This is a genomic window from Streptomyces specialis, from assembly GCF_001493375.1.
In the GTDB taxonomy this organism is placed as follows: domain Bacteria; phylum Actinomycetota; class Actinomycetes; order Streptomycetales; family Streptomycetaceae; genus Streptomyces; species Streptomyces specialis.
This window is the reverse complement of the sequence record NZ_LN929896.1, coordinates 882544-936072: the sequence shown is the minus strand read 5'-3', so window position 1 is coordinate 936072 and position 53529 is coordinate 882544. Positions and strand designations below refer to the sequence as shown.

Annotated in this window: 60 protein-coding genes, 2 tRNA genes and 3 pseudogenes (2 of these 65 cut by a window edge); 42 read left to right on the top strand and 23 right to left on the bottom strand. The window is 73.0% G+C overall.

Annotated features, from left to right (window positions below):
* Positions 1–1055, bottom strand: the 5' portion of a protein-coding gene (hppD, locus tag BN2279_RS22435; RefSeq protein WP_059012423.1) for a 4-hydroxyphenylpyruvate dioxygenase. Its footprint begins 67 nt before the window's first position; only the first 1055 of its 1122 coding nucleotides appear in the window; it begins with the start codon at positions 1053–1055; the stop codon falls past the left edge of the window.
* Positions 1056–1174: 119 nt separating this feature from the next.
* On the opposite strand from hppD, the gene BN2279_RS22430 reads away from it, so the two are divergent.
* A complete protein-coding gene (locus BN2279_RS22430) occupies positions 1175–1660 on the top strand; it encodes an Lrp/AsnC family transcriptional regulator (protein WP_059012419.1) in 486 nt (161 codons plus the stop codon).
* On the opposite strand, the gene BN2279_RS22425 is transcribed toward BN2279_RS22430, so the two are convergent.
* Positions 1640–2083, bottom strand: a complete 444-nt coding sequence (locus BN2279_RS22425) for an SsgA family sporulation/cell division regulator (protein ID WP_059012416.1) — start codon at positions 2081–2083, stop codon at positions 1640–1642. The two genes, BN2279_RS22430 and BN2279_RS22425, sit on opposite strands and share 21 nt — an antisense overlap.
* A gap of 238 nt (positions 2084–2321) precedes the next feature.
* On the opposite strand from BN2279_RS22425, the gene BN2279_RS28085 reads away from it, so the two are divergent.
* A complete protein-coding gene (locus BN2279_RS28085; protein WP_079032389.1) occupies positions 2322–3908 on the top strand; it encodes an RDD family protein in 1587 nt (528 codons plus the stop codon).
* 76 nt (positions 3909–3984) lie between these two features.
* Positions 3985–4569, top strand: coding sequence for an RDD family protein (locus BN2279_RS22420; protein ID WP_104531084.1), 585 nt, complete (start codon positions 3985–3987; stop codon positions 4567–4569).
* 38 nt (positions 4570–4607) lie between these two features.
* Here the strand turns inward: BN2279_RS22420 and BN2279_RS22415 are convergent, their stop codons facing one another.
* On the bottom strand, positions 4608–4847 hold the full coding sequence (locus BN2279_RS22415; RefSeq protein WP_059012414.1) for a hypothetical protein: 240 nt from the start codon (positions 4845–4847) through the stop codon (positions 4608–4610).
* Positions 4848–5106: 259 nt separating this feature from the next.
* On the opposite strand from BN2279_RS22415, the gene BN2279_RS22410 reads away from it, so the two are divergent.
* On the top strand, positions 5107–7470 hold the full coding sequence (locus tag BN2279_RS22410) for an immune inhibitor A domain-containing protein (RefSeq protein ID WP_234348041.1): 2364 nt from the start codon (positions 5107–5109) through the stop codon (positions 7468–7470).
* A 202-nt stretch (positions 7471–7672) separates the two neighbouring features.
* The gene (locus BN2279_RS22405) at positions 7673–8005 is read left to right on the top strand and encodes a hypothetical protein (protein WP_059012410.1); all 333 of its coding nucleotides are present in this window, start codon (positions 7673–7675) and stop codon (positions 8003–8005) included.
* A gap of 15 nt (positions 8006–8020) precedes the next feature.
* Here the strand turns inward: BN2279_RS22405 and BN2279_RS22400 are convergent, their stop codons facing one another.
* Together BN2279_RS22400 and BN2279_RS22395 are read right to left on the bottom strand one after the other, a co-directional pair.
* On the bottom strand, positions 8021–8614 hold the full coding sequence (locus BN2279_RS22400) for an isochorismatase family protein (RefSeq protein WP_059012408.1): 594 nt from the start codon (positions 8612–8614) through the stop codon (positions 8021–8023).
* Between the two features lie 66 nt (positions 8615–8680).
* The gene (locus tag BN2279_RS22395; protein WP_059012689.1) at positions 8681–10048 is read right to left on the bottom strand and encodes a nicotinate phosphoribosyltransferase; all 1368 of its coding nucleotides are present in this window, start codon (positions 10046–10048) and stop codon (positions 8681–8683) included.
* Positions 10049–10177: 129 nt separating this feature from the next.
* On the opposite strand from BN2279_RS22395, the gene clpS reads away from it, so the two are divergent.
* The 11 genes from clpS (at position 10178) to rdgB (ending at position 17113) form a co-directional block, all read left to right on the top strand.
* Positions 10178–10465 carry an ATP-dependent Clp protease adapter ClpS gene (gene clpS, locus BN2279_RS22390; RefSeq protein WP_059012406.1) on the top strand — a complete coding sequence of 96 codons (288 nt, stop codon included), beginning with the start codon at positions 10178–10180 and terminating at the stop codon, positions 10463–10465.
* Positions 10465–11127, top strand: coding sequence for a DUF2017 domain-containing protein (locus tag BN2279_RS22385; protein ID WP_059012404.1), 663 nt, complete (start codon positions 10465–10467; stop codon positions 11125–11127). The genes clpS and BN2279_RS22385 overlap by 1 nt, the downstream gene beginning before the upstream one ends.
* Positions 11128–11190: 63 nt before the next feature.
* On the top strand, positions 11191–11607 hold the full coding sequence (locus BN2279_RS22380) for a M67 family metallopeptidase (RefSeq protein WP_059012400.1): 417 nt from the start codon (positions 11191–11193) through the stop codon (positions 11605–11607).
* Positions 11608–11672: 65 nt separating this feature from the next.
* Positions 11673–11783 carry a putative leader peptide gene (locus tag BN2279_RS31250; RefSeq protein WP_324612859.1) on the top strand — a complete coding sequence of 37 codons (111 nt, stop codon included), beginning with the start codon at positions 11673–11675 and terminating at the stop codon, positions 11781–11783.
* Positions 11784–11833: 50 nt separating this feature from the next.
* Positions 11834–12115 (top strand): ubiquitin-like small modifier protein 1, encoded by a 282-nt coding sequence (locus BN2279_RS22375; RefSeq protein WP_059012397.1) that lies wholly within the window; start codon positions 11834–11836, stop codon positions 12113–12115.
* Positions 12115–13065 (top strand): PLP-dependent cysteine synthase family protein, encoded by a 951-nt coding sequence (locus BN2279_RS22370; RefSeq protein ID WP_059012394.1) that lies wholly within the window; start codon positions 12115–12117, stop codon positions 13063–13065. The genes BN2279_RS22375 and BN2279_RS22370 overlap by 1 nt, the downstream gene beginning before the upstream one ends.
* Positions 13066–13133: 68 nt before the next feature.
* Positions 13134–14324 carry a rod shape-determining protein RodA gene (gene rodA / locus BN2279_RS22365; protein WP_059012687.1) on the top strand — a complete coding sequence of 397 codons (1191 nt, stop codon included), beginning with the start codon at positions 13134–13136 and terminating at the stop codon, positions 14322–14324.
* 137 nt (positions 14325–14461) lie between these two features.
* Positions 14462–15217, top strand: coding sequence for an MBL fold metallo-hydrolase (locus BN2279_RS22360; RefSeq protein ID WP_059012390.1), 756 nt, complete (start codon positions 14462–14464; stop codon positions 15215–15217).
* Positions 15218–15278: 61 nt separating this feature from the next.
* Positions 15279–16007, top strand: coding sequence for a ribonuclease PH (rph, locus tag BN2279_RS22355; protein ID WP_059012386.1), 729 nt, complete (start codon positions 15279–15281; stop codon positions 16005–16007).
* A 58-nt stretch (positions 16008–16065) separates the two neighbouring features.
* Entirely contained in the window at positions 16066–16437 is a 372-nt protein-coding gene (locus BN2279_RS22350) for a hypothetical protein (RefSeq protein WP_159037313.1), read from the top strand.
* A 46-nt stretch (positions 16438–16483) separates the two neighbouring features.
* On the top strand, positions 16484–17113 hold the full coding sequence (gene rdgB / locus BN2279_RS22345) for an RdgB/HAM1 family non-canonical purine NTP pyrophosphatase (RefSeq protein ID WP_059012377.1): 630 nt from the start codon (positions 16484–16486) through the stop codon (positions 17111–17113).
* Here rdgB and BN2279_RS22340 read toward each other — a convergent pair.
* The 4 genes from BN2279_RS22340 to bcp all read right to left on the bottom strand — a co-directional run bounded on the left by BN2279_RS22340 (position 17091) and on the right by bcp (position 19792).
* The gene (locus BN2279_RS22340) at positions 17091–17765 is read right to left on the bottom strand and encodes a class F sortase (RefSeq protein WP_059012373.1); all 675 of its coding nucleotides are present in this window, start codon (positions 17763–17765) and stop codon (positions 17091–17093) included. The two genes, rdgB and BN2279_RS22340, sit on opposite strands and share 23 nt — an antisense overlap.
* Positions 17765–18400: a hypothetical protein gene (locus BN2279_RS22335; protein ID WP_059012370.1), complete on the bottom strand. Its 636-nt coding sequence runs from the start codon at positions 18398–18400 to the stop codon at positions 17765–17767. The genes BN2279_RS22340 and BN2279_RS22335 overlap by 1 nt, the downstream gene beginning before the upstream one ends.
* Before the next feature lie 104 nt (positions 18401–18504).
* The gene (locus BN2279_RS22330; RefSeq protein WP_059012685.1) at positions 18505–19284 is read right to left on the bottom strand and encodes an HAD-IIA family hydrolase; all 780 of its coding nucleotides are present in this window, start codon (positions 19282–19284) and stop codon (positions 18505–18507) included.
* A 40-nt stretch (positions 19285–19324) separates the two neighbouring features.
* Positions 19325–19792: a thioredoxin-dependent thiol peroxidase gene (bcp, locus tag BN2279_RS22325; RefSeq protein ID WP_059012366.1), complete on the bottom strand. Its 468-nt coding sequence runs from the start codon at positions 19790–19792 to the stop codon at positions 19325–19327.
* 143 nt (positions 19793–19935) lie between these two features.
* On the opposite strand from bcp, the gene BN2279_RS22320 reads away from it, so the two are divergent.
* The gene (locus BN2279_RS22320) at positions 19936–20265 is read left to right on the top strand and encodes a DUF3618 domain-containing protein (protein WP_234348040.1); all 330 of its coding nucleotides are present in this window, start codon (positions 19936–19938) and stop codon (positions 20263–20265) included.
* A gap of 72 nt (positions 20266–20337) precedes the next feature.
* Complete coding sequence (locus tag BN2279_RS22315) at positions 20338–20640, top strand: GroES family chaperonin (RefSeq protein ID WP_059012683.1); 303 nt, start codon at positions 20338–20340, stop codon at positions 20638–20640.
* A gap of 25 nt (positions 20641–20665) precedes the next feature.
* Here BN2279_RS22315 and BN2279_RS22310 read toward each other — a convergent pair whose 3' ends face one another.
* Positions 20666–23062: a transglycosylase domain-containing protein gene (locus BN2279_RS22310; RefSeq protein WP_059012359.1), complete on the bottom strand. Its 2397-nt coding sequence runs from the start codon at positions 23060–23062 to the stop codon at positions 20666–20668.
* A gap of 159 nt (positions 23063–23221) precedes the next feature.
* Entirely contained in the window at positions 23222–24556 is a 1335-nt protein-coding gene (locus BN2279_RS22305) for an SGNH/GDSL hydrolase family protein (RefSeq protein WP_059012681.1), read from the bottom strand.
* On the opposite strand from BN2279_RS22305, the gene BN2279_RS22300 reads away from it, so the two are divergent.
* From BN2279_RS22300 to BN2279_RS22280, 5 genes are all read left to right on the top strand, one after another.
* The gene (locus BN2279_RS22300; RefSeq protein WP_234348039.1) at positions 24442–25923 is read left to right on the top strand and encodes a DUF445 domain-containing protein; all 1482 of its coding nucleotides are present in this window, start codon (positions 24442–24444) and stop codon (positions 25921–25923) included. The two genes, BN2279_RS22305 and BN2279_RS22300, sit on opposite strands and share 115 nt — an antisense overlap.
* Before the next feature lie 38 nt (positions 25924–25961).
* A tRNA-Leu gene (locus BN2279_RS22295) sits at positions 25962–26049 on the top strand.
* 91 nt (positions 26050–26140) lie between these two features.
* Positions 26141–26569, top strand: a complete 429-nt coding sequence (locus BN2279_RS22290; RefSeq protein WP_059012352.1) for an OsmC family protein — start codon at positions 26141–26143, stop codon at positions 26567–26569.
* 73 nt (positions 26570–26642) lie between these two features.
* The gene (locus tag BN2279_RS22285) at positions 26643–27209 is read left to right on the top strand and encodes a L,D-transpeptidase (protein ID WP_059012347.1); all 567 of its coding nucleotides are present in this window, start codon (positions 26643–26645) and stop codon (positions 27207–27209) included.
* 162 nt (positions 27210–27371) lie between these two features.
* On the top strand, positions 27372–28289 hold the full coding sequence (locus BN2279_RS22280) for a phosphotransferase enzyme family protein (RefSeq protein WP_059012343.1): 918 nt from the start codon (positions 27372–27374) through the stop codon (positions 28287–28289).
* 6 nt (positions 28290–28295) lie between these two features.
* On the opposite strand, the gene BN2279_RS22275 is transcribed toward BN2279_RS22280, so the two are convergent.
* Complete coding sequence (locus BN2279_RS22275) at positions 28296–29663, bottom strand: NsdA family TPR-like regulatory protein (protein WP_059012340.1); 1368 nt, start codon at positions 29661–29663, stop codon at positions 28296–28298.
* A 216-nt stretch (positions 29664–29879) separates the two neighbouring features.
* Between BN2279_RS22275 and BN2279_RS22270 the strand changes: the two genes are divergently transcribed.
* Positions 29880–30422, top strand: coding sequence for an ATP-binding protein (locus BN2279_RS22270; RefSeq protein ID WP_059012335.1), 543 nt, complete (start codon positions 29880–29882; stop codon positions 30420–30422).
* 395 nt (positions 30423–30817) lie between these two features.
* A complete protein-coding gene (locus tag BN2279_RS22265; protein WP_059012332.1) occupies positions 30818–31126 on the top strand; it encodes an antibiotic biosynthesis monooxygenase family protein in 309 nt (102 codons plus the stop codon).
* Between the two features lies 1 nt (position 31127).
* Here BN2279_RS22265 and BN2279_RS22260 read toward each other — a convergent pair whose 3' ends face one another.
* The gene (locus BN2279_RS22260) at positions 31128–31886 is read right to left on the bottom strand and encodes an IclR family transcriptional regulator (protein ID WP_059012328.1); all 759 of its coding nucleotides are present in this window, start codon (positions 31884–31886) and stop codon (positions 31128–31130) included.
* Positions 31887–32120: 234 nt separating this feature from the next.
* Between BN2279_RS22260 and BN2279_RS22255 the strand changes: the two are divergent.
* Positions 32121–32891, top strand: a pseudogene (locus BN2279_RS22255) (maleate cis-trans isomerase family protein); the annotation flags it as partial.
* A 33-nt stretch (positions 32892–32924) separates the two neighbouring features.
* On the opposite strand, the gene BN2279_RS22250 reads toward BN2279_RS22255, so the two are convergent.
* Entirely contained in the window at positions 32925–33335 is a 411-nt protein-coding gene (locus BN2279_RS22250; protein WP_059012319.1) for a hypothetical protein, read from the bottom strand.
* A gap of 65 nt (positions 33336–33400) precedes the next feature.
* Entirely contained in the window at positions 33401–35155 is a 1755-nt protein-coding gene (locus BN2279_RS22245) for a putative bifunctional diguanylate cyclase/phosphodiesterase (protein WP_267887140.1), read from the bottom strand.
* A gap of 330 nt (positions 35156–35485) precedes the next feature.
* Between BN2279_RS22245 and BN2279_RS22240 the strand changes: the two genes are divergently transcribed.
* The 4 genes from BN2279_RS22240 to BN2279_RS22225 all read left to right on the top strand — a co-directional run bounded on the left by BN2279_RS22240 (position 35486) and on the right by BN2279_RS22225 (position 38266).
* A complete protein-coding gene (locus BN2279_RS22240; RefSeq protein WP_059012317.1) occupies positions 35486–36700 on the top strand; it encodes a M6 family metalloprotease domain-containing protein in 1215 nt (404 codons plus the stop codon).
* A gap of 34 nt (positions 36701–36734) precedes the next feature.
* A complete protein-coding gene (locus BN2279_RS22235) occupies positions 36735–37196 on the top strand; it encodes a MarR family winged helix-turn-helix transcriptional regulator (RefSeq protein ID WP_059012312.1) in 462 nt (153 codons plus the stop codon).
* A 61-nt stretch (positions 37197–37257) separates the two neighbouring features.
* The gene (locus BN2279_RS22230) at positions 37258–37800 is read left to right on the top strand and encodes a DinB family protein (RefSeq protein ID WP_059012305.1); all 543 of its coding nucleotides are present in this window, start codon (positions 37258–37260) and stop codon (positions 37798–37800) included.
* 82 nt (positions 37801–37882) lie between these two features.
* The gene (locus BN2279_RS22225; RefSeq protein WP_159037312.1) at positions 37883–38266 is read left to right on the top strand and encodes a hypothetical protein; all 384 of its coding nucleotides are present in this window, start codon (positions 37883–37885) and stop codon (positions 38264–38266) included.
* On the opposite strand, the gene BN2279_RS22220 is transcribed toward BN2279_RS22225, so the two are convergent.
* From BN2279_RS22220 to BN2279_RS22205, 4 genes are all read right to left on the bottom strand, one after another.
* Complete coding sequence (locus BN2279_RS22220; RefSeq protein ID WP_059012297.1) at positions 38263–38805, bottom strand: GNAT family N-acetyltransferase; 543 nt, start codon at positions 38803–38805, stop codon at positions 38263–38265. The genes BN2279_RS22225 and BN2279_RS22220 overlap by 4 nt on opposite strands.
* Before the next feature lie 104 nt (positions 38806–38909).
* Positions 38910–38983 (bottom strand) — tRNA-Lys (locus BN2279_RS22215).
* 72 nt (positions 38984–39055) lie between these two features.
* Positions 39056–39400: a hypothetical protein gene (locus tag BN2279_RS22210; RefSeq protein ID WP_059012291.1), complete on the bottom strand. Its 345-nt coding sequence runs from the start codon at positions 39398–39400 to the stop codon at positions 39056–39058.
* A gap of 7 nt (positions 39401–39407) precedes the next feature.
* Entirely contained in the window at positions 39408–40298 is an 891-nt protein-coding gene (locus tag BN2279_RS22205) for a phosphatase PAP2 family protein (RefSeq protein WP_079032385.1), read from the bottom strand.
* Between the two features lie 180 nt (positions 40299–40478).
* Between BN2279_RS22205 and BN2279_RS22200 the strand changes: the two genes are divergently transcribed.
* Entirely contained in the window at positions 40479–41087 is a 609-nt protein-coding gene (locus BN2279_RS22200) for a histidine phosphatase family protein (protein WP_059012289.1), read from the top strand.
* An 18-nt stretch (positions 41088–41105) separates the two neighbouring features.
* On the opposite strand, the gene BN2279_RS22195 is transcribed toward BN2279_RS22200, so the two are convergent.
* Positions 41106–42152, bottom strand: coding sequence for an NsdA family TPR-like regulatory protein (locus BN2279_RS22195; protein WP_159037311.1), 1047 nt, complete (start codon positions 42150–42152; stop codon positions 41106–41108).
* A gap of 190 nt (positions 42153–42342) precedes the next feature.
* Between BN2279_RS22195 and BN2279_RS22190 the strand changes: the two genes are divergently transcribed.
* Positions 42343–43188: a spermidine synthase gene (locus BN2279_RS22190; protein WP_234348056.1), complete on the top strand. Its 846-nt coding sequence runs from the start codon at positions 42343–42345 to the stop codon at positions 43186–43188.
* 37 nt (positions 43189–43225) lie between these two features.
* Here BN2279_RS22190 and BN2279_RS22185 read toward each other — a convergent pair whose 3' ends face one another.
* On the bottom strand, positions 43226–43951 hold the full coding sequence (locus BN2279_RS22185; RefSeq protein ID WP_059012285.1) for a GntR family transcriptional regulator: 726 nt from the start codon (positions 43949–43951) through the stop codon (positions 43226–43228).
* A 316-nt stretch (positions 43952–44267) separates the two neighbouring features.
* Here BN2279_RS22185 and BN2279_RS22180 point away from each other — a divergent pair, with 316 nt between their 5' ends.
* The gene (locus BN2279_RS22180) at positions 44268–45101 is read left to right on the top strand and encodes a WD40 repeat domain-containing protein (RefSeq protein WP_059012284.1); all 834 of its coding nucleotides are present in this window, start codon (positions 44268–44270) and stop codon (positions 45099–45101) included.
* Between the two features lie 64 nt (positions 45102–45165).
* On the opposite strand, the pseudogene BN2279_RS30795 reads toward BN2279_RS22180, so the two are convergent.
* Positions 45166–45402, bottom strand: a pseudogene (locus tag BN2279_RS30795) (hypothetical protein); the annotation flags it as partial.
* Positions 45403–45574: 172 nt separating this feature from the next.
* Here BN2279_RS30795 and BN2279_RS22175 point away from each other — a divergent pair.
* From BN2279_RS22175 to BN2279_RS22170, 3 genes are all read left to right on the top strand, one after another.
* Positions 45575–45946 carry a hypothetical protein gene (locus BN2279_RS22175; protein WP_059012281.1) on the top strand — a complete coding sequence of 124 codons (372 nt, stop codon included), beginning with the start codon at positions 45575–45577 and terminating at the stop codon, positions 45944–45946.
* 212 nt (positions 45947–46158) lie between these two features.
* A complete protein-coding gene (locus BN2279_RS29580) occupies positions 46159–46302 on the top strand; it encodes a hypothetical protein (RefSeq protein ID WP_159037310.1) in 144 nt (47 codons plus the stop codon).
* A 19-nt stretch (positions 46303–46321) separates the two neighbouring features.
* Positions 46322–48184, top strand: coding sequence for a WD40 repeat domain-containing protein (locus tag BN2279_RS22170; RefSeq protein WP_059012279.1), 1863 nt, complete (start codon positions 46322–46324; stop codon positions 48182–48184).
* A gap of 29 nt (positions 48185–48213) precedes the next feature.
* On the opposite strand, the gene BN2279_RS22165 is transcribed toward BN2279_RS22170, so the two are convergent.
* On the bottom strand, positions 48214–49167 hold the full coding sequence (locus BN2279_RS22165) for an SCO2400 family protein (protein ID WP_059012277.1): 954 nt from the start codon (positions 49165–49167) through the stop codon (positions 48214–48216).
* 169 nt (positions 49168–49336) lie between these two features.
* On the opposite strand from BN2279_RS22165, the gene BN2279_RS22160 reads away from it, so the two are divergent.
* The 6 genes and pseudogenes from BN2279_RS22160 to BN2279_RS22135 all read left to right on the top strand — a co-directional run.
* Positions 49337–50164, top strand: a complete 828-nt coding sequence (locus BN2279_RS22160; RefSeq protein ID WP_059012275.1) for an SOS response-associated peptidase — start codon at positions 49337–49339, stop codon at positions 50162–50164.
* 281 nt (positions 50165–50445) lie between these two features.
* Positions 50446–51075: a sigma-70 family RNA polymerase sigma factor gene (locus tag BN2279_RS22155; RefSeq protein ID WP_059012674.1), complete on the top strand. Its 630-nt coding sequence runs from the start codon at positions 50446–50448 to the stop codon at positions 51073–51075.
* Positions 51072–51332: pseudogene (gene rsrA, locus BN2279_RS22150) on the top strand (mycothiol system anti-sigma-R factor); the annotation flags it as partial. The gene BN2279_RS22155 and the pseudogene rsrA, both read left to right, overlap by 4 nt.
* A 350-nt stretch (positions 51333–51682) precedes the next feature.
* The gene (locus tag BN2279_RS22145; protein ID WP_059012272.1) at positions 51683–52681 is read left to right on the top strand and encodes a tetratricopeptide repeat protein; all 999 of its coding nucleotides are present in this window, start codon (positions 51683–51685) and stop codon (positions 52679–52681) included.
* Positions 52682–52762: 81 nt separating this feature from the next.
* Positions 52763–53392 carry a peptide deformylase gene (gene def, locus BN2279_RS22140; RefSeq protein WP_059012270.1) on the top strand — a complete coding sequence of 210 codons (630 nt, stop codon included), beginning with the start codon at positions 52763–52765 and terminating at the stop codon, positions 53390–53392.
* Positions 53393–53519: 127 nt separating this feature from the next.
* Positions 53520–53529, top strand: the beginning of a protein-coding gene (locus tag BN2279_RS22135) for a D-Ala-D-Ala carboxypeptidase family metallohydrolase (RefSeq protein WP_079032383.1). It continues 725 nt past the right edge of the window; only the first 10 of its 735 coding nucleotides appear in the window; it begins with the start codon at positions 53520–53522; its stop codon lies beyond the right edge, outside the window.

Here is a 53529-nt window from a genome sequence, read left to right as displayed (position 1 = left end):
CCGAAGCCCAGCGAGCCGTGCCGTTCGATCAGCTCGAAGAACACCGTCGGCCGGTCCTGCACCGGTTTGGTGAAGATCTGCAACAGGTAGCCGTCCTCGTCGCGGTCGGCCAGGATGCTCAACTCGCGCAGCGTGCCGAGCGGTACCCGCGTCGCGCCGACCCACTCGCCGAGGGTGTCGTAGTACGAGCCGGGTACGTCCAGGAACTCCACGCCGGACTCCCGCATGGACCGCACGGCGTGGACGATGTCGTCGGTCTCCAGCGCGATGTGCTGCACGCCGGGTCCACCGTAGAACTCCAGGTACTCGTCGATCTGCGACTTCTTCCTGCCCGGAGCCGGCTCGTTGATGGGGAACTTGACCTTGCGGGTGCCGTCCGCCACCACCTTCGACATCAGCGCCGAGTACTCGGTGGCGATGTCGTCGCCGACGAACTCCTTCATGTTGGTGAAGCCCATGACGCGGCGGTAGAACTCCACCCACTCGTCCATACGCCCGAGTTCGACGTTGCCCACGCAGTGGTCGACCGCCTGGAACGTCCGGTGCGCGGGTGCCGGGGCGAGCGGGTCGGCGGCGACGAAGCCCGGCAGGTAGGGCCCCTTGTAGTCGCCGCGCTCGACCAGGGTGTGGCGGGTCTCGCCGTAGGTCGCGATGGCGGCGAGCACCACCGTGCCGTTGTCGTCGGTGAGTTCGCGCGGCGCCGACACGGGCCGGGCGCCGTGTCCGACGGCGTGCGCGAACGCGGCGCGGGCGTCCGGCACTTCGATCGCCAGGTCCACCACGCCATCGCCGTGCGCGGCGACATGACGGGCCAGCGCGTGGCCCTCGGGGGTGACGGGCCGGATGACGGAGGTGACGGCGAACCGCGCGCTCCCCGACTCCAGCACGTAGGTGGCGGTCTCACGGTGGCCGTTCTCCGGCCCTCGGTAGGCGACGAGGGTCATCCCGAACGCCGTGGAGTAGTAGTGGGCGGCCTGCCGGGCGTTGCCGACGGCGAAGACGACCGCGTCCATCCCGTGTACGGGGAACGGGTCGGCCGGTGTGGAGTCAGTCATGTCCGCAGCGTGCGCCCACTCCGCATCCTGTGCAATAGTTCGCTCATTCGCTGTACAGGATGTCCGGTGAGACGCGCGTAGCGTTCCCCGGTGTGTACAGGTTGTGCAGGGAGGCCGGGATGACCATCGACGAACTCGACGCGCGCCTGATCGAGCTGTTCGCGCGCGAGCCGCGCATCGGCGTGCTGGAGGCGTCGCGGCGGCTCGGTGTGGCGCGCGGGACCGCGCAGGCGCGGCTGGAGAAGCTGCGCTCCGGCGGGGTGATCCGCGGCTTCGGCCCGGACGTGGACCCGGCGGCGATCGGCTTCCCGGTGAGCGCGTTCGCCACGCTGGAGATCAAGCAGGGCCAGGGCGAGGAGGTGCGCCGCCACCTCGGCGCCGTCCCCGAGGTCCTGGAGCTGCACACCATCACCGGGCAGGGCGACATGCTCTGCCGCCTGGTCGCCCGTTCGAACGAGGACCTTCAGCGCGTCATCGACAAGGTGGTGGGCTTCGAGGGCATCGTGCGGTCCTCGACGGCGATCGTCATGGAGAACCCGGTGCCCCTGCGCGTTCTCCCGCTGGTGCGGCACGCGGCGCGGATCTCAGCCGGCGGCGTCGCCTGAGCCCTCGGCGGGCGAGGCCGTCAGCAGCTCCCGCAACTCCCCGTCCACATCGATCCGCTCGGTCTCGGTGCCCGGCGGCACCAGCCGCATGGTGTGTTCCAGCCAGGCCGACAGCGCGGCGGCCGGGGCGCGCAGCAGCGCGTCGCCGTCGGGCGAACGCAGCGACAGCCAGACGACGTTGCGGCCGTCCCAGCGGGCGGGCCACAGCAGGACGTCGCCCTGGCCCGAGGGGCGGAAGACGCCCTCGACCAGCAGATCGCGGGCGAAGGTCCAGTGCACGGGGGCGTCCGAGCCGAGGTGGAAGGTGACGTGCACCGCGAAGGGGTCGTCGGAGCGGTAGCGCAGCAGGGCGGGAACAGGGACGCTGTGCCCGGGGGAGAGCACCAGGTGGAGATCGAGTTCCCGCTCGATGATGGTGTGCATGCGTGGCCTCTTCTTTTCTCCTGCGGGGAGGGACGGGAAGAGAGAGGCGCCGGACGGCCGGTCATTACGCGACTTCCCCACTTCTCTTCCGGTCCGGGGGGCGTCCGGGCGCGGGGAGTCGGCCCGAGCGCTAAGGTCCCTCTCGGCAGACGACGGGGGCATGGGGTGCCGTCCGGCGACTACCATGCATAACCCGGAGATTGACCAGCACTGCACGGACGAGGAGATTCGGACCCCCATGAGCTCCCCCACCGCAGGCTCCCCGCCCACAGGTAGCGCAGGCGGCGGCCCGGGGCCCAACTGGTATCCGGACCCGTCCATCCCCGGCTACATCCGGTACTGGAACGGCAGCGCCTGGGTGCCCGGCAGCAGCCGGCCCGAGCCGAAGGAGGGCGAACCGGTGCCCACGCCGCCCTCCGGCGCGGCGGCTCCGCAGGCGGCGCCCGCCCCGGCGGTCCCCGCCGCCCGGGAGGAGACGCAGCCCTTCTTCTTCGACGAGGACCCGCCCGCCGCCGCCGAGCCCGCCCCGAGCAGCGGCGACGCGCTGCCCGAGCTGCGCAGGCGCGGCGACGTGGCGCCCGTCGCCCGGCAGGAGCCGGGCGGCGCCTGGCGGGCCGACGCCGGCCGGCAGTCCGGGTTCGGCGCGGACCAGCGCGTCACCTGGGGCTCCGACGAGGACGTCAGCACGTCGCCGGTCGCGGCGGCGGGCCGGGTCGATCCGCGCGGCCAGTTCCGCCGCACGCCGGTCGAGGGCTCGCAGCCGCCGAGGCGCACGCCGGAGTCCGGCCCGCCGGAGCCGGTCGCCGGGGAGGACACCGCGGCCCTCCGGCTGCCCCCCGGCGGGTCGTGGGAGCGGCAGGTGCGGGAGCTGGCGGAGCAGCCGCCGTCCGGCCCCGCGCAGCAGCCCGTTCCGCCTCGGCAGAGCAGCCCGCCGCAGGGCGTGCCCGTTCCGCCGGCCCCCCCGGCGCCCTCCGCCGTCCCACCGCGGGCACAGGCCCAGCCGGCCGTTCCCCAGCCGCCCGTGATCCCGCAGCCCGTTCCCCAGCAGTCGGTGCCCCAGCAGTCGGTGCCCCAGCAGTCCGTGCCTCCGCAGGCGGCGCCTCCGCAGCCGGTCCAGCAGCAGGCCGTTCCGCCGCAGGCCGTCCCGCCGCAGGCCCAGCCGCCGCAGTCCGCGCCCGGGTACGGGTATCCGCAGCCGCAGAGCGGTCCCGCCCCCGGTGGGTACGGGTATCCGCAGGCGCAGGCGCCGCAGCCCTCGCAGTCGCCGTTCCTCCAGTCGCACCAGGGCGCTCCGCTCACCATGATCGGCGCCTTCACCGATCCGGGACAGGCGTACCCGGCGGGGCTGTGGCGACGGCTGATGGCCCGCGTCGTCGACTCGCTGCTGCCGGTCGCCGCCGCCGTCGCGGTGGCGCTGCCGCTGGTCGGGAAGGCGCGCGACCACATCGACGCGCAGATCGAGGCGGCCGAGCGGGCCGGTGTCACCGAGCGGGTCTGGCTCGTCGACGGCACCACGGGCGGCTATCTCGCCCTGGTCATCGGGGTGTTCCTCGGCGTGACGCTGCTGCTGGAGGCGCTGCCGACCGCGTTCTGGGGCCGCACCCCGGGCAAGGCGCTGTTCAAGCTGCGCGTCCTGGACGTGGAGCGCCAGGACAAGCCCACGTTCGGCGCCGCGCTGCTGCGCTGGCTGGTGTACCACCTGCTGTCGCTGTTCGTCGTCGGCCTCGTCAGCCTGCTGTGGGGCGTGCGCGACCGGCCCTGGCGGCAGGCGTGGCACGACAAGGCGACCCACACCTTCGTGGCCGGTACCAAGCGCCCCGACTGACCCACCCGGCCGCCTGAGTGCCCCGGCCGCCCCCGCCGGGATGCGGAGCGGGCCGATCCGGGGTGGACTTGCGTGCATGAGCACCGAGCAGCCGCGACCCGGACCCGGCGGTGAGCCGGAACGCGACCCCGCCGACCCGTACGGGGCGAGTCCGTACGGAACGCATCCGTACGGGGCCAATCCGTACGGCGGCGCTGGCGGCGCCGTCGATCCGCTGGCGGGCATGCCGCCGCTGGCCTCGCTCGGCCGTCGCCTGCTGGCCCGGATCATCGACGCGCTTCTCGTCGGCATCCCCGTGACGCTGCTGCTCTGGCCGACCATGGGCGACTACGAGTTCGACAACGGCGGCGGGAACTCGTACCTCCAGCAGACGATCGTGCTGCTGGTCTACTTCGTCTACGAGGGCGTGATGCTCAGCGCCCGGGGCCAGACCGTCGGCAAGATACTCATGCGCGTGCGGGTGGCGATGCTGGCGGACGGCGCGGTGCCCCACGGCGCGCCCGGCTGGACCCGGGCCGGGGTCTACTCGCTGCCGCAGCTCGTGCCCTGCTTCGGTTTCCTCTTCTGGCTGGTCAACGCCCTGTTCTGCACCTGGGACCGGCCCTACCGGCAGTGCCTGCACGACAAGGCGGCGAAGACCGTGGTGGTCACCGTCCCCTGACCCCGCGCGTCCCGGAAGGTTCCCGGTCGTGCGGTCCGTCAGACCCGGACGCCGGGCCGTCCGGGGGCGTCGGCCGGGGTCTGGCGCGCCGGAGCGGCGGCGGGGCGCGGTCCGGCCCCGGGCACCACGGCGGCCAGGACGCCGAGCGGCAGCGCGCCGACCGCGATCAGCGCGACGGCGGCTCCCGACGCCCCCGGGGCGAGCAGCAGCGCGACGAACGTGAGAAGGATGACCATGGCCGCGCCGCGGACGATCCGCGCGGGAGTCAGGTGCCGCATGTCGTGTCCGTTCCTGCCGGGGGATGCCGTTCTCGCGAGGTGCTGTCCACGGGCTTCGATGCCCAGGCGTGAACTCCGGTAAGCGTGACCTCGATCGCCCGGCGGGGCACGGGGGGCGCACGGAGTCATCTCCCCGACCGCCGGCGTGGAAACCGTAGTTGGCGCCCGATGGTGAATCAAGGTCTGTTTTTTTCCGCCGCACTCATGTCAAATGCGTCCCGTCACATCACTGCGTGCGCAGGGGAGGACCGGAGAACACGTGATTACGGGAAAGCGATCCAAGAGATCCACAACTGCCGCTGTCGCGGCGGCCATCGCCGCCGTCGGCGCGGCGGTGCTCGTCCCGGCCGGCACGGCTTCCGCCCGGACGCCCGACGACGCGGGTCAGCAACCCCTGTCCCAGGAGACGTTCGCGGCCGAGCCGGAACTGGAGAATCCCCTCGCGGAAAAGCGCGAGGTCCAGCGGCAGGAGGCCCAGCAGCAGCTCATCACCGGTGAGGCGACCGCCAGTTCACGCGGCGGTTCCGAGGTGGTCGAGCTGAGCGACGGCGAGTTCGTGGAGGTGGCCACCACCGGCACCGACAAAATCTTCACGATCCTGGTGGAGTTCGGTGATCAGATCCACCCGGACTTCGGCGGCGACCCCGGCCCGCGGGTCAACGAGATTCCCGAGCCGGACCGTTCGGTGGACAATTCCACCATCTGGCAGGAGGACTTCGACCGGCAGTATTACGAAGATCTCTACTACGCGGAGGACCCGGCGACTCCGTCGATGCGGCAGTACTTCGAGCGGCAGTCCTCGGGCCGTTACACCGTGGACGGCGAGGTCAGCGACTGGGTCACGGTCGACTACAACGAGGCCAGGTACGGCAACAACGACTGCGGCTCGAACGTCTGCGACTCGGTGTGGTACGTGATCAGCGACGGCGTCAACGCCTGGTACGAGGACCAGCTCGCGGCCGGCGCCACCCCGGAGGAACTGGCGGCCCGGCTCGCCGAGTACGACCTCCAGGACCGTTACGACTACGACGGCGACGGCGACTTCGACGAACCGGACGGCTACCTCGACCACTTCCAGATCGTGCACGCCGGTGAGGACGAGTCGGCTGGCGGCGGCGCGGAGGGCGAGGACGCCATCTGGGCCCACCGCTGGTACGCGTTCGCGGACCAGATCGGCGCCACCGGCCCCGGGTACAACCCGGTGGGCGGCACCGAGATCGCGGACACCGGGATCTGGGTGGGCGACTACACGATCCAGCCGGAGAACGGCGGACTCGGCGTCTTCGCCCACGAGTTCACGCACGACCTGGGGCTGCCCGACCTGTACGACACCCAGGGCGGCGAGAACGGCACGGGCTTCTGGACGCTGATGTCGTCCGGCTCCTGGCTCGGCGAGGGCGACGGCACCATCGGCGCCCTGCCCAACGACATGGGCCCGTGGGAGAAGCTGCAACTGGGCTGGCTGGACTACGAGGTGGCGCGGGCCGGGAAGAACTCGACCCACCGGCTCGGCGCGTCCTCCCTCGCCTACCCCGAGGGCAACCGCGACCCGGCGACCCAGGCCCTGATCGTGCGCCTGCCGAAGAAGACCGTCACCACGCGGATACACGAACCGGCCCAGGGCGCCGCGCAGTGGTGGAGCGGCTCGGGCGACGACCTGAGCAACACCCTGACCCGCGAGGTGGATCTGACCTCCGCGTCCGACGCCTCCCTGGACCTGACCGGCTGGTGGAGCATCGAGGAGGGCTACGACTACCTGTACGTCGAGGCGTCCGCCGACGGCGGCGCGACCTGGACGCCGCTGGAAGGCACGGCGGACGGTGAGCCGTTGCCGCGGGACAGCGCCGAACGGTCCGTGGTGACCGGCGAGTCGGGCGGCGACCGGGCGCTGTCGTTCCCGCTGGACGCCTACGCGGGCGCTCCGGTGGAGCTGCGGTTCCGCTACCGGACGGACGGCTCGGTGGCCCACACCGGGTTCACGGCCGATGCCATCACGGTCACCGCCGACGGCGAGACGGTCTTCTCCGACGACGCGGAGAACGGCGAAGGGGACTGGACCGCGGACGGCTTCGGCATCGTCGGCGCGTCCATCACCGACTCCTACCCGCAGTACTACATCGTGCAGAACCGTCAATACGTCGGCTACGACCGGACGTTGCAGACCGGGCCGTACAACTTCGGCTTCCAGGACACCGAGCCGGACCGGGTGGAGCACTTCCCGTACCAGACCGGCATGCTGGTGTGGCTGTGGGACACCTCGGAGCTGGACAACGACGTCAGCCAGCACCCCGGAACGGGCCTGATCCTGCCCGTGGACGCCCACGCGGACCCCGAGCACTGGTCGGACGGCTCGCTGATCCGCAACCGCGTCCAGACGCGGGACGCGACGTTCAGCACCCACCCGGTGCCACGGCTGACGCTGCACGACGAAGGCGAGCCGACGACGCTGCCCGCCGCCCGGGGCGACGCGGTCTTCGACGACCACCTCGACAGCTACTGGGACGAGGACAACCCGTCGAACAGTGTCATGGTGCCGGACACCAACACCCGCATCTCGATCCTGACCCAGCCGGCGAGCGGTACCCAGCCGATGACCGTCCGCGTCGGGCCGAGCACACGGTAAGCCGAGCACTTGGTAAGCCGGAGATTTGGCAAGCCGGGCACACGGTAAAGCTATGATCGCATTGCGTCATCATCTGACGGGATTTGATCTTATCTGACAGAAAATCGCAGGTCAGTGCACGTCTCGGCCGCCGCCCTCGACGGGCGGCGGCCGAGCGCGTAAGGATGTGGGGTCACGCGTTACACCGCACGAGAGGTATCCCATGTCCGATGGAGGCTTCGTCCAGCTCCCCGACGGCAGCGTCGTCGTCGCGCTCGCCCTGCCGCACCCCGAGGCGCCCGGCCGGGCCGTCCGGGTGCTGGTCCACGCGGCGAACCGGGCACGGGCCCTCACCCGGCTGCGGAACCTGGGTCTGCGGTCGGTCTACCTCCGAGGCAACGCGGCGCCCCCCACGCCCGACGAGATCTCGGCCGTGCTGCACCACCCGGAGGGCGTCGTCTGGCGCTCCACGCCCGCCGTCGTCACCGAGGGCTGGCACCCCATGGCGCGCCTGCTGGGCCGCCCCTCGCGGATCGCGCGCCCCCGCGTCGCCTGACCGGACCGGGAACCGTCAGGCGGCCCGGACCACCGGCGTGCCCGACAGCTCCACGCCCGCCGCCGCCATCTCGCGCAGCGCGACCTCCACCGTCTCCCGGGCCCCCCCGGCGGTCAGGCCGAGCAGCACCCGCGTGGTCAGCCCCGCCGCCACCGCGTCCAGCGCCGCGGCGCGGACGCAGTGGTCGGTGGCGATGCCGACCACGTCCACCGCCGTCACCTCCCGCGCCCGCAGCCAGTCCGCCAGGCTCGTGCCCGACTCGTCGGTGCCCTCGAAGCCGCTGTAGGCCGCCGCGTAGGCGCCCTTGTCGAAGCAGGCGTCCACGGCGCCGGAGGTGACGGCCGGGGCGAAGTTCGGGTGGAAGCCGACGCCCTCGGTCCCGGCCACGCAGTGGCGCGGCCAGGAGTGGGCGAAGTCGGGGTGCTCGGAGAAGTGGTCACCGGGCGCGATGTGGTGGTCGCGGGTCGCCACGACGTGCCGGTAGGCGGGCGTGGCCGCGCCGACGAGATCGGTGATGGCGGCGGCGACATCCGCCCCGCCGGGGACCGGGAGGCTGCCTCCCTCGCAGAAGTCGTTCTGCACATCGACGACGATCAGTGCGCGATGCATGGGACACCCCTTACGGAGAAGGACGCTGACGGGTGCGGTGGATGGTGCGGTTGCTCACACCCGAGCCTAGGACAGGACATCCGGCCCCCGCCCCCGCCCGTCGGCGGTGAGATAGCGGGTGGGCAGCACCGGCTCGCCCCGCGAGAGCTGGGTGGCCGACAGCGGCAGCGCCGCCCGCGCGGCGCGGTGCCGGTCGCGGGCCGTGTCCAGGCGCTCCCGCGCGACGGCCCGGCCGCCGCGCATCAGCTCCACGCCGACCCGCCGGCCGGCCAGTTCCCCGGGGACCGGCCCGGTGCCGATCACCTCGGCCTCGGCGACGCCATGGGCGTCGACCGGGCGGGCCGCCCACTTGACGCCGCCGATCGACAGCTTGCCGCCCATCGACTTCTTGGCGACCGGGACCAGCGGCGCGTCCGGGGCGTCGCCCGAGGCGCGGGCCACCAGCTTGTAGACCATCGAGCACGTCGGGTGCCCGCTGCCGGTGACGAGCTGGGTGCCGACCCCGTACGCGTCCACCGGCGCCGCCGCGAGCGACGCGATGGCGTACTCGTCCAGATCGCTGGTGACGACGATCCTGGTGTTCCGCGCGCCCAGCTCGTCGAGCTGCCGGCGCACCCGGTGCGCGACCACCAGCAGGTCGCCGGAGTCGATCCGGACCGCCCCCAGCTCGGGACCGGCCACCTCCACGGCGGTGCGGACGGCCTCGCCGACGTCGTACGTGTCCACCAGCAGCGTCGTCCCGGCGCCCAGCGACCGCACCTGCGCGGTGAACGCGTCCCGCTCGGAATCGTGCAGCAGCGTGAACGCGTGGGCGCTGGTGCCGACGGTCGGGATCCCGTACCGGAACCCGGCGGCCAGGTCCGAGGTGGACGAGAAGCCGCCGACGTACGCGGCGCGCGCGGCGGCCACCGCGGACAACTCGTGGGTGCGCCGGGCGCCCATCTCGATCAGCGGGCGGCCCGCGGCGGCGACGTCCATCCGCGACGCGGCGGCGGCGATGGCGCCGTCGTGGTTGAGGATCGACAGGATCACCGTCTCCAGCAGCACGCACTCCGCGAACGTGCCCTCCACCCGCATGATCGGCGAGCCGGGGAAGTACACCTCGCCCTCGGGGTAGCCGTGCACGTCCCCGGTGAACCGGTAGCCGGCCAGCCAGTCCAGGGTCGGGCCGTCCACCACCTCCCGCTCGCGCAGGAAGTCCAGGATCGGCCGCTCGAAGCGGAAGTTCTCCACCGCGTCCAGGACCCGGCCCGTGCCGGCCACCACGCCGTAGCGGCGGCCCTCGGGCAGCCGGCGGGTGAAGACCTCGAAGACGGAACGGCGGTGGGCCGTGCCCGCCCGCAGCGCGGCCTGGAGCATCGTCAGCTCGTACTGGTCGGTGAAGAGCGCGGTCGAGGGCACCGGCACCGGCAGCCCGAGCCCCGCGTCGTTCATGACATCCATGGGAGCAAGCCTACCCCCTATCTCGTCAGTTTGACGATATCTGTCGGCGCGGCGCCCGGCCCGGCCGTTTGGGCACCGGGCGGGGGATGGTGGCAGCATGGGGGCGTGAGTGCCATCCCCATGGAGATCGAGCGCACCGAGTCCGCGTCGAAGCCGGCCGAGGAGCCGGTCCCGGACGTCCCATGGGTCACGATCGTCCACAACGATCCGGTCAATCTGATGAGTTACGTGACCTACGTCTTCCAGACCTATTTCGGCTACTCGAAGGACAAGGCGAAGAAGCTGATGCTGGACGTCCACCACAAGGGCCGCGCGACCGTCTCGCAGGGCAGCCGCGAGGCGATGGAGCGCGACGTGCAGGCGATGCACGGGTACGGGCTCTGGGCGACGCTCCAGCAGGACCGCTGATGGCCGGATACTTCGAGCCGGTGGCGTCGGCCGGCGACGGGCGGGGCGGCGCCGCGATCGCCCTGGACGAGGTGGAGATCTCCATCCTCCGCAGCCTCGCCACCCAGCTCCTGGAGCTGATCGGCCCGGACCGCGCCCCCGGCGGCGGCGCCGCGGGGAACGGCGACGGCGGCGGGGAGGAGGACCCGCTGAAGGCGCTGGACGCCATGTTCACCGACGGCCCCAGCGAGCCCCCGCGCGACCCGGCGCTCGCCCGCCTCTTCCCCGACGCCTACGGCGAGCCGGGCCGGGAGCAGGACGAGGAGACCCGCCGGCTGGCCGCCGAGTTCCGCCGCTTCACCGAGACCGACCTGCGCACCCGCAAGCGCGAGGGCCTGCTGGCCGTGGTCCGCGGCCTGGACGCCGCCGCGTCCGGCACGGACTCCTCCGGCACGCCGGGTGCCGGAGCCGTGCTCACGCTCGGACCGGACGAGTCCCGGCAGTGGCTCGGCGCGCTGAACGACCTCCGGCTGGCCATCGCCTCCCGCCTCGGCGTCACGGACGACGACAGCACCGACTCGCTGTTCGCCCTGCCCGACAGCGACCCGGACAAGCCGATGGTGATGGCGTACTTCTGGCTCGGCGGCCTTCAGGAATCCCTGGTCGAGACGCTCATGCCGTAGGCCGGGACCGGATCGGGATCACCCTCGCGGCGGTGCCGCGGCGGGCCGATCTAGGCTGGCGGCATGCTCACCATCAGCCAGGAACTGCGCGACAAGATCGTGGCCCACGCCCGCGCCGACCACCCCGACGAGGCGTGCGGGGTGATCGCGGGCCCGGCCGGCAGCGACCGGCCGGAGCGGTTCGTCCCCATGCTCAACGCGGCGCGCTCGCCCACGTTCTACGAGTTCGACTCCGGGGACCTGCTCCGCCTCTACCGCGAGATGGACGACCGCGACGAGGAACCCGTGGTGATCTACCACTCGCACACCGCCACCGAGGCGTACCCCTCGCGCACCGACATCTCCTACGCCAACGAGCCCGGCGCGCACTACGTGCTGGTCTCCACCGCGGAGTGCGGCAACGACGAAGGCCCGGTCTCCTTCCGCTCCTTCCGCATCGTGGACGGCGAGGTCACCGAGGAGGAGGTCACCGTCGTCTGAGACGGACCGTCCGGATGGCGATACGGGGCTCCGGGGGCCGGGGCGGGAATCGATACGATGACGCCATGGTTCTCCACGACGTGAGTGACGAACGACCGGCCGGTGCGCTGCTCGTGGCACGTCTGCACGTCGATCTGTGCCGCCTCGCCAGCGCCATGTGTACCGCGCCTCGTTGATCAGCGCCCGTTCCCCCGTCGTCCCCGCACGCCTCAACCCAGGAGCCCCCATGGCCATCGAGGTCCGCATCCCGACCATCCTCCGCACCTACACCGCCGGGCAGAAGGCCGTGCAGGGCAACGGCGACACCGTCGCCGACCTGTTCGCGGACCTGGACGCCCGGCACCCGGGCATCAAGGACCGGCTGGTCGAGGAGAGCGGCGACCTGCGCCGATTCGTGAACGTCTACCTCAACGACGAGGACGTCCGCTTCCTGGAGGGCATCTCCACCAAGCTCAGCGACGGCGACAGCGTCACCATCCTGCCCGCGGTGGCCGGGGGCATGCGCTGATGCGCTTCGACTCCCCGCTCGCCGCGGTCGGCAACACCCCGCTGGTCCGCCTGCCGCGCCTGTCGCCCGCCGATTCCGTGCGGATCTGGGCGAAGCTGGAGGACCGCAACCCCACCGGCTCGGTCAAGGACCGCCCCGCGCTGTTCATGATCGAGCAGGCCGAGAAGGACGGCCGCCTCACGCCCGGCTGCACGATCCTGGAGCCCACCTCGGGGAACACCGGGATCTCCCTGGCCATGGCCGCCCGCCTCAAGGGCTACCGGATCGTCTGCGTGATGCCGGAGAACACCTCGTCCGAGCGGCGCGAGCTGCTGGCGATGTGGGGCGCCGAGATCATCTCCTCGCCCGCCGCCGGCGGCTCCAACACCGCCGTCCGCGTCGCCAAGGAGCTGGCCGCCGAGCACCCCGACTGGGTGATGCTCTACCAGTACGGCAACCCGGACAACGCCGGCGCGCACTACGCCACCACCGGCCCCGAGATCCTCGCCGACCTGCCCTCCATCACCCACTTCGTGGCGGGCCTTGGCACCACCGGCACGCTGATGGGCGTCGGCCGGTACCTGCGCGAGCACCGCCCCGGCATCCAGATCGTCGCCGCCGAGCCGCGCTACGACGACCTGGTGTACGGGCTGCGGAACCTGGACGAGGGCTTCGTCCCCGAGCTGTACGACGAGACCGTGCTCACCTCGCGCTTCTCCGTCGGCTCCACCGACGCCGTCACCCGGACCCGGGAGCTGCTGTCCCAGGAGGGCATCTTCGCGGGCGTCTCGACCGGCGCCGCCCTGCACGCGGCGATCGGCGTGGGCCGCAAGGCCGCGCGGGCCGGACAGGAGGCCGACGTGGTCTTCGTCGTCGCGGACGGCGGCTGGAAGTACCTCTCGACCGGCATCTACACCGCCGCCTCCACGGAGGAGGCGGTCGCCCGCCTGCACGGGCAGCTCTGGGCCTGACGCCCCGGCGCGGGCCCCCGCATATCACGCGCTGTCGCGGCACGGACACGTAAAGTCGTGCCGTGACCGTGCGCAGCTACACCCGTCCGCAGGTGGCCGGCGAGCAGACCGTCTGGACCAGGATCACCGCCAAGAACTCCCTCGCCCGGCGCCTGGACTGGCCGCTGCTCGGGGCCGCCGTGACCCTCTCCCTCCTCGGCACCCTCCTGGTCTACTCCGCGACCCGGTCCCGCACCGACCTCAACAACGGCGACCCCCAGTACTTCCTGCTGCGCCACTTCCTGAACGTCTCCATCGGCCTCGGACTGGCCGCCGGGATGGTCTGGCTCGGCCACATCCGCCTGCGCACCGCCGTGCCCGTGCTGTACGGCCTGTCCGTGGTGCTGTCCATCGCGGTCCTCACCCCCCTCGGCTCCTCCGTCAACGGCTCGCGGAGCTGGATCCAGGTCGGCGGCGGCTTCGCGTTCCAGCCCTCCGAGCTGGTCAAGGTCGGCGTGGTGCTGGGCATGGCGACCCTGCTGGCCGCGCCGCTGGAGAACGAGCACCGGTCACGCCCCGACAGCCGCGCGGTGCTCCAGGCGCTGGGCCTGGCCACCGTTCCCGCCGTGCTGGTCCTGCTCTGCCCCGACGTCGGCCAGACGATGGTGATCGCCGCCATCGCGGTCGGCGCGCTGCTCGCCTCCGGCACCGGCCGGGGCTGGATCCTCGGGCTGCTGGGCCTGGGCCTGGCGGGCGCGCTCGCCGTCTGGCAGCTCGGGCTGCTCGACGAGTACCAGATCAACCGTTTCGCCGCCTTCGCCAACCCCGCCCTCGACCCGGCCGGCGTCGGCTACAACACCAACCAGGCCCGGATCGCGATCGGTTCGGGCGGCCTCACCGGGCAGGGCCTCTTCCACGGCAGCCAGACGCTGGGTCAGTTCGTGCCCGAGCAGCACACCGACTTCATCTTCACCGTCGTCGGCGAGGAGCTGGGCTTCGCCGGAGCCGGCCTGGTGATCGTGCTGCTCGGCGTCGTGCTGCTGCGCGGCTGCCGGATCGCCGTCCACGCGCCCGACCGGTACGGCACGATCGTCGCCGTCGGCATTGTGACGTGGATCGCTTTCCAGAGCTTCCAGAACATGGGGATGGCCCTGGGGATCATGCCCGTCACCGGGCTGCCGCTGCCGTTCCTGTCCTACGGAGGGTCCTCGATGTTCGCCATCTGGATCGCCGTCGGACTGCTCCAGGCGATCCGTGTGAGGTCCCGAACACGCCTGTGACGCAAGGATGTGAGCCTCGCCATACGGCACCGTACCCCGGGCTGGTGATTCCGCCCACACCGTGGCCCTCGCGTGGGGCGGCGGGGCCCGTCGCGACTTACAGTCGTTCGAACCCCACTACGGAGGTTCCCCCTTCAATGAAGCTCACCGTCGTCGGCTGCTCGGGGTCTTTCCCGTCCGCGGACTCGGCCTGCTCAAGCTATCTCATCGAGGCCGAGGGCTACCGGCTGCTCCTGGATATGGGCAATGGCGCCCTCGGCGAGCTACAGAAGTACTGCGGGCTGTACGACATCGACGCCATCGCGCTCAGCCATCTCCACCCCGACCACTGCATCGACATGTGCGGGTACTTCGTGGCCCGCTACTACCGCCACGAGGGCGGCCGTTGCGACGCCCTCCCGGTCTACGGACCTCAGGGCACCGAACGACGGCTCACGACGGCGTACGCCGACACGCCCTCGGACAAGTCCATGAGCGAGGTGTTCGACTTCCGCACGCTCACCTCCGGCGCCACCTTCCGGCTCGGTCCGCTCACGGTGACGGCCCGGCGGGTGACCCATCCCGTCGAGACGTTCGGCTTCCGTATCGAGCACGGGGGCCGGTCGTTCGCCTACTCCGGCGACAGCGGCATCTCCGACGCCCTGCCCGAACTGGCGCGCGGCGTCGATCTGTTCCTGTGCGAGGCGTCGTTCACGCACGGCAAGGAAGACCTGCCCGAGGTCCACATCAACGGCCGGGAGGCGGGTGAGTACGCCCGGGACGCCGGAGCCGAGCGCCTCGTGCTCACCCACATCCCGCCGTGGACCGACGCCCAGGTCAACCTGTGCGACGCCAAGGCCGTCTTCGGCGGCCCGGTCGAACTGGCCAGGCCGGGCGCGGTCTACGAGGTGTGACGGCCGACGTCCGGTCCCGGCCCCCGCGGAGGGCGGGCCGGGACGGACTAGGCTCGGCCTCATGTCTCGTATCGACGGCCGCGCGGCCGACCAGCTCCGACCCGTCACGATCGAACGTGGCTGGAGCAAGCACGCCGAGGGGTCGGTGCTCGTCTCCTTCGGGGACACCCGGGTGCTGTGCACCGCCACCGTGACCGAGGGCGTCCCGCGCTGGCGGCGCGGCAGCGGCGAGGGGTGGGTCACCGGCGAGTACGCGATGCTGCCCCGCGCCACCAACACGCGCGGTGACCGTGAGTCCGTGCGCGGCAAGATCGGCGGCCGGACGCACGAGATCTCCCGCCTGATCGGCCGCTCGCTGCGCGCCGTCATCGACTTCAAGGCGCTGGGGGAGAACACCGTGGTCCTCGACTGCGACGTCCTCCAGGCCGACGGTGGCACCCGCACCGCCGCCATCACCGGCGCCTATGTCGCCCTCGCCGACGCCGTCGCCTGGGGGCAGCGGCACAAGCTGATCAGGAGCAAGTCCCAGCCGCTGACCGGCACCGTCTCCGCCGTCAGCGTCGGCATCGTGGGCGGCGAGCCGATGCTCGACCTCGCCTACGAGGAGGACGTGCGCGCCGAGACCGACATGAACGTGGTCCGCACCGGCGACGGCCGCTTCGTCGAGGTGCAGGGCACCGCCGAGGGCACCCCGTTCGACCGCGCCGAACTGGACGCCCTGCTCGACCTGGCGGTCACCGGCTGCACCCTGCTCGACCAGGCGCAACGGGCGTCACTGGCCGCGGGCTAGCCGATCACGGCGCGGAAATGGCACGATGACGGCATCCGGGGAGGGAACGATGAAAACGGTGAGATCTGCCGCGGCCGTGGGCCTGGTGTCGGCGCTGACGGTGGTGACGGCGGGGCTGACGGCGAGTTGCGACCTGGCGAGGGCGGTGGACTGCGCCCGGCTCGCGCTGGAGGTGACCAACGCGGCCGACGACCTGGGGAACGCCATCGCCACCGGCGACGTGGCGGCGTTCGACGCGGCGGCCGACTCGCTGTCGGCCAACGTGGACGAGGTGCGCGGCGACGTGGACGACTCCGACGTGGACGCGGCGGCGGACTCCGTCCAACAGGCCCTGGACAGCATTGAGTCGGGCTTCCGGAACGGCACGGAGGTCGATGTCTCCCCGCTGTTCGACGCCACGGGCCAACTGACCGACGCCTGCTCGGAGTAGCGGCGCCGCGCGGCGGCGGTGTCCGGCGCTTGCCATAATCGGCCGCATGACCGGCACACCCCAGCGTCTCGTCCTCGCCACCCGCAACGCCCACAAGGTCACCGAACTCCGCGCCATCCTGGCCGAGTCGGTGGCCGGTGTGGAACTGGTCGGCGCCGACGCGTTCCCCGAGGTCCCCGACGTCCGGGAGACCGGCGTCACCTTCGCGGAGAACGCCCTGCTCAAGGCCCACGCCCTGGCGCGCGCCACCGGACTCCCGGCCGTCGCGGACGACTCGGGGCTCTGCGTGGACGTGCTCGGCGGCGCGCCCGGCATCTTCTCCGCCCGCTGGGCCGGGAAGCACGGCGACGACCGGGCCAACCTGGAGCTGCTGCTGGCCCAGTTGGCCGACGTGCCCGAGCCGTACCGGGCCGCGCACTTCGCGTGCGCCGCCGTGCTCGCGCTGCCCGACGGCACCGAGCGCGTCGCCGAGGGGCAGTTGCGCGGCACCCTGCGGTACGCGCCCGCCGGCGAGGGCGGGTTCGGCTACGACCCGATCCTCCAGCCGGACGGCGAGACCAGGACCTGCGCCGAGCTGACCCCGGACGAGAAGAACGCGATCAGCCACCGGGGCCAGGCGTTCCGCGCGCTGGCGCCGCTGGTCGCCGAGCTGCTCACGCCGCCGCCGATCGGGTGAGGTAGGCGGAGACCACGACGTTCGCGGAGTAGCTCCGGCGCTCGTGGTCGAACGTGCCGCCGCAGGTGATCAGCCGCAGCTCGGCGGCGCCCGCCCGGCGCGGCCCGTAGACGTGCTCCGCGTCGAACGCGCCGTGCTCCACGACCTCGACCTCGCTCACCGTGAACTCCGCGACGCTGCCGTCCGCCCGCGTCACGCGCACCGCGCTGCCCGGCGGCACGTCGCCCAGGGCGTGGAAGACGGCCGGTTCCGTCGCGGTGTCCACATGGCCGACCAGCACCGCCGCGCCCGCCGCCCCCGGCGCCGGCCCGCCCGCGTCCCAGCCGACGACGTCCGGGGTCTCGAACGGCGGCGGCTCCGCCCCGCCGGAGGCGTCCACGGCGCGCTCCACGATGTCGGCGCGGACGCCGATGGCGTCGATCTCCACCAGGCGCGGCGCCGGCGCCCCGGCCAGCGGCTCCGCGGGCCCGGGCAGGGCGGCGGCGCCCTCCCCGGCGCGCCCGGCGACCGGGGCGCCGGACTCCGGCACGCCGCCGGGCGGGCCGCCGTCGGTCAGCTCCCGGCCCCACAGCCACAGGGCCAGCAGCAGCACGGTCCAGACGACGACGGACAGCAGGCGGCCGGGCCCGGAGGCGCGCGGCACGCCCGTCATCACGTCTCCCGGGCGTGCAGCCGCCAGACGGCGAGCACCGCGCCGCCGGCCAGCGCCCCGGAGAACAGGGCGAGTCCGGCGGTGCCGCCGCTCATGCTCCTGGCCGCGCCCTCGGGCTCGGGCGCCGTGCCGCCGCCGCCCGCGCGGACCGGGGCGGTCGGTGACGCGTACTCCGTCGGCGCGCCCGGCTCCCGCACCCCGGAGTCGGCGCCGGCGACGACGAGCCGGCCGGTGATCGTGATCTCCTCACCGTCGCAGGCCACCTCGATCGGGTGCTCGCCCGGCGCGGCCGTGGAGCTGACCCGCGCCTCGCCGAACAGGCCGGTACCGCCGTCGGCGGGCCGCGTCAGCCGCGCCTCGGCGACGAACCCGGCCGACCTGGCGGTGCCCGACTCGCCGGAGCAGCCCGGCACCCGCAGCTCGATGTCGTCACCGGGCCGGGGCCCGGCGGGCTCCCCCTGGATCTCCACCCCCCCCGCCGGGTCCGCCGGTTCCGTGGCCCCGGGCGTGGGCCCCGCCGTGGTCCCGGCCGTACCGTCCTCGGCGAGCGCCGGGCCCGCCCCGGCGGCGGTGGCCAGGGTCACGGCACCGGCGCACAGGGCGAGGGCGAGGGAACGGGACAGGGCGACGGCCATGGCGGGAACCTCCGGGTCTCTCCCGTCGAAGGCCCCCCGGCGCGCCGCCCGCCGCATCCGCTGCGGCCCCCGTTTAGCCCAGAAGGGGTGAAACGGTCACACGGTCAGATCTTGTCGATCAGATCCGCGATGGAGTCCACCACGGCCGAGGGCCGGAAGGGGAACCGTTCGACGTCCTCCGGGCCCGTCAGACCGGTCAGCACCAGGAACGTCTCCATCCCCGCCTCCAGACCGGCCAGCACATCGGTGTCCATCCGGTCCCCGACCATCGCGCTGGTCTCCGAGTGCGCGCCGATCATGTTGAGCCCGGTCCGCATCATCAGCGGGTTGGGCTTGCCCACGAAGTACGGATCGCGGCCGGTCGCCTTGGTGATCAGCGCCGCCACCGAACCGGTCGCGGGCAGCGCGCCCTCCGCGGAGGGGCCGGTGTGGTCGGGGTTGGTCGCGATGAACCGCGCCCCGTCGTTGATCAGCCGGATCGCCTTGGTCAGCGCCTCGAAGCTGTACGTCCGGGTCTCGCCCAGCACCACGTAGTCCGGCGACACGTCGCTCAGCACATACCCCACGTCGTGCAGGGCCGTCGTCAGCCCCGCCTCGCCGATGACGTAGGCGGTGCCGCCGGGGCGCTGTATGTCCAGGAACTGCGCGGTCGCCAGCGCCGAGGTCCAGATGTTCTCGGCCGGGACGTCGAGACCCATCCGCGTCAGCCGGGCCTGGAGGTCGCGGCGGGTGTAGATCGAGTTGTTCGTCAGGACGAGGAACGGCTTGCCCGACGCCCGCAGCCGCTTCAGGAAGCGGTCGGCTCCCGGGATCGGCACGCCCTCGTGGATGAGGACGCCGTCCATGTCGGTCAGCCAGGACTCGATCGGCTTGCGTTCTGCCACGTCCACTGTCTCCTTGCTCGGTTCTCCCCGGGTCCCCGGGCTACAGGCCCAGGTCTCTGATCAGCTTGGCGACGTGCCCGGTGGCCTTGACGTTGTACAGCGCCCGCGCCACCTTCCCGTCCTCGTCGACGACGACCGTCGAGCGGATCACCCCGGTGACCGTCTTGCCGTACAGGGTCTTCTCCCCGAACGCACCGTACGCCTTCAGGACCTCCTTGTCGGGGTCGCTGACCAGGGTGACCCGCAGGTCCTCCTTGGCGCGGAACTTGCCCAGCTTCTCGGGAGAGTCGGGGGAGACACCGATCACGTCGTACCCGGCGCCGGCGAGCAGCGCGAGGTTGTCCGTGAAGTCGCACGCCTGCTTGGTGCAGCCTGGGGTGAGCGCCGCGGGGTAGAAGTAGACGATGACCTTGCGCCCCGCGTGGTCGGCCAGGGACACCGGCTTGCCGTCGGCGTCGGGCAGGGTGAAGGCGGGGGCCGGGTCGCCCGGCCGCAGACGCTCGCTCATGGCGTGTTCATCGCTCCTCGTGCTCGGTGTGCGGTGCGCCACCCAGCCTAATCGGGGGAGCCCGCGCGCAGGCGGTCGAGCGACCTGACAGACTGTGCGGCAACCCCGATGGACAGCGGTGCAGTGGTACGGACGATGGAGGCGTGAGCGTGGCGGGAACAGCCAGGACGCGAGCGGAGATCGAGGCGCGGATCGCCCAGCGGCAGAAGGACCTCGCGGCCACGCTGGAGGAGATCGGGGTCAGGATCCACCCGAGCACGATCGTGGGCGACGCCAAGGCGCGCGCCGCCGCGGCCGTGGACCGGGCGGCGGGCACCGCGGTGGTCAAGGTCAACCGCGCGGTGAGCGGTGTGCGCGACCAGTTCGTCTCGCCCGAGGGCGAGCCGAGGATGGAGCGGGTGGTCCCGGTGGCCGTGCTGGTCGTCGCGGTGGCGGGGACGCTGCTGCTGTCGTCCCGGCGCCGGCGCCGGTAGTTGGCCTCCACCGCGCTGAGATACGGTCATCACGTGAGTTCGCACCCCACCCACGACAAGCTGCCCATCCGGATGCTGCACGACCGGGTGCTGGTCCGGGCCGACACCGCCGAGGGCGAGCGCCGCTCGTCGGGCGGCATCGTCATCCCGGCGACGGCCCGTGTCGGCCGCCGGCTCGACTGGGCCGAGGTGGTGGCCGTCGGGCAGAACGTCCGCACGGTCGAGCCGGGTGACCGGGTGCTCTACGACCCCGAGGACCGCGCCGAGGTGGAGGTGCGGGGCGTGTCGTACGTGCTGATGCGGGAGCGGGACCTCCACGCCGTCGCCGCCGAACGCCTCCAGGACACCGACGACTCCACCGGGCTGTACCTGTAACACCCGGCGGTGGCCCGCCCCGGCGTCAGGTGGCCGGACCTCCGCCCGCCGGAGCGGGGCCCGGCGTCGGTCCAGGGCCCGGGGCCGCGCCCGGTTTCGGGACGAGCGGCGCGACGGCCCGCGGCACCCCCGGCAGGGCCGCCTCCGGCCGGCCGCCCCCGCCGCCCGGCGCGTCACCCGGGCCGGGCGACTCCCCGGGCGGTGGCGTCGGCCCGCTCTCCGGCGTGGACTGCGGGGCGGGGCCCGGCTCGTCCCCGTCGTCCCGCTCGTCCTCCTCGGCCGTCTCCCCGCGTTCCGTCTCCTCCGCCGGGTCCTCCCGGTCCGGCCTGCGGGCCGTGTCGTCCGACGGGCCGTCGCCGGGGGAGATGTCCGGCTCGGGCTCGGCCACGGCGAGGTCGAACTCCCGGACCGGCTCCCCGGCCAGCGCCGCCGCCGCGTACTGCCCCCAGATCCGCGCCGGGAAGTCGCCGCCGCTGCTCCGTTCCCGCCCGGCCGCCCCGTACAGCTCCCGCTGCTCGCCCGTCTCCGGGTCCTGCCCGAACACGGCGACGACGGTCGCCAGTTCGGGCGTGTACCCGGCGAACCACGCCGCCCGGTCCTGCTCCGCCGTGCCGGTCTTGCCGGCCGCCGGGCGGCCCGCCGACCGGGCCGCCGTCCCGGTGCCCTCGGCGACGACACCGCGCAGGATCGCGGTCGTGCCGTCGGCCGCCTCCCGGGAGACGGCCCGTTCGCTCTCCGGCTCGGGCAGCGGGATCTCCTCGCCGTCGAGGGTGATCCGCTCCACCAGCACCACGGGCCGGTGCTCGCCGTGCGCGGCGAGGGTCGCGTACGCCTCGGCCACGTCCAGCGTGCTCGGGGTGGCCGTGCCCAGCGAGATCGAGCCCTCGGCGGCGTCCAGGCCGGGCGTGGACGCCGGGATGCCGAGCGCCACCGCCGTCTCCTTGACCCGGTCCGTCCCGACGTCGGCGCCCATCTGCGCGAACACCGCGTTGACGGACTTGTCCATCGCCGCGCCGACGGTCACCTCGCCGTGGTCCGTGTCGCCCTCGTTCTCCGGCGACCAGCCGGTGCCCTCGCCGTCCGGGCCGGTCACCTCCCGGCCGCTGTCGCCGTCGTACGCGGTGTCCGGGCCGATCCGTTCGCCGTCACGGGTCCGCGCGCCGTGCTCCAGCGCGGCGGCGTAGACGAACGGCTTAAACGTGGAGGCCGCCTGATAGTCGCGGCGGGTCGCGTTGTTGACGTACTGGCGCGTGTAGTCCCGGCCGCCGTACATCGCGACCACCCGCCCGGTGTCCGTCTCCACGGACGTGGCCCCCGCGCGGACCCACGTGTCGGCCTCCCGGTCCTCGCTCAGCGCGCTCTCCAACTGCTCGTCCACCGCCTCGGTCAGGGCCCGCTGCCGGTCCGGCTCGATGGTCGTCGTGATGCGGAACCCCCCGGCGGCCAGGCGCTGTCCGTCGACGATGCCGCGCTCCTCCAGGTACCGCTTGACCGCCTCCACCAGGTACCCGCGCTCGCCGGACAGCGACGAGGACGGCGTGACCTCCCGGGGGCGGGGGAACGTCATCGCGGCCCGCTCCCGTTCGCCCAGCCAGCCTTCGGAGACCATGCCGTCCAGCACGTACTCCCAGCGGGCGACGGCGAGTCCGGTGTTCTCCGGGTTGACGCGGACGTCGAAGGCGTTCGGCGAGTTGAGCAGCGCCGCCAGGTACGCGCCCTCGGCGGTGGTGAGTTCGGCGGCGTCCTTGCCGTAGTACGCCTGGGCGGCGGACTGGATGCCGTAGGCGTTGCGGCCGAAGTAGCTGGTGTTGAGGTAGCCCTCCAGGATGTCGTCCTTGCTGACCTCGCGGCCCAGCTTCACCGCGATGAACAGCTCCTTCGCCTTGCGGGTCAGGGTCTGGCGCTGGTCGAGGTAGTAGTTCTTGACGTACTGCTGCGTGATGGTGGAGCCGGACTGCCGCTCGCCGCCGCGCAGCATGTTCCACCCGGCGCGGACCATGGCGGGGAGGTCCACGGCCGGGTCGTGGTAGAAGCCGCGGTCCTCGGCGGCCAGGACGGCGTGCCGGACGCGGGCGGGAACCTCGGCCAGCGGGACGTTCTCGCGGTTGACCTCGCCGACGCGGGCCAACTGGGAGCCGTCGGCGTACAGATACACGTTGTTCTGGGCGGCGGCGGCCGACTTGGGCTCGGGGATCTCGACCAGGAGGTAGCCCGTGATCAGCGCGGCGAACAGCAGGAGCAGGCCCAGCAGCGTCCCGCCGAGCACCATGCGCCAGGTGGGCAGCAGCCGCCACAGGCCGGTGCGGCGGCGGCGGTGCCGGGTCCCGGTCCGCGCCGGCCGCCGCCCGGCGGACTCGGGCGGCCACGCGGCCCACCGGCCGCCGGGCCCGCCGCCGCTGGTTCGCTCGCTGTCGTCGCTCATGGCCCGCGTCACGGCTCCGTCACTCGCGGTACGTGTCGGTGCTCCCTGGAAGCACCCTGGCGCCGTGCCCAACGAAGCCCGGCCCGCCGCCACACCGCCCGCCGGGCGACCGTCCCCCGGACGGCGGCCGGGGCTCACCCGTACGAGGTGTCCGGCCCGCTACAGGGTGCGCTCGGCGCCGCCGAGCAGGGCGCCGAGGTCGACGGCCCTGGCCATCGCCTCGTAACCGGCGTCGTTGGGGTGCAGGCCGTCGCCGGAGTCGTAGAGCGGCAGCATCCGCTGCGGGACCGCGGGGTCGCGCAGCGCCGCGTCGAAGTCGGCCACCGCGTCGAAGACGCCACCGGCCCGGATCGCGGCGTTCACCTGCTGCCGGATCCGTTCCAGCTCCTCGCTGTACGCGCTGTGGCCGCCGAACGGCGCGAGCGTCGCGCCCACGACGTGCAGCCCCTCGGCGCGCGCCTGCTCCGCCAGCGTCCGCAGCCCGGCCACGATCGCGTCGGGGTCCGTCTGGCGCGGCTGGCCGACGATGTCGTTGACGCCGAGCTGGATGACGACCGTGCGCACCCCGGGCTGGGCCAGCACGTCGGTGGGGAGGCGGCGCAGCCCGCTGACGCCCCGGGACTCGTGGCCGGGCAGGGCGTCGCTCAGCAGCCGGTTGCCGCTGATCCCCTGGTTGAGCACGGCCAGGGCCGGGGCGTCCGGGGTCTGGCGCAGGCGGCGGGCCAGGATGTCCGTCCAGCGGCGGTTGGCGCCCGGCGGGGAGTCGAGGCCGTCGGTGAGCGGGTCGCCGAGCACGACCACCGCGCCGTCCGTGTCCTGGCTGAGGACGTGCACGCCGGTCACGTAGCGCCAGGACTCGCCGTCCTGCTTGAACCCGGTGCCGCTGGTCGCGTCCGCCACGTCGCCGCGCGCGACGTAGACGGGTTCGAGGGCGATGTGGTGGTAGGTGACCGGGCCGGACGGGTCCGGTGCGTACACGGTGACCAGCAGGTCGGCACCGGCGGTCACCGGCAGGTCCACCGGGTCGCTGACCACGGAGCCGCCGGCCGGGATCGTCACGGAGGTGAACTCGCCGAACGTCACGTCGCGCATGCTGCCCGGCCGCGCCGCCGGGCCGCCGGACTCCGCCAGGGCGACGGTGACGTGCGTGAACGTGACGGGCCGGGTGCCGTAGCGGTTCGACAGCTCGACACGTGTGCTGCTGCCGCCGACGGAGGCGCGCACCACGTTCCGGATCGTCTGGTCGGGCAGGCCGTCTCGGGTGCCCGGCTCCGAACCGGCCGGCGCGGCGGACCAGGCGCCCACCCATTCCTCGGCCGCGGCGGGTACCACGGGCTCCTCCTCGATCCCAGGAGTCTCCTGGGCACCCGTGGGCACGGGTGCCGACGCGGCCAGATCCTGCCGCCCGTCCCGCCCCGTCCCCACCGCGACGACCAGGCCCAGCAGGACGGCCGTCACTCCCGCGAGCAGGGCGAAGACCCGCCGCGCGTTCACCACTCCCACCGCCCCATGATCCCACGATCGGGTCAACGGGGCTCACCCGGTCGGCTCAGTCCGCACGCGGGCCGCGTCAACGGGACAATGCAAGGGTGATCGACCGAATCGCCTTGACGGAGGCCGACGCCGCCAAAGTGCGCGGGCTGCGGCGCATGAAGACCGTGGCCACCTCCCTGCTGCTCGCCGTCGCGGTCGTCTACGGCCTCGCCACCCTGGCCGAGCACCGCGGCGCCGGGGCCTGGGCGGGGTACGTGGCCGCCGCCGCCGAGGCCGGCATGGTCGGCGCGCTCGCGGACTGGTTCGCGGTGACCGCCCTCTTCCGCCGCCCCCTCGGCCTGCCCATCCCGCACACCGCCATCATCCCCACCAAGAAGGACCAGCTCGGCCAGTCGCTCGGCGACTTCGTCGGCGACAACTTCCTGTCCGAGCAGGTCGTCCGCGACAAGCTGGCCGCCGTCGCCCTCGCCCGCCGCGCGGGCGACTGGCTCCGCCGGCCCGCCAACGCCGACCGGCTCACCGCCGAACTGGCGACGGCGCTGCGCGGCGGCCTGACCGTGCTGCGCGACGCCGACGTGCAGGCCGTGATCGCCGAGACCATCACCCGGCGCGTCGACGCCCAGGAACTCTCCCCGGTCCTCGGCAGGCTGCTGGAACGGACGGTCGCGGACGACGGCCACCGCCGGCTCGTCGACCTGGTGTGCGAACGGAGCCACGACTGGCTGGTGAAGCACCGGGAGGCCGTCCTGTCCGCCGTCCAGGGCGGCGCGCCCGGCTGGACCCCGCGCTTCGTGGACCGCAAGGTCGGCGACCGCGTCCACCGCGAACTGCTGCGCTTCGTCACGGAGATGCGGGACGCCCCCCACCACCCGGCGCGCGGCGCCCTGGACCGTTTCCTGACGGACTTCGCCGGCCAGTTGCAGGACGACCCGGCCACCCGCGCCAGGGTCGAGCGCCTGAAGTCGGACTTCCTGGCACGGGCCGAGGTGCAGGAGCTGATCGCCTCCACCTGGGCCAACCTCCGCGCCATGGTCCTCGACGCCGCCGACGACGAGCACAGCCCGCTGCGCCGCCGGGCGCGCGAAGCGATCCTGACCCTGGGCAACCGCCTCGCCTCCGACGAGCGCCTGCGCGCCAAGCTGGACGGCTGGGCGACGGACGCCGCGGTCCACGTCGTCACCGGCTACCGCACCGAGATCACCTCGCTGATCACGGACACCGTCGCCTCCTGGGACGCCCGCACGACGTCCCGCAAGATCGAGCTGAACATCGGCCGCGACCTCCAGTTCATCCGCGTGAACGGCACGGTCATCGGCTCGCTGGCCGGTCTGCTGATCTACGCCGCCACCCGCGCCGTGGGCGGGTGACACACCGGATGACCTGCGCGCTAGCATGGGAACGGCCTGCGGCCGTGATGGAATTGGCAGTCATGCTGGGTTTAGGTCCCAGTGCGCCTCGCGCGCGTGAGGGTTCGAGTCCCTCCGGCCGCACCATGCCGTGGCGCGTGGGTGGACGGCGATAGCGTGTCCCTCGTACGTGACTCGTACGTGACCTGCTGTTCCGGTTCCTCCAGGAGGATCGACCATGGCAACCACCCGCATCGCGACCACGAACTGGGAAGGCTCCCTCATGGAGGGCGCCGGGACCGTGTCCCTGGATTCCTCCGGCGTCGGGAAGTTCGACGTCACCTGGCCGTCGCGCGCCGAGGAGGCCAACGGGCGCACCAGCCCCGAGGAGCTGATCGCCGCCGCGCACTCGTCGTGCTTCTCGATGGCCCTCTCGCACGGCCTCGCCGGCGCCGGCACCCCTCCCCAGACGGTGCAGACGCAGGCCAGCGTCACGTTCCAGCCCGGCGAGGGCATCACCGGCATCGTGCTGAACGTCAAGGCGCGCGTGCCGGGGATCTCCGCCGAGGACTTCCAGAAGGCCGCCCAGGCCGCCAAGGAGAACTGCCCCGTCAGCAAGGCCCTGGCCGGCGCTCCGATCTCCCTGGAGGCCGAGCTGCTGGACTAGCGGCCGTCCGGTGACCGGCGGTCTCCGCGGGCGCGGGGATCGCCGGTCACCGCTGCCTGCCTACACTGCTGGCATGCGCAACCGTCAGGTCCCCACGGCGACTTGGATCGTCCTCCTCACCGCGGGGGCACTGGTGGTCGTCGCCGCCATGGCCGTCCAGGCCCGGGACGACGGCTACCCGGCGAGCGCCACGCCCGGCGCGCCCACCGCGACCCCCACGGTCGGTGAGACGGCCACCGCGGACCCCTCGCCCGAGGCGGTGCCGGTACCGGAGGACTCGGGCGACGGCCGCCGGGTCGTCTACTCGCTGTCCCAGAGCCGGGTGTGGCTGGTCGAGTCCGACGAGACGGTCACCCGCACCTTCCCGGTCTGGCCGGGCTCGGTGACCCCGGACGTGGGCACGTACACGGTCTCCTTCCGCCGCGCGGAGAGCACCGGCAGCGACGGGGTGCCGATCGAGAACATCGTCTACTTCACGGTGGTGGCCGGCCTCTCCGTCGCGTTCTCCAACGCGGTGGACGGCGCGTCACCGGACCCCGCCCCCGGAGTCGAGACCGGCGGCATACGCTCCACCACGGCGGACGGCGACGCGATCTGGAATTTCGCCGGAACCGGCACGGTCGTCCGAGTGGTCGAGTAACTCCCCGCCCCGCCCCGCCCTCGCTCCGCCCTTCCGCCTGTATTCGTCAGCGGTCGTCAGCGGTCGTCAGCGGTCGTCTCGCGTCGATCGGTACCGTCGTGCACAGGGGCGCCCCGCGCCCTGTGGTGGCGGACGCAGAGCGACGCGAGGAGTTGGTTCGGCATGTCGTCGGCCGGTGCGCCGGAGGGCGAGGGGTTCACGTCGGTGGTCGCCGGGCGTGTGATGGCGGCGGCGTGCCGATCGGCAGGGCTCGTCAGCGACGGGGCCGAGCTGATCCGGCTGGGCGAGAACGCGCTGTACCGGCTGGCCGCACATCCGGTGATCGTGCGGGTGGCGCGTTCGGCGGACTATCTGGCGTCGGTGCGGACCGAGGTCGGCGTCTCCCGCTGGCTGGCGCGGGAGGACTTTCCGGCCGCGCGGGTGGTGGAGGACCTGGAACAGCCACTCGTCGTGGAAGGCCGTCCGGTGACCTTCTGGCATCTGATCCGGGAGGCCGACCGCAAGGCGACCTACGGCGAGCTGGGCGGCGTCGTCCGGGAGTTGCACGCGTTGACCGTGCCGGAGCGATTGAGGCTGTCGCCGTACCCGGCCTTCGGCCGGACCGACCTGCGCATCGAGCGGGTGAACGGGATATCCGACGACGACCGGGAGTTCCTGCGAAAGCGCGGCCGGGAACTGCGGGACCGGCTGGCCGAGTTGCGCTTCGAGTCGGCCAAGGGGCCGGTGCACGGGGACGCGCACGTCCAGAATCTCATGGTGGACCGGTCGGGACAGGTGATCCTGATCGACTTCGAGAGCTTCGCCTTCGACCATCCCGAGTGGGATCTGATGGTCACCGCCACCGAACACCACAGTCTCGGCTGGCAGTCGCCCGAGCAGTACGGGGCCTTCGTGGGGGCGTACGGCCGCGACCTCCGCGACTGGGAGGGCTTCCCGACCTTGCGGGCGATCCAGGAGTTCCGGATGACGACCTGGCTCATGCAGAACGTCGGTGAGAGCCCGGCCGTCGCGGAGGAGTACGCCCGGCGGATGTCCTCGCTCCGGGACGACGACGCGCCTCGCGACTGGCACCCGAGCTGAGCCGGCTCATTCGTCGTCGTTGATCTCCGCCAGGGCCCGTCGCACACGCTCGTTGAAGTCCCGCACCGCCGGATTGCCCGCGTGCACGGACACGTCGCGCCGGAAGTCGGTGACGTAGCGCTGGAACCGGGACGACTGGAGCGCGTCACCGGCCTCGATCGCGAGGAGTGCGACGCTCAGCGCCGTTTCGAGTTCACCGTTGAGCAAGTGGCTCTGTGCAAGCACGAGTCGGCAGAAACCCAGCGTCCGCGCGTACTTCGGGTCGGTCAGCGCGACAGCGCGTTCCGCGAAGCGGACGGCGTCCCGGCCCCGTTTCAGGTCGCGGAAGCAGTGGCAGAACTCCCCGGCCAGCTCGGCCTCGTCCATGTACGCGAGCCAGTCCGGATCTTCGCCCGTGTCGGCCTGCGCGAAGTACCGTTCGGCCTCGTTCATCGCACGCCCGGCTCCGGCGAGGTCGCCCGTGGTGGCCAGCGCGCGGGCCTCATGCGCGGCGAACAGCGCCATGGCGCGCGGCGTGGAGCGCTGACGACCGCCTTCCACGGACGCGCGGGCCAGCCGGACGGCGCGCCGGCCCTGGCTGAGGTAGTTGGCCTGGTGACTCATGTTCGCGAGGACGCGGGCGCCCATCATGCGGTCGTCGATGACCTGTGTCAGGCGCAGCGTTCCTGTCAAGTACCGGTCCGCGAGGGAGTGGTTGCCGGTGTCGTACGCCGTCCACCCGAGAAGCTGTGAGATTTCCGCCGCCGCTCCGAAGAGGGCTGTACCGACTCTCCGGCTGTAGTCGGCCTTGAGCAGCGGCAGGACTTCCTCACGGAAGTAGTGCCGCAGGGCGCGGTGTCCGTGTCCGCCACCGAACCTGAAGTCCAGGTACATGAACATCTCCGCGGCCGTGCGCACGGCGGTGACGTCCCGCATGCCGACGCGACGCCCGGTCGATTGCTCGGAAGTGAGGCCGTCCGGGCGTGAGATGAGCCAGGAGAGCACGGCGGTGTCGACCTCTCCTTCGGGCAGGAGATCGTCACCGGCGTCCTCGGGGTCCACCTTGGTCAGGCCGTCGAGGACGCCAAGTGCTTCGGGTACGGAACTGGCGTACGCGGCACCGGCACTCGGAGCGGGAGACGGCACCGCCGGAAAACCGAGATCGGCGGGGGTGATGCGGCGCCGCAGCTTCTCGCTCAGCGCCTCGGCCAGGAAGATGGCGGTTCGAGGCTGGATGCCGCCGCCGTTCAGCCAGCGTTGGACGGCGACGTGGGTGGTGCCCACGGACGCGCTGTGCCGCCGTGCGACCGCTTGCACCCGCTTGGCCAACCCCTTGTTGGACATGGCGGCTTCGGCCATGAGCGACGCGAGTCGGTGGTTGGGTTCTCCGGTCATGATCCCCCTGCTGATGGCGGGATGACACAAGGGATTCATCCTGTCACGGGTCGGCGACACGGGGGTCCACGCGTGAACCCCCCGCGCGGGCGTACGGACCCCCCGTGAGCGTGTGAACCCCTCGGTGGACACTCCCGGTTGGCGTCTCCTGGCTCTTCACTGGTTCCTGCATGACGGCGGAACACCGCCTCAGCCGCTGAGAGAGGGGACGGTGCGATGGGCAACGGAGAGGTGCGGGAGCGGCGGCCGCGGATCGGGCGGCCGACGCCCCTTGAGCCGACGCCGCCGGCCACCGCCCCTCACTTCCGCTCGCTCGTGCTTCCGGCGGACGCCGGGGACACCGGGCGTGTGGCACGTCGGACCGCGCACGAGATCACCCGGTGCTGGCGCCTTCCCGTCTCCGCCGACGACCTGGCGCTGTGCGTCTCGGAACTGGTCGGCAACGCCGTCCACCACGCGATGCCCGACCGAAGCGTGTCGGCGTCCGGCGGCCGACCGCAGGTCGTCGTCTCGTTCCGGGCGTGGCCCCGACACCTGTTCGTAGAGGTCACCGACGAGGACTCGACTCCGCCGGTGCTCCCTGTGGGGGAACCGCTCACCTGCGGGAGCACGGAAACGGGCGGTGACGACGCGTTGCTGGATCACGGGCGCGGCCTTCTCCTCGTGCGCACCCTCGCGGACGCCGTCTGGTGGTCGCCCCGTGCCGGGGGAGGGAAGAGCGTCTGCTGCCGCTTCGACCTGAGCGGGGGCGACACCTGACGTCTGTCCGCTGAAGCCCCGGAACCTGCCGCTGGCTGTCCACCCATCCTCTGCCTCTGGGTGAGCGGCGGTTCCGGTACCGGCCGGGGAACAGGGAGACTCCGGCACGGTGGGTGGCCTCCCGGCAGGGAGTTTTCGGGCCTTCCTCCGGGAGGTCACCCTCATGAGACGAAGCCCCGAACAGGGGACCCCTCGGGGGCGTCACTCGCGGCGGGCAGGTCGGCACCGGGGGGCGCCACACCGCACACGCCCCCCGGACACCGCCAGTTCGACACCGCGACCGGGCGTGCTGCCGCGCCGTCCTCCCGGCGCTTGCTCCGGCGGATGTAGGAGACTGCTCACACGTGGTCAAGGCCGGGTGCTGGGCCCGGCCGTCGGTTCCTGAGAGGTGCCCGATGAGTGTCGTGAAGATCAACGTGCTGACCGTTCCCGCCGAGCAGCGGGAGGTGCTGGAGAAGCGGTTCGCCGGGCGGGCCGGGGTTGTCGAGGGGCAGGACGGGTTCGAGTGGTTCGAGTTGCTGCGGCCGGTCGAGGGGACCGACACCTATCTGGTGTACACCCGGTGGCGCAGTGAGGAGGACTTCCAGGTCTGGCTGAACGGGACCATGCGGCAGGGGCACGGTGGCGGTGACCGGCCGGCGGCGTCGGGGTCGACGCTGTGGTCGTTCGAGGTCATTCAGCAGGCGGGGCCCCGGGAGGGCTGAGTCACAGCACGAGCGACAACAGGGTCGGCGCCGCCTGACGGTTGAGAGTCTCGGCCGCCAGCCGCAGGCGGTGCGCCTGGTCGAGGGGCAGGGACAGCGCCAGGCAGCCGGCCGGGGAGCCCGCCGTGAGCGGGACCGCCGCGCACAGCGTGCCGACCGCGTACTCCTGGAGGTCGAGGACCGGCATGGTGGCCGGCTGGCGGTCCAGGGCGCTCAGCAGCACGCGTTGGTCGGTGATGGTCCGCGAGGTGAGGCGGGCGGCGCGGTGGCGGGCCAGGTGGTCCCGGCGGCCGTCGTGATCGAGCTGGCTGAGCAGGCACTTGCCGATGGCCGTGGCGGGGGCGGCGGCCCGGAAGCCCCCCCATTCGTTGACCGCCGGTGTCCGCGCGGACTCGGAGGTGTGGGTGATCTCCAGCTCCCCGTCGGCGTAGTGGGCCAGGTACACGGCCGCGTCGAGCGAGTCGCGCAGCGCGTCCAGCGCCTGCTGGAGCCGCTCCTGCCGGTGCCGCAGCCGGTCGGCGGCGGAGCCCAGCAGGACCAGCGCGTGCCCGGCCGCCCAGGCGCCGTCGGTGAGCTGCCGTAGATAGCCCTCGCGGCGCAGCATCCGCAGCAGGTGGGCGAGTTGGCCCGGGGGGAGCGGGAGGGCGCGTGCCAGCTCGTCGTCGCGCAGACCGTCCGGTTGTCCGGCGATGACCTCCAGCACACGCAGAGCGTGGCGCACGGAGCGGAACGGGGCGGTCCGCCCGGTCGTGGTCCCCACGGCGTCCTCCTGGCTGGGTTGTCACGGAGTTCTCACGGAGCGGATAACCCCCAGCGTAGCGACGACGGGAGGCCGCGGTCCGCCGCTCCCGCGGGTCCGACTGTGATGTATGTCCTCCGCGCGGCGTCGCGCGGTGACGCGAACCGGTGGGCGGGTTCCGGACATTGGGGTGAAACCATTCGGAAACGCTTGGGTGTTTGGGTCGTCGGCGAGATCCCGTCAATCGGAGCCGGCATGGATGTCTCCTTTCTCGGCGGCCCGCCGCCGCAGCGCGGCGTGGGAGTCGTCGCGCCGTTCGACTTCGCGCTCGATCGTGAACTCTGGCGCTGGGTGCCCGGCGAGATATCCCTGCACATGACCCGCACGCCGTTCGTGCCCGCCGAAGGGGGCCCGGACGCGGCGCGGTCGGCCCGCGAGCGGGAGGCGTTGCGGGAAGGGGTACGGGCGTTGTGCGCCGTCGGGCCCGAAGTGGTGGCCTACGCCTGCCCGTCCGGGAGCTTCGCCGGTGGCGTGCTCGGCGAGCGGGCCATGACCGCCGCGATGCGGCGCGCCGGTGAGGTACCGGCCCTGACGACGTCGGGCGCGCTGCTGGCCGCGCTGGAGGAGCTGGGCGCCGGCCGGATCGCGGTGATCACGCCGTACGACCGGCCGGTGACGGACGCGCTGGAGGACTTCCTGCGCGAGGCGGGCGTGGCGGTCTGCGGGCGCGGGCGTCTCGGGCTGGCCGGGCGGCTGTGGCGGGTGCCGTACCGGGAGGTGGTGGCGATGGCGCGAGGCGTGGTCGCGCGGGCCGCGGCGCCGCCGGAGGCGCTGTTCATCAGTTGCCCCAACCTCCCCACCTACGACGTGATCCCGCAGTTGGAGGCCGAGTTGCGGATGCCGGTGATCTCCGCGAACCAGGTCACCGTGTGGGCGGCGCTGCGGGAGATGGGGGGGGCGGCGGTCGGCCCGTACCAGGCGCTGCTCGATCCCGCCGCCCGGCCCGCGGGGCCCGCCTCGATGGCGGCCGACGACGAACGGTGAGGCGGGCGCCGGGCCTCAGCCGGCCGGAAGGTCCGCCGGCAGGTCGGCCGGCAGGTCAGCCGGGGCCGGTGCCGGGGCGTCCGTCGCGTGGCGGTGGCGCCGGCCGCTGGTGCGGAAGGCGTGCACCGCGTGGCCGAGACTCCGCGCCGTACGGACCGCCTGGTCCCATGTCAGCACCCGTGGCCCGTTCGCGAGCAGGGGACCGGTCGTGCGGTCGCCTATCAGACGGGTCAGCAGCGCGGTGGCGCGCTCGCCCCCGACTCCCGCCCGGTCCACGTCCGCCACGTCGAGCGCCAGCAGGTCGAGGACCCGCATGTCGCTCTCCCACAGCAGCAGCCACAGGGCGCGGTGCACCAGGGGAACCGACTCGTCGGCGAGCAGCCGTTCGAATCGGTCGAGGGTGATGTTCTCAGCCGAGATCGCCATGCCCCGGCAGTATTCCGGCAGACGTGTCCGCGCGTCGAGTGCCGTGGCGCATATCCGCCGCCGCGTCAGGTCCGCCCCGCGAGCAGCGCGGCCATGTGGTCGGCGGGCATCGGCCGGGCGTAGTGCCACCCCTGGCCCGTGTCGCAGCCGATCCGCCGCAGCCGCTCGGCCTGGGCCGGGCCTTCCACGCACTCCGCCGTGACGGTCAGTCCGAGCTTGTGCGCGAGCTGGACCAGCGATGTGACGATCGTCTCGTCCGCCGGGTTGAGGTGACGGGCGGTGCGGAAACCGCGGACGAACGTGCCGTCGAGCTTCAGCGCCCGCACCGGGAGCCGGCTGAGATAGGCGAGGTTCGAGTACCCGGTGCCGAAGTCGTCGATGGCGATGCGCACGCCCATGTCCGACAGGGCCTGGAGCGCCTGCAACGGCCGCCCCGCCGAGCCCATCACCGCCGACTCGGTCAGCTCCAGTTGCAGCAGCCCGGACGGCAGCCCGGAGTCGCGCAGCGCGCCGGCCACGTCGCTCACCAGATCCGAGTCCCAGACCTGACGCACCGCCACGTTCACGCTGACGAACAGCGGCGGCCCCGGGTGTTCGAGCTGCCAGCGGCGCGCCTGGCGGCACGCCTCCGCCAGCGCCCAGCGGCCGAGCGGCACGATCGCGCCGTTCTCCTCCGCCAGTCCGATGAAACGATCCGGGCCGAGCGTGCCGAACTGCGGGTGGCGCCAGCGCGCCAGCGCCGCCGCCCCGCGCACGATGTCGTCCGCGAGCCCCACGATCGGCTGGTACTCCAACGTGAACTCGCCGCGCTCCACGCCCCGGCGCAGCGTCGCGGACAGCGACTGCCGGGTCATGCGGTGCGCGTTCCGCTCCGGGTCGAACAGCGTCCACCGGGCCCTGCCGTCCGCCTTCGCCCAGTACAGCGTCGTGTCGGCGGCCTGCATCAGCCCGGTGGCCGTCGTGCTCGCGCACTCCCGCTCCACCACGCCGATGCTGGCCGACACGGCGAGCCGCTGGCCGCACAGGTCGAACGGCCGCTGGAGGGCGTTGAGCATCTTCTCCGCGAGGCGGGTGAGCTGCTCGGTGCCCGTCGAGCCCTCCACCAGCACGGCGAACTCGTCGCCGCCGAGCCGCGCGACGAGATGCCCGCCCGCGCCGGTCGCGCAGTGGGCCAGGCGCTGGGCGGCGGCGCACAGCAGGGAGTCGCCGACCCGGTGGCCGAGCGTGTCGTTGATGGCCTTGAAGCCGTCGAGGTCGAGGTAGCACAGCCCGATCCGGCCGGTGGCCGAGTCCGCGAGCGCGCTGGTGAGCCGTTCGAAGAACAGCGCGCGGTTCGGCAGCCGGGTGACCGGATCGTGCATCTGGATGTGGCGCAGCCGCTCCTGGAGGTCCCGGCGCTCGCTGATGTCGAGGACGGTCAGCAGCGCCGCCGAGTCCTCGCAGCGGGTCGGCAGCACGGTCACCTCGGCCCAGAGCGTGTGCCCGTCGGCGTGCTTGAGGCGGCGCGTGCAGCGCATGCGCTCGCTGTGGCCGCGCAGCACGGCGTGGTACGAGCCACGGGTGCGGCCGTCGAGGCCGAGTCCGGTCACGGCGTCCGCGCGGACGCCGGCCAGCCGCTCGGGCGGGATGCCCAGGAGCAGGCCGAAGGCCGGATTGGCGATCAGGATCTGGCCTGATCTGCCGACCAGCGCCATGGGGAGCTGGGCGATTTGGAAGGCGGCTCGATAGTCGGCGAGAAGTTCACTCTCCGTAAAAGGTGATGGAGTCGCATGGAGGGCGCTTCCGGGGTCTTGCCCCGGTCCGTTGTGGGGTCCGTTCACCGATCGCTCCCGATGGTGCTGTCGGGCGCTCCCCTGGCTGCCCGCTTGGCGTATCCGCGCTGGAAATGTGGCGATCATAGAGGCAGTGACACGGGCTGAGCCAGTGCCCGTTGGGCCTGTCTCGGAACCTGAAATGTGTGCTTCCGACAAATTTTCGACAAGCTGATCGTTTCTGCTCGGGGCCTGAGCCCTACCGACCGTTCACGACTGAAGAATACGCAGGGTAATCGTATTGCCCGTGACCCATGCGGCCTACTGAAACAGGCCGTATTCCGGCAATTGCGAACAGAGTGGTGATCGGCGTTCCCGTAAGGCCGATCGGAGGTCGATGTGCGTCGTGTCCACCGCCGGCCCGCGGCCGTGCTCACCGCCCTGGCCGCCCTGCTCGGCAGCACCCTGACCGCGGGCCCCGGCGACGAGGCGATCGCGGACGAGCCGTGCAGCCTGCCGCGTTCCGCGATCCACCACTCCGAGGGCGTGGACACGTGGAACGAGGAGTACCCGCGCCCGGTCGGTGAACTGCGGGCCGTCATGCTCTTCCTGACCTTTCCCGACGCCGAACCCGAGCTGACGCCGCAGCGCATCGCCGCCGACTACTTCCCCGCGACCGCCGAATACTTCCGCGCCGCCTCCTACGGCAGGCTCGATCTCCGCGCCCACGTGGTGTCCGAGTGGCTCCGGATGCCCCGGGACTCCCGCGACTACGGCATACGGCGCGACTGGGACTCCGCACTGCGTTCGGCCTATGTGCGGGACGCGCTGAAGGTCGTCTCGCAACGGGTGGATCTCGGCGGATACGACGTCGTTTATCTGGTGGCCGATCCCGACGCGCCGGGTGTGGACTCCGACGCGACCAAGGTCGTCAATTTCGACGAGCCCATCCGGGTCGGGAACGACGAGATCCGACGCATCGTCACCGTTTTCGAACGCCGGGACCCCGACCGGAACGTCCTCGCGCACGAGACCGGGCATGTCTTCGATCTGCCCGACCTCTACAACAGGCCCGAAAAGGGATTCGGCGACTGGGACACACATGTGGGGGACTGGGACCTCATGGGAAGCCAGTTCGGGCTCGCTCCCGAACTCTTCGGCTGGCACAAGTGGAAGCTCGGCTGGCTCAGGCCGGGGCACGTGGACTGCGTGCGCTCCCCGGGCACCACGCACCACACGCTCCAGCCCCTGGGCGCCCCCCTGGACAAGGAGAATCCCGCGTCGGACACCCGCCTGGCCGTGATCCGCACCGGGCCGGAGGAGGCCTTGGTCGCGGAGGCCCGCACCCCGGTCGGCAACGACGCCACGACCTGCACCCGGGGGGTGCTGCTGTACCGGGTGCGCAGCGACGTCCCGTCGGCCGAGGGCCCGATCGAGGTCCTCGACGGCCACCCCGACACCAGCGCCTGCCACGCGGCCTCCGTCAACCCGAGCCTGGCCGACGCGCCGCTGGAGACGGGCGAGAGCTACTACGACGCGGACGCCGGGGTCCGGATCGAGGTGGGGGAACGGACAGTGACGGGCGGCTGGGACATCAAGGTCGTCCGGTCTTGACCTCAAGCGCTGTTGAGCTCTTACCGTCTGCCGCATGGACACGTACACGTACTCCCACAGTGACGCCGACCTCGTCCGCCAGCCCATCGGTTACTGGGCCTGGGCGGCCCACAAGGCGGCCGTCACCCACATCCGCGCGGCGCTGGCCGGGTTCGGCCTCACCCAGCCCCGCTGGTGGGTCCTGAACCAGGTGTGCGACGCGACGGAGGGGCGCACGAGGCAGGAGTTGTACGACACGCTCCACGGCTACCTGGACGTCGGCGAGGCCCTGTACGAGGAGATCGACGCCCTGGAGGCCGCCGGCCTGATCGCGCCGGACGGCGGGCGCTACCGCGTCACCCCGGAGGGCGTCGCCCTCCGTGACGCCGCCACCGGGCCGGTCCGGCGGGCCCTGGAGGAGATTCACCGGAACGTGTCGGACGAGGAGTACGTGGCGACGCTGAAGGTGCTCCAGCGCATGATCCGGAACGTGAACGGCGACGCCTGGCACCACTGACGGCCGCCGGGGCGCGGATAACCGTTTCCCGGGTGGCGCGGCGCCGTGACAGGGTCGGCCGGTGGACCGTTCCCGACGTGACCTGCTGCGCCGGCAGTTCGACCTGACCTGGGCGCTCTTCGACTATCACCTCGTGCGGCTGGCGGACGCGGACTTCCTGTGGGAGCCCGCGCCGCTGTGCTGGACGGTGCGGCCGGGGCCCGGCGGCACCTGGGTGCCGGACTGGGCGGACACCGAGCCCGAGCCGGTGCCGGTTCCCACGATCGGCTGGCTGAGCTGGCACATCGACTGGTGGTGGAGCACGGCGCTGGACCACGTGCGGGGCCGGACGCCGCGCGCGCGGGAGGACATCGGGTGGCCGGGCGACGGCGCCGCCGCCGTCGCCCGGCTGCGCGCGCTCCACGGGGACTGGCGCGCGGCGCTGGACGGGCTCCCGGACGCCGCCCTGGACGCCGTCGCGCCGTTCCCGTGGCAGGGCGACCCGGAGTACACCGTCGCGCACATGATCGGCTGGGTGAACGTGGAGTTGATGAAGAACGCCGCCGAGATCGGTCAACTCCGGCTGCTGCGGGCGGCGTCCGCCGGGACGACCGCGCGGGAGTGACCGAGCGGGGTCGTCCGATCGCATAACGTGGGTGCCCGTTCGGTCGGTTACGCGTTCTGTCGGTTGAAGGGGAGGCATCCTGATGCGATCTGTGGTCACGGCGCTCGGGGCCGGGGTCGGCGTGCTCGCCGTGGTGGCGGGGACGGCGTACGGCGCGCAGGGGCGGTTGGTCGTCAACGGCGTGGAGCACCGGGAGCCCGCCGGGTGCTACACCGACGCCGGGACCTCGCCGATGCGGGTGCGCAACGAGACGGACCACCCGGTCGTCGTCCACGAGTCCGTGAACTGCTCGGGGGCCGTGGACATGGTGGTCCAGCCCGGGGAGGAGCGGGTCACCCGGCTCGGGAAGAGCGTCTTCGTGGAGGTGCCGGAGGAGGAGGACCCGGAGGAAGCCGAGGAGCCCGAGTCGGAGTCCGGGGCCGAGTCCGGGTCCGGGTCGGGGGAGGAGCCGGAGAGCGCCGGTTAGGGGATGTCGAGGGGCCTGCTCAGGAACAGGGCCGTCTCGCCCTCGCTCGGGGTGCCCCGGTAGAGCGTCGTGTCCAGGCCGCACAGCGCGAACCCCATCCTGCGGTACGCCCGCACCGCCGGGGCGTTGACGTTCGAGGTCTCCAGCCAGGCCGTGCGGGCGCCGGCGGCCCGGCCGTGGGCGCAGGCGCGGCTCATCAGGGCCGTGCCGACGCCGCGGCCCCGGAACGCGGGAGCGACCGTGATCCGCTGGATCACCAGCCGGCTGTTCCACTCCTCGACCGAGGCCATGAGGACGCCGCAGGGCGTTCCGTCGTGCCAGGCGGCGTCGATGTACTCCGGCGCCTCGTCGCCGCCGGCCAGGTCGGCCGGGTCGGGCGGGAACGTCTTTGTCAGCGGCGGATCGACCCGGACCGGGCGGAGGGCGAACGACTCGGGGGTGACGGTGATCTCGTGGACCGTGTCCGTGGTGAAGGAGTCGTCCAGCGCCGCCAGGGCCGGCACCTCGGACGGCTCCGCCCGGCGGTACTCGATGCGCATGGTCGCCCCTTCCGCCCCGGCGCCCTTCCTCCCCGGCGGACGCCACAGACACCACAAGAAGGAGCCCCACCCGGCTTCCGCCCGGTGGGGCTCCTTTGTCGCTGTGCGCCGCCAGGGACTCGAACCCCGGACCCGCTGATTAAGAGTCAGCTGCTCTAACCAACTGAGCTAGCGGCGCCTGCTGACGTCGTTGACTCTAGCACTCCCATCCGACGGAACAAAAATCGGTAAGGAGCCGGCCGGAGCGGCCTCAAGGACGCCGCCGTTGCAGCTCACGGCCGTACTCGATCATCTTGGCCGCGTAGTCCTCGGTCCACCCCGCGCGGTCGGCGATCGCCGCCGCCGGGAGGCTGTCGAACCGCCGTGGGTCGGCGAGCTGGGCGGCGGCGATCGCCTGGAACTCCACGGAACGGTCGGCCGCCGCCTGGAACGCCACGGCCAGCTCCGTCGCCCGGCCGAGCAGCTCCCGGGGGTCGGTGATCTTCTCCAGGGCGAAGAAGTGCTCCTCGTCCGCCTGCCCGGTCGGCGGCTCGAAGAACAGCGGTGCCGGGCGGTGGTGGCGGCGGGACGGCTCGTCGGGCGGCGGCGCGGGCATCGGGGGATCAGCCTCCAAGATTCGGCGCGTGCGCGTCGCGCTGCGCCGGTCCATTCTGCCGTGCCAGCTCCAGCGGGCGGGCGTGACGCGTGGCGGGCACGGACACCGTGGTCGCCGGGATCGCGTCGTGCTCGGTGCCGGGCACGGGCCCGTCCAGCCCGTAGCGGACCCGGATCCGGTGCGACAGCCGCAGCAGCGGGCGGGCCAGCAGCAGCCCGGCCGTCATCACGGCGGTGCCGGCGACGGCGTCCATGAAGTAGTGGTTCGCGGTGCCCATCACGATCATCGTGGTTATCAGCGGATATCCCACGGCCAGCGTCCGCATCAGCGGCGTGCGCGCTCCGTAGTGCCACAGTGCCACTCCGCACCACACCGACCAGCCCACGTGGAGACTCGGCATCGCCGCGTACTGGTTGGTGAGATCGCCCATGCCGCTGGGCGCGCTCGCCTCGCCGGCCCACCACCCGTAGTCGCTGTACTGCGCCAGGCTGTCCACGAAGCCGTGCGTCCCGGGCAGCAGCCTCGGCGGGCTCGTCGGCATCAGCGTGAAACCGATCAGCCCGAGCAGGGTCGAGGCCAGCAGCCAGGTGCGCATCAGCCGGTAGTGCAGCGGGCGGCGCCTGAACAGCCAGATCAGGATGGCGGGGGTGACGACGTAGTGCAGCGACGCGTACGCGAAACTGGACGGGATGCCGAGCCACGCCTCCTGGGTGAACAGCTCGTTGAGCGGGTCCTCGGCGGTCAGCCAGAGCGAGTTCTCCAGCCGCAGGATGGCCAGGCCGTTGTCGACCGCCGTCTCGACGTCACCGCGCGCCAGGAGCCTCGCCCCGGAGTACGCCCCGTACACGACCACGATCAGTAGCAGCTCGGTCCACCAGCGCGGCCGGTCTCGGGGCATCGTCGTCAGACTCCAGGTTCACGTCGTCTCGGCTGTTCGGCTGTCGGCATGGTCAAGTAGCCAGCCGGAGGTTGATTAGTCCCACCGTAAGGCGAAGTCCGGGGGAACAGACGCCCGGGGAGCCTCTTTCGGTTGCGTGCGAGATGATGAGTGATACATGTGACGGACGAGAGGACCCCCATGCCCGCGCGCACCCTGCTGATCCGGCACGGACGAACCGCCTGGTCAGTGGCCGGGCGTCACACCGGTCACACGGACGTGCCGCTGCTGGACGAGGGCCGCGCCCAGGCGAAGGCGCTCGGCCGGCGTCTTCAGCAGGAGCCGTGGAACGGGCTGCCGGGCGCCGAGATCCGCACCAGCCCGCTCTCGCGCGCCGGGGAGACGTGCGAGCTGGCCGGCTTCGGCGGGCGGGCCACGGCCTGGGACGCGCTGCGCGAGTGGGACTACGGCGACATGGAGGGCCTCACCACCGGACAGATCTCCGAACGGCACGGCGGGGACTGGGTGATCTGGCGCGACGGGGTGACCGGCGGCGAGACCCTGGAACAGCTTTCCGCGCGCGCCGACGAGGTCGTCGCCTGGGCGCGTGAGGCGCACGCGGCCGGGCGGGACACGGTGGTCTTCGCGCACGGCCACATCCTGCGGGCGGTGGGCGCCCGGTGGCTCGGCCTCGACGTCACGTTCGCCGCCCGGCTCCGCCTGGACGCGGCGGCCCTGTCGGGCCTCGGCTGGGCCTACGGCGAACCCGCCATCGAGCGCTGGAACGACACCGGGCACCTGGACACCTGACCGCGCCCCCGGGCGGGCCTACGCGCTCAGGCTGCGCACCGACAGGGTCGGGAGCACCGGCAGGGCGGGCGCCCCGCGTGCCCGGCGGCGGTCGAGGAACGAGGCGACCGTCGCGTCCCCGTCCGCCGGGCCCCGGCAGCGCGCGGTGTGGTCGAGGAGCGCGCTGATGCGGGTCGAGCGCACCTGATCGAGCAGGTCCAGCGCCTGGTTGCCGAAGGCCGCCGCCTCCTCCGGCTCGCCGCGCGCCACCAGATACCGGGCGAGTTCGGCCGCGTACAGCGTGGTGTTGCGCGCGAAGTGCGGGTCGGCGCGGGCCGCCGTCACGGCCTGCCGCTGGCAGGCGCTCGCGCGTTCCCAGTCGCCGAGCGCCGCCCAGCATCCGGCCTCCTGGCCCGCGAACTCGGCGTCGCCGAAGAACGACATCCACTCCGGGTCGGCGTCCGGGCGGCGGCCCCGTTCGTGGTGCGTGCGGGCGCGGGCCAGTGCCTCCAGGGCGGCGGACCGGTCGCCGAGCCCGGCCCAGCCGCCGGCCTCGCGCAGTGTCAGCAGCGCCAGCAGCCGGTCCGAGCCGAGCCGGTGGGCCGCCTGCCGGCCGGCCTGGGCCGAGCGCACGGCCTCCCGGTGGTGGCCGGTGTCGCGGGCGAGGAAGGACGTGTTGCAGAACGCGTGGGCCTCCAGGGCCGCGTCGCCGCTGAGCCGGGCGGTGGCCAGGGCCTCCGCGTAGTGGGAGCGGGCGTCGGCCGGCCGGCCGGAGTCGTGGGCCAGCCAGCCGACCGAGAGGGCGAGTTCGCCGGCGGCGGCGTGCAGCCGGCTGCTCACGCGCTGTCGCCTGGCGCCGGTGTCGACCAGGGCGAAGGCCGCCCGGAGGGTGTCGCGGGCGGGCCGGTAGAGAGCGTCGGCGCCATGGCGGTCGTCGAGCAGACGGATGTCGTGGACCGCGCGCAGTATGGCGGCGGTCTCCGTGCCGCCGGGGCGCGCGGGCCCGGCGTCGGCGGGGAGCGATCCCAGAGCGGTCAGGGACGCGACGGCGGCCGGGCCGCCGGTCATGAACGCGCGACGCAGCACGTCGCCCTCCTCCACGTGGTCCGTGTTGGCAGTGGTGCCTGTGTCGGCCGGGTCGGCAGTGCCGGCCGGGTGAGCTGGTGGGGCCTCGGGGTCCGTCCCGCCACCACTCCGCCGCTCTCCACCGTTAGGTTTCTTTGTCTTTAGTCTCCTCTCCGTTATGGTCTGCACGTGTGTTGTTTTTGATGAACAACTGCGGCGCCCCCGGTGCACTACCCTCCCCTTTTCGGCGGCGGGGCAGGATGGTTACATCGTGCCCGACCCGGACCGCGCGGACGGCTGGGAGCTGTCGCTCGACGGGGCGCCGCAGTCCCATGTGGACCTCGCCGAGCCCACCCGCCTCGCCTTCGCCTACCAGCGGCGGCTCGGCCACATCGCCGACCTCGCCGCGCCGCCCGGGCACCCCGTCAACGCGCTGCACCTGGGCGGCGGCGGGCTCACCCTCGCCCGCTATCTCGCGGTCACCCGGCCGCGTTCCGCCCAGCAGGTCGCCGAGCCCGACGAGCGCCTCACCGCGCTGGTCCGGCGCGTGCTGCCACTGCCGGACGGCGCCCGTGTCCGGGTGCGCGCCGCCGACGCGCGGGACGTGCTCGGCCGGGTCCCGGACGGCTGGGCCGATCTGATCATCACCGACGTCTTCGACGGGACCCGCACGCCCGCGCACTGCTCCAGCGCCGAGTTCCTCGACGCGGTACGCCGGGCGCTGCGGCCCGGCGGCTGGTACGCGGCCAACCTCACCGACGGGCCGCCGCTGGCGCATCTGCGCGGTCAGGTGGCGACCGCGCTGAGCCGTTTCGCGGCGGGCGCCCTGGCCGCCGACGCGGCGGTGCTGCGCGGCCGGCGCTTCGGCAACGGCATCCTGTGCGCCCGCGACGGCGCGTTGCCCGCCGAGGACCTGAGCCGCCGTCTCGCCCGCGCCCCGAGCCCGGCGCGGCTGCTCCCCGGGCGCGACCTGACCGATTTCACGGCGGGTGCCCCGGTGGTCCCCGCCCTCACCGCCACGGCCTCCCCGCTGCCACCGGCCGGCACGTTCGGCTAGCGGCGCCGGGCCCCGGGCGGGCGGGGGCCGCCGGGGCTCACATCGGGTACTCCGCCGTCCTCGTCCAGCCGCCGCCCGGCTTCACGCCCACCTCGTAGGCGAGCGGCTCGCCCGCCGCGTCGTACGTGATGTGCCGTATCTCCGCCACGGCCGCGGGTTCCTCCAGCCGGAGCAACTCCCGTTCCTCCGCCGTCGCCAGCCGCGCGGTCCAGGTGTCGCGGCCGGTGTGCGGCTTCCTCCCGGTCTGCAACTCGATGTAGCGCGTGGTGCCTTCGCGGATCCGTTCCCGCACCAGCAGGCGCGGGCAGTGCACCAGGATCGTGGCCGGGAACCACGAGCAGGACATCGACCGCGGCCGGGCGTCGCTGAACCGCAGCCGGTGCCGCCGGGCGACCCGGGAGCCGGTCGCGATGCCCAGCGCCGTGGCGACGTCCTCCGGGGCGTGCACCTCGTCGGCCGCCCGTATGTCGGCGTGCTCGCCCGCGGTGTAGGCGTAGCCCGTCTCGCGGGCCGTCCGGTACCGCTCGCCCGCCGTGCGCGCCAGCACCTCCCGGTCCCCGACGAACGTCCCGTGGTCCTGCCGCATGTCGACCAGGCCCTCGACCTTCAGCACACCGATGGCGCGTTCGGCCGTTGCCCGCGCGACGCGCCAGTGATCCGAGATCTCCGGAACGGACGGCAGCGCGTCGCCGGTGGCCAGCGTGCCCCGGACGATCTGGCCGCGTAACTCCCAGGCGATCTGTTCGTATTTCGGCAGAGCCACTTCGCTCCTCCTCCGGCCGGCAGGGCAACGGGTCCTCGACGGGAGCGTGGCAGCGGCCGATGGCACGGTCAAGCACCGGTAACTCCTCCGAGGACTACGGCAGTTGACACTGGCAAGAAGAGTTCAGGCCGAATGTGCCACCGCACGCCCCGGCGTGCGCCCCGGCCACCACCCGGCGCGCGCGGGAACAGCGGGCCACGGGCGATGAATCTCCGGTCACGGCACGCCGTCAGTTGGCGAAACGCCCCCCGCGCCCGCCGTGGCGCGGTCTAGTGTCCATGTCATGGTTGTTCGGCAACTCTGTGAGCCCGGGGACTTGGACATCCTCCGGCCGCTGCCCGGCCGTCCGGCCGCCGCGCAGCGGGTGAGCGCCGTCGCCGCCGCGGACGGCCTGGACCGGGTGGTCGTCGCGACCGCCGCGCCCTGGTTCCCCGGCTTCGGGGAGTTGCTGCTGCTCCGGCCCGGCTCGGGACGGCCGCCCGCGCGGCTGACCCTGGCCCGCCGCGCGCCCGGCCCGGTCGTGCGGGACCTCGTGCTCAGCCGCGGCGGAACGGCCCTGACCGCCTCGCTCGGCGGGAACGACGACCAGCACGTCGGGGAGGTCGTGCACTGGGAGGACGGCGAACGGTGGCGCCGCCTCGTCAACCACCCGCTGCTGCCCGGCCACGGCGACCCCGGCGACGTCCGGCTGGCGGTCAGCGACGACGGCCGCACGATCGCCGGCTGCGACCAGGGCAGCCGCACCGTCGCCGCCTGGTCGGCGGCGGACGGGCGGCAGGTGGCCGAGCCGCCGGGCGTCGGCGGCAGCGAGGCCGTCGCCGTGGACGGGGACGGCTCCCGGCTGGCGTTCCGGCTCTGCCGCCCGTGGGAGCGGGCACCGGACGGCGCCGTCGCCGTCCTGGAGACGCGCGGCGGCGGCCTCGCCGTCCACGCGACGGGCCTCGACTGGTGCTCCGGGCTGGTGTTCGGTCCTGGCGGCCGGTCGCTGGCGGCGGTCGGCACGGTGGCGGGGGCCGCCGCCGGGGGGGGCGGGGGGCCGGCTGGCAGTCTCTTATATACATCTCACATGGCCGACGGGTGTGGGGGCGGGGGGGGGGGGGCGGCTGTCCAGAACAGCGGCGCACCTCTCCGTTCTGCTTTTATTCCGTGACGCCGCTGCTCCATGGCTCTCGCCTATCCTCTTCGTCGACAGCGTCAGATGTGTATAAGATGCAGGGGAACATATGAAGGAATACCCGTTCATAGGCGTAATTAGGGCACCGAATCTCACCTGCCTCGACCCGGCCGACGTACCGGGCGTCGCAGCAGACCCGTTCGCCGATCTGGCGCGCCGCGCGCCGGACGGCGGCGGCGAACTCACCCTGCGACAGGGGGCCGCGAAGCTGACGGAAGACGTGGTTGAGAACCGGGGGCTGGCCGTCGGGCCGGGACGCGGATGATGACGTCGCCATGGGCGGAAGGTACCGGCTGTGCGCCCCCGACTACGGTGTGTTTTCCAGCAAACAGGACATTCCAGCCCTGATCTGCCATGAACTGCCACCCTTTGCGGCGGTCCTTGGCCGTAGCCGTTGACAGGAGTCGCGCGTTGAACAACGCACCCGACCGTCCAACGAGGAGGACCCCATGGCGGACACCGGCGAAGCGGAGCCCTGCGATCTGGTCACCGTTCCCGCCCGGCAAGGTCTGGAGGCCGTCGACATCCTGCGCCTGCGGCACGACGTGGGCCCGGTGCTGCACGACCGGGAGGGCGACACCCTCGGGTTCATCGTGCCGCCCGGCACGGCCCAGGGCTGGGACCTGCCGGGCAGCGCCTGCATCCAGACCTTCGGCGGGTCGGCGTGCGGCACCCAGCCGCCGGTGTCCGGCAGCGGCTGGCTCGTTCCGCCGGGGGGGACGACGGACGTCACCGAGCCGGAACGGCTGCGCGCCGCCCTCGACGAGGCCGTCCGCCTCCTCGCCGTCGTGGACCGCTGTCAGCCGCACTGTCGTCCCTAGAACCCGGCGGGCCGCGCGGGACCGGAAGGACCGGAGGTCCGTGCCGCACCGCCCGCCCGTCACACTGGGGAGGTGGCGAGGAACTCTGTTGGTCGGTGGGGGGGAGCGCTCCGGGGCGACCGTTGCCTGCTTGGCGGGCAGGGTGAGATGTGTATAGGAGGCGGGTGTGGGGGGCGGACGGGCCGCGGGTCGCCATCAGAGCGGAGCGGACCGTGTCGGTATGGGATCTGGCGGACGGTGAACGGCTCCTCTCCGTACCGGGACTTGGCCGTTCCACGGCCTGGGCGCTCACCGCCGACGGCCGCGCGCTCGTCGTCGCAACCACTGCCGAGGTCCGCGCGTACCCTCTCGGCTGAACAGGCAAGGACCGGTCCCGTGACCACCACCGAACTTCTCCGTCTCCTCGACTCCCGCCCCAGCGAAGCCGGTTGGCGCGAGCTGTGCGGCCTGCTCGAACGGCTCGACCCGCGGCGGCTCGCCGCCGTCACCCCCCGTGTGCTGCGCTGGCCGGCCGGGCAGCGGCCGATGCCCGACCACTGGTGGGCCCAGTGGGTGTCGGGCGACGTCCGCCCCTGCCACGCGCTCGCCGGCACCCGCCGCCTCGGCCGGCTCGACAACGTGGAGACCGGGACCGTCCCGGTGCCCGCCGAGGACGACGTCACGGACGAACTGGTCAACGAACTGCTGGACGAACTCCTGCAGGACACCGGCTGCTTCACCACCTACATCGACGCCGGGACCGACACCGACGCCGACAGCCGCACCGGCCCCGGCGGTGCCGGCGGAACGGGCGGCGGCCGGGGAGCCTACTTCGACAACGGCGCCAGCGCGGTCGCCGCCCCGCCCGGCCTGCGCTGGCTCGCCCTGGCCGCCGCCGCCGAATGGCACCACAACGGCGGCGACATCGTCCGCTGGGACACCACCCGCGACGCCCCCCTCGGCTGGTACCTCAACGGCGGCGAGTACCACGACGAGGCGTACGACCTCCAGGTCTCCCCGGACGGCCGGACCGTGGTCGCCGCCGTCGAGGGCCGCTGGCACGCCTGGTCGGCGCGGACCGGCGAGCCGCTGTGGGAGATCCACCCGCCCCCCGACAAGGACATCTGCCTCGGCCGCGACGACCTCGTACGGTTCGCGTTCTCCGGCGACGGGCGGCGGCTGGCCGTGGGCACCGGCAGCTCCGACGTCGTCGCCGTCCTCGACGCGGCGACCGGCCGGACGCTGCTGCGCGTGCCCGACGCCCGCGACGCGTTCGGGCCGGTGGCCCTCGACCGGCGCGGCGGACTGCTCGCGCACGCCGGTCCCGCCGGGCGCGTGGTGCTGCGCGAGGTGGCCACCGGGGCCGTTCTCGCCACCGCCGAGACCGGGCTCGCCTCGGTGGGCGCCCTGGCCCTCGCGCCCGACGGCAGCGGCCTGTTCGCGGGCGGGGGCGCGGTCGGCGGCGCCCCCGAGGGCGCCGGGGTGGCCACGGCCGCCCGGCCCGCCGCGCGGCTCTTCGCACTTCACGCGCGGGACGGCGGACTGACCCTGGGGCCGGGCGAGTTGCTGCGGCCCACCGGGTTCACCGAGGGCCTCGACGCCGACTCGCCCGCCGCCGCCGTCACCACCCGCGCCATCTGGACGGCGGCGGGCCCGTACGCCTTCATCGGCGCCGACTTCGGCTCGGTGCTGTTCAACGGCCGCGGCCAGACGCTGTGGGCGGACCCGGCGGGCGCGACGGCCGCCTTCACCCCCGACGGCCGGGCCCTGGTCGTGGTCCAGGAGGAGATCGACGCCTGGTTCCTCGACGGCCTGGCCCGTCCCGACGACGCCGCGCCGCCGCCCGCCCAGGACTGCCCCGGCCAGGTGCTGCTGACCGGTCTGCCCGCGACGCTGCTCGGCGGCCCGGACGACGGGGAGATCCCCTGCTCCCACTGGTCGGTGACCGTCGCCGCCATCTCCGACGACGCCCGCGCCCTGGCGTTCTGCGCCAAGCTCGACCGCGGCTCGGCCGGCCGCCCGCACGTGCTCTGCCGCTGGCCGGAGCCAGGGGCGCCCCCGGACGTCTCCCTGCTGCCCGCCGTCGAGGGCGCCGCCCACCCGGCCGACCTCCTCTTCGGGCCGCGCGGCGACGTCGTGGCCCGCGCGCTGCTCGGCGAGGAGCCGTGCCTCGTCCTCACCGACGTGGCCACCGGCCGCACCGCTGCGTACTGCGCGAGGAGACGAGTAGTTATGCCCGTATGTCCAGAGCATTCATGATCATGAGCCCGCCCCACCCGACGTCTCCACTATCCTCTTCGTCGGCGGCGTCGGATGTCTATAAGAGACGGGTCGTCCTCCTCCCCGTCGCGCCGCTCGTCCTCGTCCGGGGACTCCTCGTCCCGTTCCTCGTCGCCGGTCGCCTCGGCGGTGCCGCCGGGCGCGGGCGGCAGGGCCGCGGAGCCGTCCGTTCCGCCGTCGGGGCCGGTGTCCTCACCGTTTCCGGCGTCCCCCTCGTCCCCCGAGGGCTCGGGCGATCCGCCCGCCCGGGGGTCCTCCTCGGGGTCGAGGTCGGGGACGAAGGCGGGCATCGCCACGTCGCCCACCTCGGCGACGGCCAGTCCGAGGACGGTCACGCCGAGCAGGGTCGCGGTGAGATAGCGCCGGCCGGTGCGGCGGACCAGGGCGTGCCGCTTCCCGCCGCCCTGCGCGGGGACGGGCTCCTCGTCGCCGGCGAGGTCGTAGGCGCCGATGGAGGCGGACTCGGGACCGTGCCCGCCGGCGGGCGCGTCGCCCACCGGCGCGGCGTACATGTCGGCGTCACCGTCGTCGTGGACGTAGCCGTCCAGGGGGTCGGCCTCGGGGTACGGATCCGGCGCGGGGTACGGGTCGGCGGCGTAATCGGCTGTGTAGGGGGCGGCGTAGGGCCCGGTGTGTCCGTCGTCCGTCACGAAGGGACGCGTGTCATAGGTGTCGTCGGGATATCCGGGCTGCCCGCCGGCCGGGGCGTAGGCGTGGTGGCCGTGGTGCCCCTCGCCGTAACCGCCGTAACCGCCGTAACTTCCGTGGCCCTCGTGGCCCTCGTGGCCCTCGTGGCCGTCGTCGCCGTGGTGGCCGTCGTACGCCGGCGGGTCGGCCGCGTGCCCGGTGTCGTCCGGCTCCCCGGCCGGGGCGACGGGCGCCGTCCAGGGCGCGGACGTGCCGCAACCCGGGCATACCAGCGCGCCGTTGAGGTGCCTCTGGCATGTTACGCAGTAGTGCATGGCTCCTCGTTCCACGGCGGCGGGCGGTTGTCGGGGGTGGCGAACACCTTAGTGGCGGCTCTCATTTGGTCATGCACTTGTCCAAAAAGGAGACCAGAGTCATACGGGCGCCGGGCTGTTCCGCCCTTCCCCGGCAGGCTGTCGTACCCGGCCACTACCCTTGGGGGCCATGTGCGGAAGGTATGCGGCGAGCCGGCGTCCGGAGGATCTGGTCGGGCTGTTCGACATCGAGCGGTGGGACCCCGCCGAGGCGCTGCCCGCCGACTGGAACGTGGCGCCGACCAAGGAGGTGTACGCCGTTCTCGACCGCCCGGTCAAGGACGAGGGGCCGACTCCTGTCCGCCAGCTCCGCGTCCTGCGCTGGGGCCTGGTGCCGTCGTGGGCGAAGTCGCCCGACGGAGGCGTCAAGATGATCAACGCCAGGGCGGAGACCGTCCATGAGAAGCCCGCGTACCGCCGCCCCTTCACCTCCCGCCGCTGCCTCCTGCCCGCCGACGGGTACTACGAGTGGGCCACGGGCGCCGGCGAGCGCGAGGAGGAGGTCAAGGGGAAGCGGAAGCGGCCCCGCAAGCAGCCGTACTTCGTGACCCCCGCGGACGGCTCGGTGATGGCGCTCGCCGGGCTCTTCGAGTTCTGGCGCGACAGCACCCTCCCCGACGACCACCCCCGGGCCTGGTGGTCCACGTGCACGGTGATCACCACCGAGGCCGAGACCGACCCGCTTCCCGGCCTCGGCGCCCGGGAGGAGGACGGTCACGGTCCGCGCTCGCTCGCCGACATCCACCCCCGGATGCCGCTGGCCCTGCCGCCCGAGCGCTGGGACGCCTGGCTGGACCCGGCCCGCTCCGACCCCGGGGAGATACGCGAGCTGCTGGCGCCGCCGCCCCCCGGCCGGTTCCGGGCGTACCCGGTGCCCCTCGCCGTGAGCAACGTGCGGAACAACGGGCCCGAGCTGGTCACGGAGCTGCCCGCGCCCGAGGAGGAGACCCTCTTCTAGGCTCCCGGGCCCCGGGCACGGGACGCGGGGGAATGCGGCGGCCGGCGCGGATGTTGTCACGGGCGATACGCACTCGTAGAGGGAGAACCGCCCCGATGGCTTCCATCGCATGCCCCCCGCGCCCCGCAGGTCCAGTCGTCCGCCGGGCGGCGGCCGAGGTGGACTGGGCGACGCTGCGGCTGGCCGCCGAGCGGTCGTCCCGACCGGCGGACGCGACCGGTCGTCGTCTATCCTCCGAAGCGGATGAGCCCATGCGCGGGCTCATGACGCTGGCGGAGGAGGTGGGTCCGGTCACCGGAACGGACGAGGGGACGCACGAGGAGACCGAAGCCGAGCGGAACGCGCGCTTCGAGCGCGACGCGCTGGGCTATCTGGACCAGATGTACTCGGCCGCCCTGCGGATGACGCGCAACCCCGCGGACGCCGAGGACCTGGTGCAGGAGACGTACGCGAAGGCGTACGGCTCGTTCCACCAGTTCCGCCAGGGCACCAACCTCAAGGCGTGGATGTACCGCATCCTCACCAACACCTTCATCAACTCCTACCGCAAGAAGCAGCGCGAGCCCCAGCGCAGCGCGGCCGAGGACATCGAGGACTGGCAGCTCGCCCGCGCCGAGTCGCACATGTCCACCGGGCTGCGGTCGGCCGAGTCGCAGGCCCTGGACCACCTGCCGGACTCCGACGTCAAGCAGGCCCTCCAGGCGATTCCCGAGGAGTTCCGGATCGCCGTCTATCTGGCGGACGTGGAGGGGGTTGCGTACAAGGAGATCGCGGACATCATGGGTACCCCGATCGGTACGGTGATGTCCCGGCTGCACCGCGGCCGTCGGCAGCTCCGCGACATGCTCGCGGACTACGCGCGCGAGCGCGGCCTCGTCCCGGCCGGGTCCCAGGAAGGCTCAGGATCATGAGTGACGGACAGTCGCACCACAAGGACTGCTCGGAGGTCCTGGACCGGCTGTACGAGTATCTGGACCGTGAGATGCCGGACGGTGACTGCGCGAAGTTCCAGGAGCACATCGACGAATGCTCTCCGTGCCTGGAGAAGTACGGGCTGGAGCAGTCGGTGAAGAAGCTCGTCAAGCGCTGCTGCGGCCACGACGACGTGCCGGCCGATCTGCGGGCCAAGGTGCTCGGGCGGATCGACCAGATCCGCGCGGGCGAGGCGCCGGACGCGGCGCCCGCCCCCGGGGCGCTCCCCGACTGCCCGGGAAGCGCCGGATACTCTGCCATCCATTCCACCGTTCAGTTCTTCCGTGCCCCGCGGCCCCCGCCGACCCCCCCCCTCCCCTCCGGCGGCAGCGTCAGATGGGTATACGCGACAGCCCCGGCCCCTCGCGCACCGACGTGCGAGGGGCCGCCGTTTTCCCGCTCTTCGGTCCGCTCCCGTATCGCGCGCGGGGTCGGGCTGTCCCATCCTGTGAAGCAGGTACCTGTCCGCCCATGGTTGGATGCGGTCCGGGACGGACAGGAGAAGTGTGAAGTGCACGCTACGAAGCGGGAATCAGGCAGGGCATCGTGAGGATCTTCGGCAGGGTCCGCCAGCGGCCTTCCACGGACTGGCGGCTGGCCACCAACCGGGCGTTCACCCTCATCGACGACGGCCGCTACGACGACGCGGACGCGCTCCTGACGCGCGCCGCCGACCTGGAGCCGTGGCTGTCGGAGTCCTGGTTCAACCTGGCGCTGCTGCACAAGTTCCGGCACGACTGGGAGCTGGCGCGCTCGGCCGGGCTGCGGGCCGTGGCCCTGCTGGAGAAGGACACCAACGCCCCCGACTGGTGGAACGTCGGGATCGCGGCGACCGCCCTCCAGGACTGGCCGCTGGCCCGCCGCGCCTGGCAGGCGTACGGGCTGCCGGTCCCCGGCGGCCCCTCGGGCACCGACGAGCCGCTCGGGATGGACCTGGGCGGCGCCGCCGTCCGGCTCTCCCCGGAGGGCGAGGCGGAGGTCGTGTGGGGGCGGCGGCTGGATCCGGCCAGGATCGAGGTGCAGAACATTCCGCTGCCCTCCTCCGGGCGGCGCTGGGGCGAGGTCGTGCTGCACGACGGCGTCCCGCGCGGCGAGCGCACGACGATGAGCGGCGGCGTCGCCTCCGTCTACCCGGTCTTCGACGAGATCGAGCTGTGGGCGCCCTCGGCCGTCCCGACGTGGGTGGTGCTGATCGAGGCCGCCACGGAGTCCGACCGGGACGCGCTGGAGCGGCTCGCGGCCGACGCGGGGTACGCGGCGGAGGACTGGTCGTCCTCCGTGCGGCTGCTGTGCCGGTCGTGCTCGGAGAGCCGGATGCCCAGCGAGGAGGGCGACGGCATGGCGTCGCACGATCCGCACGACCACAGCGCCCCGGGCGCGCCGGGACCGCTCGGGCACACGGGCGCGGCGGCGGCCGGGATGTGGTCGCCGGAGCGTGAGTGCGGCTTGGCCGCTCCCGCGTCCCTGGTGCGCGGCCTGCTGGACGGCTGGGTCGCGGACAGCCCGGACACCCGGGATTGGCGGGATCTGGAGGAGGTCTGCTGACGGCCGGGCCGGTGCCGTTCCGGCCGGCCGTAAGCTGGAGGGATCACCGCGGAGCTTCACCGAAAGGCGTACGGGCCGACCATGGCGCAGCAAGAGACCGATGAGCGGATCAGCGACGAGTTCATCGACGACACCCAGGACTGTGCGGAGCGGGAGCAGGCGCACCGCGAGCGCGGCACGGCCCGGCCGATCACCGTGGTGGGGCATCCGCTGCTGCACAAGGAGTGCCAGGACGTCACGGAGTTCGACGAGGGTCTCGCGGCGCTGATCGACGACATGTTCGCCAGCCAGCGCGCCGCCGAGGGCGTGGGCCTGGCCGCGAACCAGATCGGCGTGGACCTGAAGGTCTTCGTCTACGACTGCCCGGACGACGACGGCGTGCGGCATGTCGGGGTCGTCTGCAACCCGGTCCTGGAGGAGCTTCCGGCCGAGGCCCGGGTGCTGGACGACAACAACGAGGGCTGCCTGTCCGTCCCCACCGCCTACTGGGAGCTGCCGCGCCCTGACTACGCGGTGGTGCGCGGCCAGGACCCGACCGGCAAGCCCATCTCGGTGCGCGGCACGGGCTACTTCGCCCGCTGCCTCCAGCACGAGACGGACCACCTCTACGGCCGCCTGTACATCGACCGCCTCTCCAAGCGGGACCGGAAGAAGGCGCTCCAGATGATGGCCGAGGGCACGCCGCGCTACGAAACGGTTCCCAACGCGTAGGTGACGCGCGGGAGAAGAGCGGCGGGACGTCCCGGGGCGGAGCCCCTGGCGTCCCGCTCGCGCGGTTGACGCGCGTTGACCGATGGGTCACGCTCGGAGTCATCTCCCTCTCACCCATGGAGGCGGCATGTACAGAC

Bases quoted from the DNA above. Each gene is read 5' to 3' on its own strand.
- BN2279_RS22430 (WP_059012419.1), top strand. From the start codon at position 1,175: ATGACCATCGACGAACTCGACGCGCGCCTGATCGAGCTGTTCGCGCGC.
- BN2279_RS22425 (WP_059012416.1), bottom strand. From the start codon at position 2,083: ATGCACACCATCATCGAGCGGGAACTCGATCTCCACCTGGTGCTCTCC.
- BN2279_RS28085 (WP_079032389.1), top strand. From the start codon at position 2,322: ATGAGCTCCCCCACCGCAGGCTCCCCGCCCACAGGTAGCGCAGGCGGC.
- BN2279_RS22420 (WP_104531084.1), top strand. From the start codon at position 3,985: ATGAGCACCGAGCAGCCGCGACCCGGACCCGGCGGTGAGCCGGAACGC.
- BN2279_RS22415 (WP_059012414.1), bottom strand. From the start codon at position 4,847: ATGCGGCACCTGACTCCCGCGCGGATCGTCCGCGGCGCGGCCATGGTC.
- BN2279_RS22405 (WP_059012410.1), top strand. From the start codon at position 7,673: ATGTCCGATGGAGGCTTCGTCCAGCTCCCCGACGGCAGCGTCGTCGTC.
- BN2279_RS22400 (WP_059012408.1), bottom strand. From the start codon at position 8,614: ATGCATCGCGCACTGATCGTCGTCGATGTGCAGAACGACTTCTGCGAG.
- BN2279_RS22395 (WP_059012689.1), bottom strand. From the start codon at position 10,048: ATGAACGACGCGGGGCTCGGGCTGCCGGTGCCGGTGCCCTCGACCGCG.
- clpS (WP_059012406.1), top strand. From the start codon at position 10,178: ATGGAGATCGAGCGCACCGAGTCCGCGTCGAAGCCGGCCGAGGAGCCG.
- BN2279_RS22385 (WP_059012404.1), top strand. From the start codon at position 10,465: ATGGCCGGATACTTCGAGCCGGTGGCGTCGGCCGGCGACGGGCGGGGC.
- BN2279_RS22380 (WP_059012400.1), top strand. From the start codon at position 11,191: ATGCTCACCATCAGCCAGGAACTGCGCGACAAGATCGTGGCCCACGCC.
- BN2279_RS31250 (WP_324612859.1), top strand. From the start codon at position 11,673: ATGGTTCTCCACGACGTGAGTGACGAACGACCGGCCGGTGCGCTGCTC.
- BN2279_RS22375 (WP_059012397.1), top strand. From the start codon at position 11,834: ATGGCCATCGAGGTCCGCATCCCGACCATCCTCCGCACCTACACCGCC.
- BN2279_RS22370 (WP_059012394.1), top strand. From the start codon at position 12,115: ATGCGCTTCGACTCCCCGCTCGCCGCGGTCGGCAACACCCCGCTGGTC.
- BN2279_RS22360 (WP_059012390.1), top strand. From the start codon at position 14,462: ATGAAGCTCACCGTCGTCGGCTGCTCGGGGTCTTTCCCGTCCGCGGAC.
- rph (WP_059012386.1), top strand. From the start codon at position 15,279: ATGTCTCGTATCGACGGCCGCGCGGCCGACCAGCTCCGACCCGTCACG.
- rdgB (WP_059012377.1), top strand. From the start codon at position 16,484: ATGACCGGCACACCCCAGCGTCTCGTCCTCGCCACCCGCAACGCCCAC.
- BN2279_RS22340 (WP_059012373.1), bottom strand. From the start codon at position 17,765: ATGACGGGCGTGCCGCGCGCCTCCGGGCCCGGCCGCCTGCTGTCCGTC.
- BN2279_RS22335 (WP_059012370.1), bottom strand. From the start codon at position 18,400: ATGGCCGTCGCCCTGTCCCGTTCCCTCGCCCTCGCCCTGTGCGCCGGT.
- bcp (WP_059012366.1), bottom strand. From the start codon at position 19,792: ATGAGCGAGCGTCTGCGGCCGGGCGACCCGGCCCCCGCCTTCACCCTG.
- BN2279_RS22315 (WP_059012683.1), top strand. From the start codon at position 20,338: ATGCTGCACGACCGGGTGCTGGTCCGGGCCGACACCGCCGAGGGCGAG.
- BN2279_RS22310 (WP_059012359.1), bottom strand. From the start codon at position 23,062: ATGAGCGACGACAGCGAGCGAACCAGCGGCGGCGGGCCCGGCGGCCGG.
- BN2279_RS22290 (WP_059012352.1), top strand. From the start codon at position 26,141: ATGGCAACCACCCGCATCGCGACCACGAACTGGGAAGGCTCCCTCATG.
- BN2279_RS22285 (WP_059012347.1), top strand. From the start codon at position 26,643: ATGCGCAACCGTCAGGTCCCCACGGCGACTTGGATCGTCCTCCTCACC.
- BN2279_RS22280 (WP_059012343.1), top strand. From the start codon at position 27,372: ATGTCGTCGGCCGGTGCGCCGGAGGGCGAGGGGTTCACGTCGGTGGTC.
- BN2279_RS22275 (WP_059012340.1), bottom strand. From the start codon at position 29,663: ATGACCGGAGAACCCAACCACCGACTCGCGTCGCTCATGGCCGAAGCC.
- BN2279_RS22270 (WP_059012335.1), top strand. From the start codon at position 29,880: ATGGGCAACGGAGAGGTGCGGGAGCGGCGGCCGCGGATCGGGCGGCCG.
- BN2279_RS22265 (WP_059012332.1), top strand. From the start codon at position 30,818: ATGAGTGTCGTGAAGATCAACGTGCTGACCGTTCCCGCCGAGCAGCGG.
- BN2279_RS22250 (WP_059012319.1), bottom strand. From the start codon at position 33,335: ATGGCGATCTCGGCTGAGAACATCACCCTCGACCGATTCGAACGGCTG.
- BN2279_RS22235 (WP_059012312.1), top strand. From the start codon at position 36,735: ATGGACACGTACACGTACTCCCACAGTGACGCCGACCTCGTCCGCCAG.
- BN2279_RS22225 (WP_159037312.1), top strand. From the start codon at position 37,883: ATGCGATCTGTGGTCACGGCGCTCGGGGCCGGGGTCGGCGTGCTCGCC.
- BN2279_RS22220 (WP_059012297.1), bottom strand. From the start codon at position 38,805: ATGCGCATCGAGTACCGCCGGGCGGAGCCGTCCGAGGTGCCGGCCCTG.
- BN2279_RS22210 (WP_059012291.1), bottom strand. From the start codon at position 39,400: ATGCCCGCGCCGCCGCCCGACGAGCCGTCCCGCCGCCACCACCGCCCG.
- BN2279_RS22205 (WP_079032385.1), bottom strand. From the start codon at position 40,298: ATGCCCCGAGACCGGCCGCGCTGGTGGACCGAGCTGCTACTGATCGTG.
- BN2279_RS22200 (WP_059012289.1), top strand. From the start codon at position 40,479: ATGCCCGCGCGCACCCTGCTGATCCGGCACGGACGAACCGCCTGGTCA.
- BN2279_RS22175 (WP_059012281.1), top strand. From the start codon at position 45,575: ATGGCGGACACCGGCGAAGCGGAGCCCTGCGATCTGGTCACCGTTCCC.
- BN2279_RS22165 (WP_059012277.1), bottom strand. From the start codon at position 49,167: ATGCACTACTGCGTAACATGCCAGAGGCACCTCAACGGCGCGCTGGTA.
- BN2279_RS22160 (WP_059012275.1), top strand. From the start codon at position 49,337: ATGTGCGGAAGGTATGCGGCGAGCCGGCGTCCGGAGGATCTGGTCGGG.
- def (WP_059012270.1), top strand. From the start codon at position 52,763: ATGGCGCAGCAAGAGACCGATGAGCGGATCAGCGACGAGTTCATCGAC.